The organism is Pseudomonas sp. CFBP 13719 (assembly GCF_014842095.1).
Classification (GTDB): domain Bacteria; phylum Pseudomonadota; class Gammaproteobacteria; order Pseudomonadales; family Pseudomonadaceae; genus Aquipseudomonas.
The window spans coordinates 284,913-341,691 of sequence record NZ_JACYVB010000004.1; the positions used below are offsets into that span (position 1 = coordinate 284,913).

Here is a 56,779-nt window from a genome sequence, read left to right on the forward strand (position 1 = left end):
ACCCCACCAACAACGTTCAGCCGGGGCTGGAACACATCACCTTGGCGTGGGGGCGTGATTTCAGCGACGTGTCGCCCTTGCGCGGAGTGATTCTGGGCGGCGGCGGGCATGATCCCGAGGTGCGCGTGACTGTCCTGCCAATGGCTTGAGCCGAATGTTTACCGCGGATGTCTGACTGCTGGCAGATTGCTGCAGGCTGCGGCCAATCGTGAAATGATGGCCGTCGTAGCCTTTCCCCCTGCCTGGAGACTCACATGTTCGCAAAAGCTGTAGCGGTATCGGTGCTCGCGTTGGCCAGCGGTCAGTTGCTGGCGGCCGAGTGTTCGACCACCGTCGATTCGACCGACCAGATGACCTTTGCCACGAAGGCTATCGAGATCAGCAAGAGCTGCAAGATGTTCACGGTCAACCTGACCCACTCCGGCAGCCTGCCCAAGGAAGTCATGGGGCACAACTGGGTCCTGAGCAAGGAAGACGATGCCCGCGGCATCGCCATGGACGGCATGAGTGCCGGCATCGACAACAGCTACCTGAAGAAAGGCGACGAGCGCGTGATTGCGTACACCAAGGTCATCGGCGCCGGGGAGAAGGATTCGGTGTCGTTCGACGTGTCGAAACTGTCGGCAGAGCAGAAGTACCTGTTCTTCTGCTCGTTCCCGGGTCATCTGGCCATGATGAAGGGGGCAGTGACCCTGGTCGATTGAGTGTTCGCCTCGACCACGTAGGAGCGGTCATCGGCCGCGAAGCAGGCTACGCGGTATTCCTGATTCACCGCGTTGACCTTTTCGCGGCCACGGACCGCTCCCACAGGACGTCCGCCACTGCGTGTACTGGCTTCAACCAGGCACCTTGAACACGTGGCGCAGGTAGGCGACGAAATTCGGGTCGCGGCACTGGGTCTTGGCGGCTTCGTCGGAAATCTTCGCCACCGGCTGGCCATTGCAGTCGGTCATTTTGAGCACGATGTTCATGGGTTCAACGCCCGGAATGTCGCAGGTCAGGTTGGTGCCGATGCCGAAGCTCACATTGATGCGCCCGCGCAGTGCGCGAAATATCTGCAAGGACTTGGGCAGGTCCAGCCCATCGGAAAACACCAGGGTCTTGGTCATCGGATCGATGCCTAGCTTGCGGTAATGAGCGATGGCCTTTTCTGCCCAGACCACCGGGTCACCCGAGTCGTGACGCAAGCCATCGAACAGCTTGGCGAAGTACAGGTCGAAATCCCCGAGAAACGCATCCATGGTGATGCAGTCGGTGAGGGCGATGCCAAGCAGGCCACGGTACTCGCGCACCCAGCAATCGAGGGCGGCGATCTGGCTGTCGATCAAGCGCGGCCCCAGTTGCTGATGAGCCATGATCCACTCGTGGGCCATGGTGCCCAGCGGTTTGAGGTCCAGCTGACGGGCCAGGTGCATGTTGCTGGTGCCGACGAAGCGCCCCGGAAACTCGTGCTTGAGCACCGTGACCACTTCCTCCTGCACCTTGTAGGAAAAGCGTCGACGGGTACCGAAGTCGGCCACCTGCAATTCGGCCAGCTCTTCACTGCTGGCATTGGCCTGCAGCCATTCGAACTTGCGGTAGAGTTTTTCCCGCGGCTGGCTGAGCAACACATCGGGATAGCGAATGCGGTTGCGCACCTCGCTGACCGTGGCCAGCAGTGGCACTTCGAACAGGATCACATGCAACCACGGCCCGCGCAGGCGAATGAACAGCTGGTCGTTCTCGATGCCGATGCTCAGGTAGCGCAGGTTGAAGCGGAACAGACCCAGGAAGCGCAGGAAGTCGGGCTTCATGAAATTGATGCCTTCCAGAAAGCTCAGCTGGTCCGGGCCCAGGCTCAATTCGGACAGCTGCTCAAGCTGTTCACGAATGTCGTTCAGGTAGGGCCGCAGGTCTTCGCCGTTGCGACAACGAAACTCCCACTCGACGTCGACGTTGGGGTAGTTGTGCAGTACAGCCTGCATCATGCTCAACTTGTAAAGATCGGTGTCGAGCAGATTTTGCACGATGCGATCGGCGAATACGCTCTCGCTCATCAGGGTCTCCAGAACCGCGTGCCTCATTTGGAACGGCGGTGGCGCACAGTAAGGGCACATTCTGCCAGCTTTTTGGAGCGTGGGTGGGCGCGACAGTGACCTCGCAATGCGCACCAGTGCCGATGCGGCCGTGATGGCGCCGGTGACGCTGCGCAGCGCAGCGCCAGGCACGCTCCGCGAGCAGGGTGTGGTGCGCGGTGTAGCGGTTATGCACCGACAGTGTGCACTTCGGTTACGTCGGTTGTTACAGCATGGTTGCCCACAGGCGCCACGGGAGGTTGCAATGATGGCGCGCCTGGGTTGTACCTGCGCTGTTTGGGGGTGCCACCATCCCCATGGCAGACGGTTGCACGACCTGTAGGAAATGGTTCCGGCACGACTCGATACCCTTGAAAATGAAATCTGCGCAAGTTGGGCAAATGCGCTGGCACGGCCCTTGCTCGGAGCAATGCGCTGAAGCTGTAGTGCCAACCAAAAAATTCAGGAGCACCACTCATGTCGCAGACGTTCTACAGGAAAGGTTTTCTGGCTCTCGCAGTGGCAGCTGCGCTGGGCGCTTCGTCGATTGTTCAAGCCGACGTCAAGATCGGCGTAGCAGGGCCGATGACCGGTGCCAACGCATCGTTCGGCGAGCAATACATGAAGGGTGCACAAGCGGCAGCGGACGCCATCAACAAGGCCGGTGGCGTGAACGGGGAGAAGATCGTGCTGGTGGCCGGCGATGATGCCTGCGAGCCCAAGCAGGCTGTGGCTGTAGCCAACAAGCTGGAGCAGGATGGGGTCATCGGCGTGGTCGGCCATTTCTGCTCCTCTTCCACCATCCCCGCATCGTCCATCTACGCGGATGGCGGCATCCTCATGATCACCCCGGGCTCGACCAACCCGCAGGTGACCGAGAGCGGTCTGGACACCATCCTGCGCATGTGCGGTCGTGACGACCAACAGGGCATCGTGGCTGGCAACTACATCGTCGATGTGCTCAAAGGCAAGAAAGTTGCAGTCATCAACGACAAGGACACCTATGGCAAAGGCCTCGCCGATGCCACCGCCAAGCAGCTGACCGCTCGCGGTGTCAAACCGGTACTGGAAGAAGGCCTGACCCGCGGCGAGAAAGACTTCAGCGCCCTGGTCACCAAGATCCGCTCCACCGGCGCAGACGTGGTGTATTTCGGCGGCCTGCATCCCGAAGCCGGCCCACTGGTTCGGCAGATGCGCGAGCAGGGCCTCAAGGACGTCAAGTTCATGTCCGATGACGGCATCGTCACCGACGAGCTGGTCACCACTGCCGGCGGCGCGCAATACGTCGACGGTGTGTACATGACCTTTGGCGCCGATCCGCGCGCGTTGCCCGACAGCAAGGCGGTGGTGGACGAGTTCCGCAAGTCCGGCTACGAGCCTGAAGGCTACACCCTGTACGCGTACGCTTCGTTGCAGGCTTTGGCCGCAGGCTTCAACGGCGCCAAGTCGAACAAGGGCGAAGAGGCTGCCAAGTGGCTGAAGGCCAACCCGGTCAAGACCGTCATGGGCGAGAAGGCCTGGGACACAAAGGGTGACTTGAAAGTGTCCGACTACGTGGTCTACCAGTGGAACGCCGAGGGTAAGTACAAGCAGCTGGAACAGCAGAAGTAGGACGTTTGCGCTGGCGCACGCCAGTCCGGGCCGCCCTTGGGGTGGCCTACGTTTCCCTCAATACCGCCTGACGGGTGGCGGGTGGGCCAAGGCCTGCCCGCACCTTGCGCGGTGCGCGGTTCCAGACGTTCGTGAGAGTGCATGATGGACGGTATCTTCCTGCAACAAATGATCAACGGCCTGACCCTGGGGTCGGTGTACGGCTTGATCGCCATTGGCTACACCATGGTCTACGGCATCATCGGCATGATCAACTTCGCTCACGGCGACGTGTACATGATCAGTGCCTATCTGGCCGCCATTGGCTTGGCCGTGCTGTCGTTCTTCGGCCTCGAATCCTTTCCGTTCCTGATCCTCGGCACATTGGTGTTCACCATCGTGGTCACCGGTGTGTACGGCTTCGTGATCGAGCGCGTGGCCTACAAGCCGCTGCGCAACTCGACCCGGCTGGCGCCGCTGATCAGCGCCATCGGCATATCGCTGATCCTTCAGAACTACGCGCAGATCAGCCAGGGCGCTCGCCAGCAAGGCGTGCCGACCCTGCTCGAAGGGGCCTGGCGCCTTGAAGTGGGCACCGGTTTCGTGCAGATCACCTACACCAAGATCTTCATCCTCATCGCTGCCTTCGTGGGCATGGGCGTGCTGACCTACATCATCAAGTTCACCAAGCTTGGGCGCATGTGCCGCGCCACCCAGCAGGATCGCAAGATGGCCTCGATCCTGGGCATCAACACCGACCGGGTCATTTCCTACGTCTTCATCATCGGCGCGGCCATGGCGGCGCTGGCCGGCGTGTTGATCACCATGAACTACGGCACGTTCGACTTCTACGCCGGGTTCATCATCGGCATCAAGGCGTTCACCGCAGCGGTACTGGGTGGCATCGGCTCACTGCCCGGGGCCATGCTCGGTGGCTTGATACTGGGGGTTGCCGAATCGCAGTTCTCCGGCTTGATCAACTCCGACTACAAGGATGTGTTCAGTTTCGGCCTGTTGGTGCTGATCCTGATCTTCCGTCCCCAAGGCCTGCTGGGTCGCCCACTCGTGGCGAAGGTATAAGTATGTCCGCACCTACTGCCAAACCTATCGATATCAAGAAAAGCCTGGTCGACATGGTCATTGCCGGCCTGCTGGCGCTGATCGTGTTCGGCCCCATCGTCGGCATCGTGCTCGACGGCTACAGCTTCAATCTGCAACCGGCCCGCGTCGCCTGGCTGGTGGCAGCGGTGATGGCCGGGCGCTTCCTGCTTAGTCTGTTCCTGCAGACGCCGCGTGGCCGCAGCATTTCCCAGAGCTTCGAAAGCTCGGGGTCGGGTGTGCACGTGCTAGCGCCGGACTACAAGTCGCGGCTGCGCTTCATCATTCCAGCGCTGATCGTGATCGCCATCGTGTTTCCCATCTTCGCCAACAAGTACATCCTTACCGTGGTCATTCTCGGGTTGATCTACGTGTTGCTGGGCCTGGGCCTGAACATCGTGGTCGGTCTGGCCGGCCTGCTCGACCTGGGCTATGTGGCGTTCTATGCCATCGGCGCCTACGGCCTCGCCTTGGGCTACCAGTACCTGGGCCTGGGCTTCTGGTCGGCGCTGCCGCTGGCCGCGATCGCGGCGGCGCTGGCGGGGTGCATACTGGGTTTCCCGGTGCTGCGAATGCACGGGGACTACCTGGCCATCGTGACCCTGGGCTTCGGCGAAATCATTCGCCTGGTGCTCAACAACTGGTTGTCGTTCACTGGCGGTCCCAATGGTGTGCCGGTACCTTCGCCCACCTTTTTCGGCCTGGAGTTCGGTCGTCGCGCCCGTGACGGCGGGGTGCCGATCCACGAGTACTTCGGCTTCGAATACAACCCCGACCTGAAATTCGTGTTCATCTACGCCGTGCTGTTCCTGGTGGTCCTGGCCGTCCTCTACGTCAAGCATCGACTCACCCGCATGCCCGTAGGGCGTGCCTGGGAAGCCCTGCGCGAGGACGAGATCGCCTGCCGATCGATGGGCCTGAACCACGTATTGGTCAAGCTTTCGGCATTTACCATCGGTGCTTCCACCGCCGGCCTGGCCGGGGTGTTCTTCGCCAGCTACCAAGGCTTCGTCAACCCGACTTCGTTCACCTTCTTCGAGTCGGCTCTGATTCTTGCCATCGTCGTGCTGGGCGGTATGGGTTCCACCGTGGGCGTGGTGATTGCTGCCTTCGTGCTGACCGTGGCACCGGAGCTGCTGCGCAGTTTCTCCGAGTATCGGGTATTGCTGTTTGGCGTGTTGATGGTGCTGATGATGATCTGGCGACCACGTGGCCTGATCCGTATCAGCCGTACCGGCATCAAGCCAGTCAAGGGCGCATTGATCGACGCCAAGGGGACTACGCCATGAGTAACGAAGTCATTCTTTCGGTCGAGAAATTGATGATGCACTTCGGTGGCATCAAGGCCTTGAGCGATGTCAGCCTGCAGGTCAGGCGCAACTCGATCTTTGCCCTGATCGGCCCCAACGGCGCAGGCAAGACCACTGTATTCAACTGCCTCACCGGGTTCTACAAAGCCACCGGCGGGCGCATCGAACTCAACGCTCGCGGCCAGAAGACCAACGTCATCAAGCTGCTCGGCGAGCCGTTCCAGGCCACCGACTTCGTCTCGCCACGCAGCTTCGCCAGCCGCGTCTGGTACAAGATGTTCGGCGGGACTCACCTGGTGAACCGCGCAGGGCTGGCCCGGACCTTCCAGAACATTCGTCTGTTCAAGGAAATGTCGGTGCTGGAAAACCTGCTGGTGGCCCAGCACATGTGGGTCAACCGCAACATGCTGGCAGGCATCCTCAACACCCGTGGCTACCGCAAGGCCGAAGAGGACGCTATCAAGACAGCGTTTTACTGGCTGGAGGTGGTGGACCTGGTGAACTGCGCCAACCGCTTGGCCGGTGAGCTTTCCTATGGCCAGCAACGCCGTCTGGAGATCGCCCGGGCCATGTGCACGCGGCCCCAGGTGATCTGCCTGGACGAACCGGCGGCGGGCCTCAACCCCCAGGAAACCGAGGCGCTGAGCGGCATGATCCGCCTGCTGCGTGACGAGCACGATATGACGGTGGTGCTGATCGAGCACGACATGGGCATGGTGATGAGCATTTCCGACGACATCGTGGTGCTGGACCACGGCAATGTAATCGCCAAGGGCGGCCCGGAGCAGATCCGCAACGACCCCAAGGTGATCGCGGCCTATCTGGGTGCCGAAGAGGAGGAGCTGGTATGAGTACGCCCATCCTCGAAATGAAGGAGATCGACGTTCACTACGGCCCGATCCAGGCGCTGAAGAAAGTCTCGCTGCACATCAACGAAGGCGAGACGGTCAGCCTGATCGGTTCCAACGGTGCGGGCAAGTCGACGCTGCTGATGTCGATCTTCGGCCAACCGCGCGCCAGTGCGGGGCAGATCATCTACCGGGGCACCGACATCACCCAGAAGTCGTCCCACTACATCGCTTCGAACGGCATCGCCCAGTCGCCGGAAGGCCGCCGGGTGTTTCCCGACATGTCGGTGGAAGAGAACCTGATGATGGGCACCATCCCCATCGGCGACAAGCACTCGAGTGAAGACATGCAGCGCATGTTCGAGCTGTTCCCACGGCTCAAGGAACGGCGCAATCAGCGTGCCATGACCATGTCCGGAGGCGAGCAGCAGATGCTCGCGATCGCCCGTGCGCTGATGAGTCGACCCAAGCTGCTGCTGCTCGACGAGCCGTCGCTGGGGCTGGCACCGATCGTGGTCAAGCAGATCTTCTCGACCTTGCGCGAGCTGGCCCAGAGCGGCATGACCATCTTCCTCGTCGAGCAGAACGCCAACCATGCGCTGCGGCTTTCCGATCGTGCCTATGTAATGGTCAACGGCGAGATTCGCCTGACTGGGACGGGGCGTGAATTGTTGAGCAACGACGAGGTGCGCAATGCGTATCTGGGCGGTCATTGAAAACACCTGAACGACCCATCGAACGCCCCGTCAGGGGCGTTTTTCATCGCCGTGCACAATTGTGGAAAACAAATTCGCTGGAACCTCCACGTGCGACATAAAACCACTGTTGGTCACTGAAACGCCACAATCCACGCTTGTCCCCAATTGCTGTGGAACCGGTTGTGGACAAGTTGGTGGTATACCCCTGCAAGCCTTGTAGCACGTGGCCTGTAAGCGATTGATCAAAAATCGCACAGTGCATCCTCGAGTCGCACGAGCGGCGTTTGTCAACTGTTTTATCCACCGTGCCAATCAGAGTGACAGCACCCGGTCATCCTGTGGATAAGTCTGTGAACAAGCCTTGGAAATACCTCGAAAAGGGGCGGTTTCACTGGCGTTGCGCCTTTGGTCGTGTGACCGCCCCAAACTGAATGTGGTTTCTGCATACGCATTGCATCCGACCGGTCAAGCCAAAAAATTCTAATGGCTTCCAGCCAGCCTGGCTTTCGACACAATCGCGCAGGCCGGAGTTGCCCCCAATCTCTGTGGAACCGCTTGTGGATAAGATGCGGGTAACCACCCCTGGGCCCGCAGCCACGAGGGTTTGAGGACCCTGCTCGATTATTGATCAGTTGCATACGGTCGATCCGCCGGGCATTCTGCAAAACCCCATTCACGGTGGCGACGGTTCGAACGGCCTGCGCATTGCGTGGGCACGCTCCGTGGCTACCCCCGCAGGAGACCCGCATGACTTCCACGGTATTCATCACTGGCGCCACGTCCGGATTTGGCGAAGCCTGCGCTCGCCGTTTTGCCGAGGCAGGCTGGTCGCTGATCCTCACCGGCCGTCGCGAAGAGCGCCTCACGGCACTGAGCGAAGAGCTGTCGGCAAAGACGCGGGTGCATCCGCTGGTGCTCGATGTGCGCGACAGAAAGGCCATGGAGGCAGCCATTGGCGGATTGCCCGAGGAGTTCGCCAGTATCAGTGGGCTGGTCAACAACGCCGGTCTGGCACTGGGTGCCGATCCTGCGCCCAAGTGCGATCTGAACGACTGGGACACCATGGTCGATACCAACGTCAAGGGCCTGATCTACGCAACGAGGCTGCTGCTGCCGCGTCTGATTGCCCACGGCAAAGGCGCCACCATCGTTAACCTGGGTTCCGTGGCGGGCAATTACCCGTATCCAGGCAGCCACGTCTACGGCGCCACCAAGGCCTTCGTCGGGCAGTTCTCGTTGAGTCTGCGCTGTGACCTGCAAGGCACCGGCGTGCGCGTCACCAACCTGGAACCTGGGATGTGCGAGAGCGAGTTCTCCCTGGTGCGTTTCGGCGGCGACCAGGCACGTTACGACGCTACCTATGCCGGCGCCAATCCGATCCAGCCGCAGGACATTGCCGAAACCATTCATTGGATTCTGACCCAGCCTGCGCACATCAACATCAATCGCCTGGAAGTGATGCCGGTCACGCAGTCGTGGGCCGGCTTCGCCGTGGAGCGTCCAGGCAAGGCGTGATCGGCCCTCGTGTCAGATGAACGCCTGCAGGCCCTGATAGCAGGTCAGCAGGTGATAGGGGGTGGTCGATGGCATGTCCGTGCGGCTGACCCTCCCGGTGCCATCGCGGCATTCGTGCCAGCCGCCAGGGTGCAGGAAGCGCCCGCGCAGTACCTGTAGTTGCGCAGCGACCGCTGCACCGGGCTGCAAGGTCAGCGCTCGCAGGTATTCGGCCTGTGCCCAGATACGCTGGGTGGCGTCCAGTACCTGGCCGTCGAACGTGAGCATGCTCATGACCACGCCGTCCCGAACGCCCGTGCGCTGTGCATAGCCGAAGGCGCGCTGCAGGGAGAGGTGCAGCGCACTGTCCTGCAATAGCGGTGAGGTCTGCACGAGGAACAGCCATTCGAACTGATGACCCGGCTCGAACCAGTTATCCACTGCACCGCGCGGCTTCTCCAGCATGATGCCGTGCTCGGGCTCCACGAAGCGCGCCTGCATGGCGTCGCACAGCGCCTGCAGCGCCGTCTGCGTGGGTTGGTCGTCACGCACTGCCAGGGTTGCCAGGAAGCCTTCGGCCAGGTGCATCAAGGGGTTCTGTAGCGGTCCGGTGCCCAGGTTCGCCCAGTCTTCGCCGAGCACGGCCTCGTACAGGCCGTCATCTGTGGAAAACCGTGTGGCAATCACTTCGAGGGCGGCATTGAGCACCGATTCCACCAGCGGTTCGCGCACCTTGGCCCAGTAGTGCGCGCAGGCGAAGACGATGAAAGCGTGGGTGTAGAGATCCTTGCGTCGATCCAGCGGGCGGCCCTGGGCGTCGATGCTGTAGAACCAGCCGCCGTGTTCGGCATCGTGGAAATGCCGTTGCAGGGAACGGAACAGGGTGGCGGCGTGTTCGCGGGCACCGGGTTGCTCGATCAAGCTGGAAAAAACGTATAGCTGACGGGCGCAGGCCATGGCGCGGTAGCGCTGCGCCGGCAACGGCTGGCCGACAGCGCTCACGGCTTCGAACGGCAGGCCGAGTTCGTTATCGAAGCCGGCTCCTTGCCAGAGTGGCAATACGATTTCGCGAAAGTGCGCTTGGGTGGCCGCCAGGGCGGCGTGCAGCGTTGGGTCGGGCATTGGCGGGATCATCGCAGGCGTTTTGCGCGACATGGTAGCAGGTGTCGGGCACGGCTCCTAAAGCAAGGCCCCCGGACAGAGGGCCGCGCCGCCATCAGCCGGCCAGCAGCCAGGCACCGGTCAATGCCGACAGAGCACCGGCCACGCGCACCAGCGGCGCTGCTGCCGTTGGCAGGAACCGAACGACGGCATAACCCGCCGCATGCAGAGCTGCGGTCGCCGCAACGAAACCGGCAGCATAGGCAACCGGGCTGGACATGTCCGGCAATTCCAGGCCGTGAGCGACGCCGTGGAACAACGCGAACAGCGCAGTGGCGAGCACCGCCAGGAGCAACGGTGGCCGCACGGCCAGTGCCACGGCCAGGCCCAGCGCCAGTACCGAGGCGGCAATGCCGCTTTCCAGTGCGGGCAGCTGCAGGCCGGCGAAACCCAGCAGGCCACCGATCAGCATAGTGCCGACGAAGGTGCAGGGCAGGGCCCAGCGTGCCGCGCCTTGCTGCTGCGCCGCCCACAGGCCGACGGCAAGCATGGCCAGCAGGTGGTCCAGACCACCCAGAGGGTGACCGATGCCAGCCAGCAGGCCATTGTCGCCGTGGCCCGGATGAGCGAAGGCCACGGCCGGGGTCAGCAGCAGGGCTGCGCAGGTGAAAAGCGTCTTGAAGGTCATGCGTGTCGGTTCCTTATCGTCGTGATCACGGTGATTGCGGGCAAGGGCGCGCGGGGTTCAGGCGGCGTCGAGCAGGCCTTGGCGTTCGATGAAGGCAATGATCTGCTCCAGACCCTGCCCGGTTTTCTGGTTGCTGAAGACGAACGGCTTTTCGCCGCGCATGCGTCGGGTGTCACCGTCCATCATTTCCAGTGACGCGCCTACCAGCGGCGCCAGGTCGATCTTGTTGATCACCAGCAGGTCGGACTTGCAGATGCCAGGACCGCCCTTGCGCGGCAGCTTGTCGCCAGCGGACACGTCGATCACGTAGATGGTCAGGTCCGACAGCTCGGGGCTGAAGGTGGCGGACAGGTTGTCCCCACCCGACTCCACGAGGATCAGATCCAGGCCCGGAAAGCGCCGGTTGAGCTGGTCCACGGCTTCCAGGTTGATCGACGCGTCTTCGCGGATGGCGGTGTGCGGGCAACCGCCGGTTTCCACGCCGATGATGCGCTCGGGCGCCAGTGCCTGGTTGCGCACTAGGAAGTCGGCGTCTTCGCGGGTGTAGATGTCGTTGGTGACCACTGCCAGGTTGTAGCGATCACGCAGGGCCAGGCACAGGGCCAGGGTCAGCGCGGTCTTGCCGGAGCCTACCGGGCCTCCGATACCGACACGCAGGGGTTGGGTATTCATGGTGATTCTCCTAGGAACGGAACAAGCGGCTGTACTGGTGCTCGTGGGCCATGCTCGCCAATGACAGGCCGAAGGCGGCGCTGCCGTAGTGTCGGGGATCCAGTTCGGTGGCAGCGAACTGTGCCTGCTGTAGCGTCGGCAGCAGTTGTGTGGTGAGGCGCTGAGCGGCCTGTTGGCCCAGGGGCAGGGTTTTCATGAGCACCGCCAGCTGGTTTTCCAGCCAACTCCACAGCCAGGCTGCGAGGGCATCCTGTGCAGGGATACCCCAGGCGCGTGCGGCCAGCGCCCAACCCAGGGCCAGGTGGGGCTCTTCGAGCTGGGCCAGATAGTCGCGGGCCGCTGTGTCCAGTTCGGCAAGGCCGAGCAACAGCTGCTTGAGCGAGTAGCCCATTTGCCGACTCTCGAGTTGCAGCTCGCGGGTTTCTCGACTCGCGCGGTGTTCGGCGCACAACTCCAGCAGTTGTCCCCAGTCCTCTTCGGCGGCGGCCACGCAGTGGGCCAGCAGCAGGGGGGCCTCGAAACGTGCCAGGTTGAGCAGCAGTTGGTCGGCGATCCAGCGATGGGCGCTCTGCGCATCGGTCACCGTGCCTTTTTCCACGGCCATCTCCAGGCCCTGCGAGTAGCTGTAGCCGCCAATCGGCAACTGCGGGCTGGCCAGGCGCAGCAGGGCCCAGGCGTTGTTCACGTGCGCACGCCGAACTGGTGAAGTTTGGGTGCGTAGTTGAAGTCTTCTTCGCCATGACGGGAGTGATGGTGACCGCCGCCATAGGCACCATGTTCTGGCTGGAAGGGCGTAAGCAGCGGCTCGGTCTGCGCGCCAAGCTGTTCGAGCATGGCCTTGAGCACGTAGTCGTCGAGCAGGCGCAGCCAGCCGTCGCCGACTTGCAGGGCCACGTGGCGATTGCCCAGATGGTAGGCGGCGCGCGTCAGCTCGAAGGCGCTGCTGCAGGTGACATGAAGAAGCGCCTCGGGCCGTGCGCATACGCGCACCACGCGGCCATCCTCGGCCTGCAGGCATTCACCGTCGTGCAACGGAGGTTGACCGCGTTCCAGAAACAGACCGACGTCTTCACCCTCGGCACTGAAACAGCGCAGGCGACTTTTGCTGCGGGCCTCGAAGTTCAAGTGCAGTTCGGCAGCCCATTGGCCCGTGGGGGCGATTCGGCGATGGATGACCAGCATTGGCGGCGTCCTTTTCAGAGCAGTGGCCAATGCAGAGCAAGTGTCTTGCCAACCTGAGAATGGCGGATAACCCAAGGGCAGCCGCTAGAAAAGAGGGCGACATCGTGCACTTGTTCGGTGCGCTAGGTGTTCGCGTGCACCGGCAGGTAGCGCAGGCGCTACTGACCGAGGCCCTTCCAGTATTTGGCGCCGATGAAGATGAAGCGCAATTGCTGGCCGATCTTCGCCTCTGGGGTCAGGTGGGCCGGCAAGTCGGCCGCCGGTGGGTCGATCAGCTCGGGGAGCGTGGCGAATACGGCTTTGACGACCAGATCGGCCATCACCTGCAGTGACGCGCTGCTCAGGTGCTGCCATTTGGGCATGGAGCCCAGGTCGGTGGCCAGGTCGGCGCTGATGCCGGCGCGCAGGCTGGCAATGGCTTGGCGTACGGGCAGGGAACCACCGTATTGCTCGCGGGCGAGAAACAGGAATTGCGGGCGGTTGGCAGCGACCCCGTCGAGAAAGATGCGTACGGAAGCCGCAGTGAGCCCGCCGACCACTATTTCATGGTGACGAACCAGGCGCAGGGTGGCGCGGAACGTGGCGTCCACTTCGTTGACCAGGGCCAGGCCGAGCTGATCCATATCGTCGAAATGGCGATAGAAACCGGTGGGTACGATGCCGGCAGCCTTGGCGACTTCGCGCAGGCTGATACTGCCGAAACCTCGACCGGCCGCCATCAGTTGGCGCGCTGCTTCGAGGAGGGCGAGGCGGGTCTGCTGTTTCTGTTCGGCGCGAGGCAACATCGACGGAGCTTCTGTGAAGGGCAGCGAAGAACTCTAGCAAATTGACAGGCGGGGCGTCGAACCAAGCGGGCGAGGTGGTGGGTTATGCGCAGGCGGCAAGCCCGGCTTGGGGAGACCGGGCTTCGTCGGATAGATCAAACCGCAGCATCATGCGTTGGCTTGGCCTTGGCGATCGAGCAGGCGCTGCGAACCGTTCTCAGCGAAGGTGCCTTGTGGAGTGCGGTCCGAGCCGTCTTCAGCGAAGGTAGCCTGTGGGGTGCGGTCCGAACCGTTCTCGGCGAAGGTGCCTTGTGGGGTACGGTCCGCGCCGTCTTCGGCGAAGGTGGCCTGTGGGGTGCGGTCCGCGCCGTCTTCGGCGAAGGTGGCCTGTGGGGTGCGATCGGAACCGTTCTCGGCGAAGGTGCCTTGTGGAGTGCGATCCGAGCCATCTTCGGCGAAGGTGGCCTGTGGAGTACGGTCCGAACCGTTTTCGGCGACAGCGCCTTGTGGGGTGCGATCGGAACCGTCTTCGGCCAGGTAGCGCTGGCTGAAGCTGGCAGCGCTGGAACGAAGTTCGGCGGAAACACTTTGATCGGCGGCTGGCATGGCAAAAGCGTTGGCAGCGAGGACCGAGAGAGTCAGGGAAAGCAGCAATTGGCGTTTCATGATGTAGGCGCTCCTTGGGAGGGCAGTAATTGGGTACAGAGCCAATGCTACTCTTTGAAATTCGATAGAAAAGTTCATAAAGGCAATGGTAACAATCAACGAAAATGATGTTTTGCCGCGAGGGCTCTAGATCGAGGGTTTCAGTGCACCAGTGCGGTGTGTTTTCAGGTCCGAAGCACTGTCGTCGAGCGTCACCATTGGTAACGTTGATAGTGAATGAAGCCTCCTGCATGCATCGCCGACGCGGCTCGTGCCGCTGCTACAGGGGCAGACCGCGATCCCTGTAGCAGCGGCGCGAGCCGCGTCTGGGTTCATCGCATTGCATCAGGCACACCGCATCCGCCGTTGAAGCGGCTCGCGCCCAGGCTCGAAAAACCCAAAAACTAAACCCTCGAGGCGTTTATCAGTCCTACCCTTGTTAGGTAGCACCCTCTGTGCTCGCGGGAGCACGCAGTCTCAAGGAGCCCGCAATGACGCGCCCACGTAAAATCATCGCCTGGACCCTGGGCAGCCTGTTGGTCCTGCTGGTGATATTGGTGGTGGTGATCGCCACCTTCGATTGGAATCGAATCAAGCCCACGCTCAACGAAAAAGTATCCGAAGCCCTGCATCGGCCCTTCGCCATCAATGGCGACCTTGCTGTGCACTGGCAGCGTGAAACGGATGAGGGCGGCTGGCGTGCCTGGGTGCCGTGGCCGCGCTTCGTCGCGCAGGACATCACCCTCGGCAACCCCGACTGGTCGCAGAAACCCCAGATGGCAAGCCTGCAGAAGGTCGAGTTTCGCCTCTCGCCCCTGCCGCTGCTGGCTCAGCGGGTGGTCATACCGCGTATCGACCTGACCGGCCCAGACGTTGCCCTGCAGCGCTTGGCAGATGGACGCGCCAACTGGACCTTCCAGTTCGACGAAAAAGACCCCAATGCCGAGCCTTCCAAATGGGTCATGGACATCGGTGCCATAGGCTTCGACAAAGGCGTGGTGGCTTTCGACGACCAGACGCTCAAGACCTCGGTCAAGGTGGTGATCGATCCGCTGGGCAAGCCTATTGCCTTCAGCGATATCGTCGGCAGCGGTGCAGCCAAGAAAGTCGCCGACCAGGGCGCCAGTGCACAGGACTATGCCTTCGGCTTCAAGGTCGATGGCCGCTACAAAGACCTGCCGCTGTCGGGCTCGGGCAAGATCGGCGGGCTGCTGGCGCTGCAGGATGCGACGCGACCGTTTCCCGTGCAGGTCGACCTGCGCATTGCCGATACCCGTGCGGCAGTGGCCGGTACCCTGACCGACCCACGCAACCTCGGCGCCCTGGACCTGCGCCTGCGCTTGAGTGGCAGCAGCCTGGGCAACCTGTACCCGCTGACTGGCGTGACCCTGCCGGATTCTCCCGCCTACGAAACCGATGGGCACTTGTTGGTCAAACTGCACGAGCCCGGCGGTGCGTCGTTTCGCTATGAAGGCTTCAACGGCAAGATCGGCAACAGCGACATCCACGGTGATCTGGGCTTCGTCGCCAGTCAGCCAAGGCCCAAGTTGAGCGGCGCGCTGGTGTCCAACCAGTTGCTGTTTGCCGACCTCAAGCCTTTGATCGGCGCTGATTCCAATACCGAGCAGAAGGCTCGGGGCGGGGCCAGCAAGCAGCCCACCGGCAAGGTGTTGCCAGTCGAAGAGTTCAAGACCGACCGCTGGCGTGCCATGGACGCCGATGTCGAATTCACCGGACGCAAGATCGTCCACAGCGAAGAACTGCCATTCACCGATCTGTACACCCATGTGGTGCTCAATGACGGCAACCTGCGCCTGGAACCTCTGCGCTTCGGCGTGGCCGGTGGCAAGCTGGATGCGCAGATTTCGCTGAACGGGCGTACTACGCCGTTGCAGGGTCGTGCCAAATTGACCGCGCGCGGGTTCCAGCTCAAGCAGCTGTTTCCCACGTTCGAGCCCATGCGTACCAGTTTCGGGCAGCTAAACGGCGATGCGGACATTACCGGCACCGGCAATTCGGTGGCGGCGTTGCTGGGTTCAGCGGACGGTAATCTGAAGATGCTGGTCAATGATGGTGCCGTGAGCCGGGACCTGATGGAAATTGCCGGACTCAACGTCGGTAATTACCTGATCGGCAAGATCTTCGGCGACAAGGAGGTGGAGATCAATTGCGCGGCGGCCTCGCTGGGCATCAAGAACGGGCTGGCCAGCACCGACCTGTTCGTTTTCGATACCGAGAACGCGATCATCTACGTCGACGGCACGGTGAATTTCAAACAGGAACAGCTGGACCTGAAGATCTCGCCGGAGTCGAAGGGCTTCCGCCTGCTGTCGCTGCGCTCGCCGTTGTATGTCCGCGGCCCGTTCGCCAAGCCCAACGCCGGTGTGCAGGCAGTGCCATTGTTGCTACGCGGTGCAGGTATGGTCGCATTGGGCGCTACCATCGGGCCTGCGGCGGGCCTGCTGGCGCTGGTCGTGCCCAGCGGCGGCGAGCCGAACCAGTGCACGCCATTGCTGGAGCAGATGAAGTCCGGCAAGGCACCCAAGACCGTGCCTGCTTCCTGAGACGGTTCGAGGGGTGCTCCCGAGCGCTGCGGTGTGTCAGTTGAATCGAGTCGCGCCTTTCGCGGCCACGGACCGCTCCTACATGGGGCTGCGGTACTCCTGTAGGAGCGGTCATCGGCCGCGAAACGGGCGCTGCGGTGTAGCAGTTGAATCGCGTCGCGTCCTTCGCGGCCACGGACCGCTCCCACATGGGGTTGCGGCACGCTTGTAGGAGCGTTCATCGGCCGCGAAACGGGCGCTGCGGTGTGTCAGTTGAATCGAGTCGCGCCTTTCGCGGCCACGGGCCGCTCCTACATGGGGTTGCGGCACTCCTGTAGGAGCGGTCATCGGCCGCGAAACGGGCGCTGCGGTGTGTCAGTTGGATCGAGTCGCGTCCTTCGCGGCCACGGACCGCTCCTACATGGGGCTGCGGTACTCCTATAGGAGCGGTCATCGGCCGCGAAACGGGCGCTGCGGTGTATCAGTTGGATCGCGTCGCGCCTTTCGCGGCCACGGACCGCTCCTACATGGGGTTGCGGTACTTCTGTAGGAGCGGTCATCGGCCGCGAAACGGACGCTGCGGTGTATCAGTTGGATCGCGTCGCGCCTTTCGCGGCCACGGACCGCTCCTACATGGGGCTCCGTTACTCCTGTAGGAGCGGTCATCGGCCGCGAAACGGGCGCTGCGGTGTAGCAGTTGAAACACGTCTAGTCTGACGCGGCCGTCAGGCACAAAAAAGCCAGAACCGAAGTTCTGGCTTGGGACCTGCGGCGGGCTTTTACAGCGCGCCGTAGATGTCCGCCATGTCATCAGCGTGTTCTTCTTCCTGGGCCAGGATGTCTTCGAAGATACGGCGAGTGGTCGGGTCCTTGTCGCCGATGTACTGAATGATCTCGCGATAGCTGTCGATCGCAATCCGCTCGGCCACCAGGTCTTCGTAGACCATCTCTTTCAAGCTGTTGCCGGCAACGTACTGGGCGTGGGAATTCTTGGTCAACAGGTCGGGGTTGAATTCCGGCTCGCCACCCAGCTGCACAATACGTTCGGCCAACTTGTCGGCGTGCTCGGCTTCCTGCTCGGCGTGTTCCTTGAATTCATCGGCTGCGATGCTCGCCTTCAGGCCGTTGGCCATGAAGTAGTGGCGCTTGTAGCGCAGTACGCACACCAGTTCGGTCGCCAGCGAGCTGTTGAGCAGCTTGATGATCTCTTCGCGGTCGGCATCGTAACCTTCGGTGACCGCGCCGTTCTCGACGTGCTGGCGCGCACGGGCGCGCAGTTCTGCTACAGATGTCAGTTGGGAAGTTTCGAGGTCGATCATGATTGTCTCCAGCTATACGGTTTTGGCCGTCGCGCTCTGTTGCCCCGATTCGGGGCCCGGCGGGATCGGTACATAGGTCTCGCTACACAGTTGTGAGTCGCGGCGGCGACGAAAAGTTTTATTACAAATGGCCCGGGGAGGGCCTTTCGTCAGCCGCCTGGGGCAGGATTACGGTGCGGTTTCGTTAAGCTTGCGTTGCTCGCAAGTCATGAAGCCCTTGGTGGCAACATGTCCCGAACTGTCGAAACTCACGTAGTAGGGCTGCTGATGGCCTTCACGGGTCAAGATGTAGTTATTGCAGGTGCCGTACATGGAGTTGGCAGTGCCGGCAACGACGGTCGAAGGCGTGCCGCCGATGGCCAGAACCTGTTGCATGGTCATGCCTTTCTCGACCTGCTTGACCAGTGGCGCGTCACGGTAGGTCACGAAGTCCACCGGGTTCTGCACGGTGGTGTTCGATGAACAGCCAGCCAGCGCGGCCACGGCAAAGAGTGCTGCCAAAGATTGCTTGTACATGGGGAGTCGCTCCTTCGTTGGGCCGTGAGTGGCCCCGTGATGCTTGGAGCGCATCGACCGCGCGATAGTTCTGAAATCTTTCAGCCAGCAAAGCTCCTGCAGAGCGCTTGGAGACTGGCTGCGATGGAAAACAAATGACGCAATTTAGCCACGGATCGGCATGCGTCCGCCTACTGGCCCTTCGCTCGCAACGCTGGCAGACTGCCTGTCCTTTCGAATCGCTCGCTTCTGAGGCTTTATGCCCATGTTTTCTTCGCGTCAAGTGCTGATCGCCAGCTGGATTCTGGTGTTCGGCGGCCTTCTGCTGGTCTTGCCGATGCGCCTGCTGCCGAGCTTGCTGGCCGGCCTGCTGGTATTCGAACTGGTCAACATGCTCACGCCGCAACTGGAACGCCTGATTGCGGGGCGGCGTGCACGGTGGGTGGCAGTGGCGTTGCTGGGCACCTTGGTGGTCAGCAGCCTGGCGCTGCTGTTCGCCGGCGTCATCAGTTTCATCCTGCACGAGGCGGAAAACCCCGGCGCTTCGCTGAACAAGTTCATGGGCGTGGTGGACCGCGCCCGCGGCCAGTTGCCGCCTTTCATCGACGCCTACCTGCCGGCCAGTGCCGCCGAGTTTCGCGTGGCCATCAGCGGCTGGCTGAGCAAGCACCTGAGCGATCTGCAACTGGTGGGCAAGGATGCGGCGCACATGTTCGTGACCCTGCTGATCGGCATGGTGCTGGGAGCCATCATCGCGCTGCAGACCATTCCCGATCCCGGACAGCGCAAGCCACTGGCGGCGGCATTGTTCGATCGCCTGGCTCTCTTGGTGCGGGCCTTTCGCAACATCGTTTTCGCGCAGATCAAGATTTCGCTGCTGAACACCTTCTTCACCGCCATTTTCCTAGCCGTGGTGTTGCCGCTGTGCGGGATCAAGCTGCCGCTCACCAAAACCCTCATCGTGCTGACCTTCCTGCTCGGCCTGTTGCCGGTAATCGGCAACCTGATCTCCAACACCTTGATCACCATCGTCGGACTGTCGCTGTCGATCTGGGTGGCGATTGCAGCGCTGGGCTATCTGATATTGATCCACAAGGTCGAGTACTTCCTCAACGCGCGGATCGTGGGCGGGCAGATCAGTGCCAAGTCGTGGGAGCTGCTGCTGGCCATGCTGATATTCGAGGCGGCGTTCGGACTGCCCGGGGTGGTGGCGGGGCCGATCTATTATGCGTATCTGAAAAGTGAGTTGAGGCAGGCGCAGTTGGTCTAGGGTTTACTGGACTCTTCGCGGGCAGAGGCCGGACCTGCTCCTGTGGGAGCGGGGCGGGCGGCGAGCCCTGTGCCCGCGAAGAGGCCGGACCTGCCTTACTCGGTGCCGTAGCGCTTGCGGGCCTCGATGGCCAGGCCGCTGCCGATGCTGCCGAAGATATTGCCTTCCACGTGCCGCGCATTGGGCAGCATGGCCGCCACGCCGTGGCGCAAGGCCGGGATGCCGCTGGAACCGCCAGTGAAGAACACCGTGTCGACCTGCTCCACGCCTACGCCTGCCCGATTTAGCAATTCGGACACACTGCCACGAACGCGCTCGAGCAGGCCATCGATGGCGCTTTCGAACAATGCTCGGCTCAGCTCCACGCTCAGTCCGGGCTCGATGCGATCCAGCGGCAAGTGGCGACCGGCTGCTTCGGTGAGCTGGATCTTGGTTTCCTCGACTTCCATCGCCAGCCAGTGTCCGGCTTTCTGCTCGATCAGCTTGAACAGGCGGTCGATACCGTCGGTGTCCTGGATGTCGTAGCGCATGCTGGCCAGGGCCAGTTGCGCCTTCTGCAGGTACACCGAGTTGATGGTGTGCCAGGTTGCCAGGTTCATGTGGTGGCTGGTAGGCATGAAGGCGCCGCTCTTCATCCGGCTGCCGTAGCCAAACAGCGGCATGACGCCCTGCAGGCTCAGCTGCTTGTCGAAGTCGGTGCCGCCAATGTGCACGCCACCGGTGGCCAGGATGTCGTCCACGCGGTTGTCCAGCGCACGCCGCTCGGGAGCCAGGCGCACCAGGGAAAAGTCGGAAGTACCCCCGCCGATGTCGACGATCAGCACCAGCTCCTCACGCTCGATGGTGGACTCGTAGTCGAAGGCGGCCGCGATGGGTTCGAACTGGAAGGACACGTCCTTGAAGCCGATCTTTTTCGCCACCTCGGCCAGGGTGTCTTCGGCTTCCTGGTCGGCGGCCGCGTCGTCGTCGACGAAATGCACCGGTCGCCCCAGCACGACCTGGTCGAACTCACGCCCGGCGTTGGCCTCGGCACGCTGCTTGAGCTCGCCGATGAACAGGCCCAGCAGGTCCTTGAATGGCATCGCCGTGCCGAGCACACTGGTGTCGTGCTTGATCAACTTGGAACCCAACAGGCTCTTGAGCGAGCGCATCAGGCGGCCTTCGTAGCCTTCCAGGTATTCGTGCAGCGCCAGGCGCCCGTACACTGGACGCCGCTCCTCGAAGTTGAAGAAGATCACCGAGGGCAGGGTGATCTTGCCGTCTTCCAGTACGATCAGTGTCTCGCTGCCCGGGCGGTGCCAGCCGACGGTGGAGTTGGAAGTACCGAAGTCGATGCCGCAGGCGCGGGCCGGGGATGCGTTTTTCATGGCGAGGCGGGTCTGTTCAAAAAACGGCCGCGCAGTGTATGCCAGTTGCGTACAGAATCAAGGCCTGCGACTGCCTTGAAAGTGCGCCAGTGGCCCCAACCTTCTAGCCATCGACCGTGCTGTACAAGCCACTGTTCACATCCAGTGGCCTGCAGCCGATAAACTTCCCATGCGTTGCCGAGTCCGACCAGTAGGCGCGGGCGGCGCGCATTCGCTCATTGATGGTGATGCTTAGATGGATTTCAAAGACTATTACAAGATTCTGGGCGTCGAGCCGACGGCGGACGAAAAGGCGATCAAGACCGCCTACCGCAAGCTGGCGCGCAAATATCACCCTGACGTCAGCAAGGAAAAGGACGCCGAGGACAAGTTCAAGGAAGCCAGCGAAGCCTATGAGGCGCTGAGCAATGCCGACAAGCGCGCCGAATACGACGAACTGCGCAAGTATGGCCAGCATGGTCGTCCGTTCCAGGGCCCACCAGGGTGGCAGGGCCGCGGCGGCGGTGGTTTCCATGAAGAGAACGCTGGCGATTTTTCCGACTTCTTCAGCACCATCTTCGGTAACGGCGGCGGTCGTGGTGAGCCCGGTGGCAATCCGTTCGGCCGTGGCGGCCAGCAGCGCAGCGCTGCACGCAAAGGTCAGGATGTGGAAATGGAGCTGACGATATCGCTGGAGGAAACCCTGGCCGAAGAGCCGAAGAAGATCAGCTTCAAGGTGCCGCAATACAATGCCGGCGGTCAGCGCCTGACCGATGTGGTGAAGAATCTCAGCGTGAAGATTCCCGCCGGGGTTGCCGACGGCGAACGCATTCGTCTCAAGGGCCAAGGCGCGCCGGGTGTAGCGGGCGGTGCCAGCGGCGACCTGTTCCTGACCTTGCGCCTGGCGGCCCACCCCTTGTTCGAGGTAGATGCCCCCGACCTCATCATCCAGGTGCCGCTGGCACCTTGGGAAGTGGCGTTGGGCACCAAGGTTGCCGTGCCTACGCTGACCGGGCGGATCAACCTGACGATCCGCCCGGACAGCCAGAACGGCCAGCGCCTGCGGGTCAAGGGCATGGGTTTGAAGAACAAGCTCGGCGGCCGAGGTGATCTGTTCGCGCAGTTGAAGGTAGTGATGCCCGCACAGGCTGACGAGGCGACCAAGGCGGCCTGGGCCGCCTTGGCCAAACATGCCGAATTCGACCCGCGCGAGAACTGGGGACGCTGATATCGCTAGGCCTCGGTACCTCCACGTCGGCCGCCCGAAGGCATCTTCAGGCTGATGTCGCCGCGAATCGGTATGAGGCCGGGCGTGAGCACTTCGCCTGGGTCGAGACCGAAACGCAGCGGTTGTTCGCTGTCCACTACGCTGACCCGCAGGCTGGGAGTACCGGTCAGGTTGGCCAGGCCAGGGGTGCGGCTATAGTGGTTAGCCATGGTCTGATCGGTCAGCGCCAGCCACTTTTCATCGGGTTTGAGATTCTGCAGCATCTCGATCCGCTTGTACGCATAGTAGACGCGCAGGCGTTGCTGCAGATTCGGTGCAGGGTTGTTCAGGCCGTCGGTCGACAGGCTGGCGGCGCAGTCCAATGCCTTGATGCTGACGCCCTGGCGCCGCGCTTCCACCAATACCTGGCGCAGGGTGTAGCGGCCGCTGTCCAGGGTAGTGCCACGGTTGTGCAGGTCGCGTAGGGTCTTTTCCAGATCGCGACCCAGTGTTCCCGTCCTCTGGAACCGGTCGAGCAGGTCCTGGTGCAGATCCTTGAGCAAGCCTTGCACGTACAGCGTCTTGACCTGCTGAGCCTTGAGCGTGGACATGTACTTGATCAGCAGTTGACAGCTGCCAACGGCATTCCTGGATTCATTGACCACCAACCCGGTATTGCTGGCATACACCTGAGTGAAAAACTCTTTGGGCGTCATGGTGCTGCTCACCTTCGGCAAGCGTGGGCTCTGCTGCGGGCTCGAGGTCAGGAAGAATGCTTCGGCTTCGTCGCCCAGGGCTTTGCGCAGCTCGATCAACTGTGAGCGCCCGGTGCGCAGCACGCTGTCGATCGGCCCAGTCATCAGTTGATGCGCATCGGGTTTGATGAGCATGGCGGTGATGTCGCGGAAGCCTGGCGCGGTGTCGAACGCGGCCAGCGCATCGGTGCTTGCCGCCACGGTCTCGGGAGCAGTCACCGTGAACAGCTCCCAGTGGCCTTTCCAGCTTCGCTGCACAGGGTAGCTGCCGGTGATTTGTTCGGGGGCGATTGGATCGACGATCACCCAGCGCTCCAGCGTGGTGATGTAGCTGACCTGAAAGACCTTGCCCTCCAGGCGAATGTAGTGCTGGCCCTCGGGCGTGGTGAACACGCCTTGATAGATGCCGGTGCCCTCCAGCAATCCGGTCAGGTCTTCACCCGTCGCGATGAGGTCCAGTGGTGAGCCGCCGGGAGTCACGCGGTCGATCTGAGCCAGGTCTGTAGCACTCAGGTCCGCTGTATCCAGATCGAGCGCGGCGCCCAGCTCCTCGAAGTTGCCCAGTTCGCCGATGGCTTCCTCACCCACGCCGCGCAACAGTGGCATGTCCATGAGGATGTTCAGTGCATCCAGAATTGCCGCCCTGAAGGCTGCTTGACGTACTTTCTGCGAAGATCCATGCACAGCTTTGGCCAGGTGGCTGCCAAAAGCAATCGAGCCTGCCGCCACGGCCACCAGCGCTACCAACGGATCGCCCGGCGCCATGGGCGTGACGATGCGCATGAACGCTTCCAGATCAACCAGGAACAATTCCTTGCGCAGCTCATGATTGCTGTTCAACAAGAGTTTGGCATCGAGTTTCAAACGCGTGCGAACCGTGTTGAAGAGGAACGCGAATACATCCTCTTCGATAGTCACGGCGACGCCGTTGAGCAAGCGCTGTCCGGCTTCCCACGGCGTGGTGCGTATGCGCTCCAACGTTGCCAGCAACAGTGTGCGGGGCGGCACGACCGATTCGCCGGGTGTATCGAAATGGGCGATGAGGCGTTCACGGCCCTGCTCTTGCGCAGTTGTCTCGGCAACCCACTGGTACATCTGCTGTTCGTTGTGGAAGGTTCTGAACCAGCCTGCCGGCATGTAGAGGATTTCCGGGCCCTGACCGGTGGTGATGCGCAGTATGTCGAACGACGTCAGGTCACCGAGGGTGAAACTCTTGATCGTGGTCAGGGTACGGGTCTTGTGCAGCCGCTTGAGGTCCTCGAGGGTGGGCGGGCCTGCAACCGGCCCGGCGAACGCATCGAACACCAGTCTGAGCTCCTTGTTGCTCAGTGCCCCGCTGTTGTAGGCGTTCCAGACGAAACTGAAGAACAGGATCTTGATCAACACTCGACCGTCATCGGCGTAGTCGCGCAGGAAGATGTCCAAACGCTTCTGGTAGTGGGTCGAGAAATCCGTTGCCCAGAATTCCTTCATGATCTGCGAAGGCGCCAGTGGCACTTCGTTCGTGTCGTTGTAGATCCCGGCTTGCTGGACGGTATAGAACCCGGACATCTGATCGAGCAGGTCGAAGTTCACTTGATAGAACGTGTTGAACCGGCGCAGCACCAGCTCGGTAACGGTCAGCGTCTCCTTGGGCTTGCCGATGTGTTGTTGTCCGGTAAACGCGCGAGGGCTGTTCTGGGCGTTGTCGAAGTCGTGCCAATAGACGGTGTCCGGGTCCAGGTCCAGCTTGGTATGGAACTTGAGCAGCTTGATGCCCCAGTCTCGCGCGCACTCGCGCAGGTCGGGGAAGTTTTCGTAGTAGCGGTTGGCGATGAGGCTGACGTTTTCAGCCGATAGCGGGGTGGCGCCGGTCATGGTGTAGCTCCTGGATCGAATGGAGCTGCACCATAGAAAAACCGTCAGCGGGCTACGGCCTATATAGATAGGCCGCCTGTGCGCAAATCATGACCTCGATTTCAGAACTGCGTTTTCAGAAAAACCTTCTCAAAACAGAAAATAGCGCTGCGCCATGGGCAGCACATCCGCCGGCTCGCACCACAGCAGCACGCCATCGGCCTTGACCTGGTAGGTCTGCGGGTCGACGTCGATGTCGGGCAGGTAGCCGTTGTGGATCAGGTCGGTCTTTTGCACCGAGCGACAGCCCTTGACCACCGCGATCTGCTTTTTCAAGCCCAATTGCTCGGGCACGCCTGCGTCCAGCGCGGCCTGGCTGATGAAGGTCAGGCTGGTGGCGTGACGCGAACCGCCGAAGCTGGCGAACATGGGCCGGTAGTGGACCGGTTGCGGCGTCGGGATCGAAGCGTTGGCGTCGCCCATGAGGCTGGCGGCGATGGCACCGCCCTTGAGGATCAAGGTCGGCTTGACGCCGAAGAACGCCGGGCGCCAGAGCACCAGGTCAGCCCATTTGCCGACCTCGACCGAACCCACTTCATGGCTGATGCCGTGGGTGATCGCGGGGTTGATGGTGTACTTGGCGATGTAGCGTTTGGCGCGGAAGTTATCGTTGCCCTCGGCATCCTCGGCCAGTGCACCGCGCTGTTTCTTCATCTTGTCGGCGGTCTGCCAGGTGCGTGTGATCACCTCGCCAACCCGGCCCATGGCCTGGCTGTCGGAGCTGATCATGGAGAACGCACCGAGGTCATGCAGGATGTCCTCGGCGGCAATGGTTTCGCGGCGAATGCGGCTTTCGGCGAAGGCCACGTCCTCGGCGATGCTGGGGTCCAGATGGTGGCAGACCATGAGCATGTCGAGGTGTTCGTCGATGGTGTTGCGGGTGAACGGACGGGTCGGGTTGGTCGAGCTGGGCAGCACATTGGCGAAGCCGCAGGCCTTGATGATGTCTGGAGCGTGGCCGCCGCCGGCGCCTTCGGTATGGTAGGTGTGGATGGTACGGCCCTTGAAGGCGGCCAGAGTGGTCTCGACGAAACCGGACTCGTTGAGGGTGTCGGTGTGGATCGCAACCTGCACGTCGTATTGATCGGCCACGCTCAGGCAATTGTCGATGGCTGCCGGGGTAGTGCCCCAGTCCTCGTGCAGCTTGAGGCCGATGGCCCCGGCCTTGACCTGCTCTATCAGCGGCTCGGGCAGGCTGGCGTTGCCCTTGCCGGTGAAACCGATGTTCATGGCGAAGGCATCGGCAGCCTGGAGCATGCGCGCCATGTGCCACGGCCCCGAGGTGCAGGTGGTCGCATTGGTGCCGGTGGCCGGCCCGGTGCCGCCGCCAATCATGGTGGTGACGCCGCTCATCAGCGCCTCTTCGATCTGCTGCGGGCAGATGAAGTGGATGTGGGTGTCGATACCACCGGCAGTGAGGATCATGCCTTCACCGGCGATGACCTCGGTGCTGGCGCCGATGGCGATGGTCACGTCAGGCTGGATGTCGGGGTTGCCGGCCTTGCCGATCGCCGCGATGCGTCCATTCTTCAGGCCGACGTCGGCCTTGACGATGCCCCAGTGATCGATGATCAGGGCATTGGTGATCAGCGTGTCGACTACTTCGGCGGCCAGCAGCTGGCCTTGGCCCATGCCATCGCGGATGACCTTGCCACCGCCGAATTTCACTTCTTCGCCGTAGGTGGTGAAGTCTTTTTCCACTTCGATCCACAGGTCGGTATCGGCCAGGCGGACCTTGTCACCGACGGTCGGGCCGAACATGTCGGCGTAGGCTTCTCTGGAAATCTTCATCGGTATGCCCTGGAATTCAGTTGTGTGTGGACCCTGTGGGATCAGAGGTCACCCATGATGCGGCCGGCGAAGCCATACACCCGGCGCAGGCCGGCCAGGTCGACCAGTTCCACTTCGCGGCTCTGGCCCGGTTCGAAACGCACGGCGGTTCCGGCGGGAATGTTCAGGCGCATGCCCCGCGTCGCCGGACGGTCGAAATGCAGGGCGTCGTTGGTTTCGAAAAAGTGATAGTGCGACCCCACCTGAATGGGCCGATCGCCGCTGTTGGCCACAGTCAGGCTCAGGGTGCGCCGGCCGACGTTGAGCTCGATGTCGCCAGGCTGGATCCGGTATTGGCCAGGAATCATGGAATAGCTCCTCGAAGCGAAGAAAGACAACGGTTCAAGCCGAAGCTCGGGGCGGCTCGGCGCCCGGCTGCAGCGCCAGTTGCATGAAGGTCAGGTCCAGCCAGCGGCCGAACTTGATGCCTACCTGCGGCATCTGCCCGGTGGTGACGAAGCCCAGGCGTTCGTGCAAATGAATCGATGCTTGGTTGCCGCTTTCGATGGCGGCCACCATGACGTATTTGCCGCCCTCGCGAGCACGCTCGATGAGCGCCTGCATCAGCCGCGCGCCGAGACCTTTGCCGCGCTGGTCGTTGCGCACGTACACCGAGTGCTCGACGCTGTAGCGAAAGCCTTCGAAAGGTCGCCAGTCGCCGAACGATGCATAGCCGATGACCTCGCCCTGTTCCTCGGCGACCAGGATTGGATAACCCTGCGCCTGGCGCGCCTCGAACCAGGCCTGACGGTTGGCCAGGTCAACCGGCTTCTCGTTCCAGATCGCCGTGGTGTTGAGCACCGCATCGTTGTAGATCGCGCAGATCCCTGGCAAATCTCGCTCGCTTGCATCACGAATCATGGCCGTGCCTCAGGCTATGGGTTGATGGACGGTGACCAGTTTGGTGCCGTCGGGAAACGTGGCTTCCACCTGGATCTCCGGGATCATTTCCGGAATACCTTCCATGACCTGTTCGCGGCTGAGCAGGGTGGTGCCGTAGTGCATCAACTGCGCGACCGTCTGGCCGTCGCGGGCGCCTTCGAGCAGGGCCGCGGAGATCAGCGCCATGGCTTCCGGGTAGTTCAGCTTGAGGCCACGGGCCAGACGGCGCTCGGCTACCAGGCCGGCGGTGAAGATGAGCATCTTGTCTTTTTCGCGGGGTGTCAGGTCCATGGGTGTTCCTTCAGAATTTTGATTGGCAGTGAGGGACTCTTCGCGGCCACTGGCCGCTCCTACAGGGAGTACCCGGCAGATCGCCTGTGGGAGCGGCCGGCTGCCGCAAGCAGGTACCCGGCAGATCGCCTGTAGGAGCGGCCGGCTGCCGCCAGCAGGTACCCGGCAGATCGCCTGTGGGAGCGGCTGGCTGCCGCAAACAGGTACCCGGCAGATCGCCTGTGGGAGCGGCCGGCTGCCGCAAGCAGGTACCCGGCAGATCGCCTGTAGGAGCGGTCAGCGGCCGCGAAAGGGCTGGCAAATTCAATCAGGTGCTCCAGATCCGTGGCGCCAGCGCTTCGCGGCCGAGCATGGCCGGGCGCAACAGCGTCCACAGTCCGATCAGCCAGTCACGCGCATGCAGCGCCTCGTCGGCCAGGCAGCGTGCCACCAGCAGCCCGGGCAACTGGCTCAGGTCGCCGCGTACGCGCGTCGGCAGTGCCCGGCAGCGTTCAAGCAGGGCCGGGTCGACCTCGCCGGTCACCAGCAAGGTGGCGAACACCGGCTGGCCACCCAGGCCCACGGCCGAGTCGAGCAAGCCATCGTTACCCATGATGCGCTGGCGTTCATGCCACAGCAGCTCGCCGTCGCGGCGAATTTCCAGTCGCGACTGAAAATGCCCCTGGTCGAAACGCTCGGCCGCCGCCGGGCGTCCCACCGCGACGATGTCCCAGTAGAGCAGCCGGGCATCACCTTGCAGGTGAATACGGGTATCCAGTTCGGCCTGGGCGGCACTGTAGACGATGGTCTCCTGGGGCAGCCACTCCAGGGTAGCGCCCGCGGCCACATGCAATTCGGTGCTTTGATAGGCAGGGCTGTTGGCGCGGTACCACTTTGCGGCGCCGGGCGTGGTCAGTTGCGCCCAGGCGTTGGCATGCACCTGCGCACTGATGTCCAGCCGATCGCCCCCGGCGATGCCGCCAGGCGGATGCACGATGATGTGCTGGCACACCTCGGGCCCCTCGGCATAGAGGTGCTTCTGCACCCGCAATGGGCCGAAATGGCGGCGCAGGGTCGGGCGCGTGCTGTCGCCGAAGCGCGCGTACCCCAGCTCCAGCCGGGCATGCCAGCTGGGCGTGTAGGGCAGGGAAGTGACGGGTAGATTCATGGCCTTCATTCTTGTTCGGGTCGCGGCAGATTAAATGGTTACCAGGCCGCGTACACCCTCCGATTCCATGTTTTCACCCCGACCCTGCTGAACGATTTCACCGCGCGACATGACCAGATACTGATCGGCCAGTTCGGCGGCGAAGTCATAGAACTGCTCGACCAGCAAGATGGCCATGTCGCCGCGCGCGGCCAGTTGCTTGATCACGGCACCGATTTCCTTGATCACCGAGGGTTGGATGCCTTCTGTGGGCTCGTCGAGGATCAGCAGCCGCGGCCGGCTGGCCAGCGCCCGCCCGATCGCCAGCTGCTGCTGTTGGCCGCCAGAGAGGTCGCCACCGCGGCGGTGCTTCATCTGCAGCAGCACCGGAAACAGTTCGTAGATGAACGCCGGCACTTCGCGAGCCTCACTGCCGGGAAAGCGTGAAAGCCCCATCAGCAGGTTTTCCTCGACCGTCAGGCGGCCGAAGATCTCGCGGCCCTGGGGCACGTAGGCGATGCCGGCATGCACCCGCCGGTGTGGCTTGAAGGCGGTAATGGGTTTGCCTTCCCAGGCCACGCTGCCTTGCTTGGCCGGAATCAGGCCCATCAGGCACTTGAGCAGGGTGGTCTTGCCGACGCCGTTGCGCCCCAGCAGGCAGGTCACTTCGCCGATGTTCACAGCGAACGAGAGGCCGCGCAGGATGTGGCTGCCGCCGTAGTATTGGTGAAGCTGGTCGACTTGGAGCATGGTGGATAATCCTGTTGTTTGCGGTGTCTGGGCAGACGCCTTCGTGGCCGATGACCGCTCCTACGGTCGATTATCGTAGGAGCGGTCAGTGGCCGCGAACGGACCTCAACGCCCCAGGTAAACCTCGATCACCCGCTCATCGGCCTGCACCGCCTCGAGCGAACCCTCGGCCAGCACGCTGCCCTGGTGCAGCACCGTCACATGGTCGGCAATCGAGCCGACGAAGCCCATGTCGTGCTCCACCACCATCAATGAATGCTTGCCGGCCAGGGTCTTGAACAGTTCGGCGGTGAACTCGGTTTCGGCATCGGTCATGCCCGCCACCGGCTCATCGAGCAGCAACAGCTGGGGGTCCTGCACCAGCAGCATGCCGATTTCCAGAAACTGCTTCTGGCCGTGGGACAGCAGGCCGGCCGGGCGATCGACCGACGCGCTCAGGCGGATCGTCTCCAGCACCTCGGCAATGCGGTCGCGCTGCTCGCCCGTCAGCCGCGCACGCAGGCTGGCCCAGACCGACTTGTCGGTCTTCTGCGCCAACTCCAGATTCTCGAACACGCTCAAGGCCTCGAACACGGTCGGCTTCTGGAACTTGCGGCCGATGCCGGCCTGAGCGATCTGCACCTCGCTCATGTGGGTCAGGTCCAGGGTTTCGCCGAACCAGGCCTTGCCCGTGGTGGGCCGGGTCTTGCCGGTGATCACGTCCATCAGGGTGGTCTTGCCGGCACCGTTGGGGCCGATGATGCAGCGCAGCTCGCCCACGCCGATGTACAGATTGAGGTCGTTCAACGCCTTGAAACCATCGAAGCTGACGCTGATGTCCTCAAGGGTCAGGATGGTGCCGTGGCGGGTGTTGAGCCCCGGTCCGCTGACCTGGCCCAGGCCGATGGCATCGCGGCTGGTGCCGGCGTCGCTGTTGGGGTCCAGCACCGGTTCGAGCATGAACTCGGCGGTCGCGGTGATTCTCATTGTTCACCCCTTTTCTTCAGCAGGCCGATCACGCCCTTGGGCAGGTACAAGGTCACGATGATGAACAGCGCGCCGAGGAAGAACAGCCAGTATTCGGGAAATGCCACGGTGAACCAGCTTTTCATGCCGTTGACGATGCCTGCACCCAGCAGTGGCCCGATCAGCGTGCCGCGTCCGCCCAGGGCCACCCAGACGGCGGCCTCGATGGAGTTGGTCGGCGACATCTCGCTGGGGTTGATGATCCCGACCTGTGGCACGTACAGCGCCCCGGCGAGGCCGCACAGCACTGCGCTGAGCACCCAGACGAACAGCTTGAAACCGCGCGGGTCGTAACCGCAGAACATCAAGCGGTTCTCGGCGTCGCGCAGTGCGGTCAGCACCCTGCCGAACTTGCTGCGCGCCAGGCGCCAGCCCACGTACAGACTCAGCACCAGCAGCGCCACGGTGAGCAGGAACAGCACCGCACGGGTACCTTGGGAGGTGATGCTGAAGCCCAGGATGCTGCGGAAGTTGGTGAAGCCGTTGTTGCCGCCAAAACCCGTCTCGTTGCGGAAGAACAGCAGCATGCCGGCGAACGTCAGTGCCTGGGTCATGATCGAGAAGTACACGCCCTTGATCCGCGAACGGAAGGCGAAGAAACCGAACACCAGTGCCAGCAAGCCTGGGGCCAATACCGCCAGGCACATGGCCCAGAGGAAGTGCTCGGTCCCGACCCAGAACCACGGCAGCTCGGTCCACGAGAGAAACGTCATGAACGCCGGCAAGCCATCGCCGGCCGCCTCACGCATCAGGTACATGCCCATGGCATAGCCGCCAAGGGCGAAGAACAGCCCGTGGCCCAGCGACAACAGGCCGGCGTAGCCCCACACCAGGTCCAGCGCCAGGGCGACGATGGCATAGCAGAGGATCTTGCCGACCAGGGTCAGGGTGTAGGCCGAGACCTGCAAGCCATTGCTGGCCGGCAGCAGTGACAGCAGCGGCAGGGCGATGAGGATCGACAGGATCACCACGCCGATGGCGAGGGTAACTTTCGGCCCGGCTTTCTGCGCAGCAGTGAGCATCAATGGCTGGTTCATCAGTCGATCACCCGTCCTTTCAGTGCGAAGAGGCCTTGCGGACGTTTCTGGATGAACAGAATGATCAGCGCGAGGATCAGGATCTTGCCGAGCACCGCACCGATCTGCGGTTCCAGGATCTTGTTGGCGATGCCCAGGCCGAACGCGGCGGACACGCTACCGGCCAGTTGGCCGACGCCACCGAGCACCACCACCAGAAACGAGTCGATGATGTAGCTTTGCCCCAGGTCGGGGCCGACGTTGCCGATCTGGCTCAGGGCCACACCACCCAGGCCGGCGATGCCCGAGCCCAGGCCGAAGGCGAGCATGTCGACCCGGCCGGTGGGCACACCGCAGCAGGCGGCCATGTTGCGGTTCTGGGTCACGGCGCGCACGTTCAGGCCCAGGCGGGTCTTGTTCAGCAGCAGCCAGGTCAGCACCACCACGGACAAGGCGAAAGCGATGATCACGATGCGGTTGTACGGCAGCACCAGGTTGGGCAGCACCTGCCAGCCGCCGGAGAGCCAGGCCGGGTTGGCCACTTCCACGTTCTGCGCACCGAAGATCAGGCGAATCGCCTGGATCAGCATCAGGCTGATACCCCAGGTCGCCAGCAGGGTTTCCAGGGGGCGTCCGTACAGGTGGCGGATGACGGTGCGTTCCAACACCATGCCGATCACAGCGGTGACGAAGAAGGCCACGGGCAGGGCGATCAGCGGGTAGTACTCGATGGCGCCCGGCGCCAGGCGCTGGACCAGCATCTGCACGACGTAGGTGGAGTAGGCGCCAAGCATGAGCATCTCGCCGTGGGCCATGTTTATCACGCCAAGCAGGCCGAAGGTGATCGCCAGGCCCAGGGCGGCCAGCAGCAGGATCGAACCCAAAGACATGCCGCTGAAGGCCTGGCCCATGATGTCGCCGATCATCAGCTTGCGCTTCACTTGAACCAGGCTGGTCTCGGCAGCAGTGCGCACGGCGGCGTCCGTCTCGACGCCGGGCGCCAGCAGATTTTCCAGGCGGGTACGCGCCAGTGGCTCGCCGGTTTCACCCAGCAGGCGTACCGCGGCCAGACGCACGGTGGGTTCGGGGTCGACCAGTTGCAGATTGGCCAAGGCCAGGGTCAAGGCGGTTTTCACCGTCTGTTCCTGTTCACCGGCGGTCTGCCGGTCGAGCAAGGGCAGCTGGTTGGGCTGCGCCGAGCGTTGCAGTTGCTGCGCGGCGGCCAAGCGCACCTGAGCGTCGGTGCTCAGCAGTTGGTGGCTGGCCAGGGCGGTTTCCACCAGGCCGCGCAGGCGGTTGTTCAGGCGCAACTTGCGCAGCGGTTCCACGGCTGCGGCGGTGCCGTCGGCCGCTGTCATCTGGCCATTGGTTTCGATGAACGGTTTTTTCTCGGCATCGGCTGCAACTCGGCCGTCCTGAAGGGCGGTCAGCAGCGCCAACCGCGACGGCTCGGGCTGCGCAGCCCAGGTTTCCAGCAGTCGAACCTGCTCGGCGGATGAAGCGCCGGTAAAATCACTGGCGTCGTTGGCGCTCGCTACCATGGGCAAGAGCAGAACGACAGCGAGAAGGAATCTGGATAGGGACATTGCAAGTCCTTTGAATTGAAGGCGACACCCGCCCCCGTGTGGGAGCGGTCATCGGCCGCGAAAAAAAACGCTGCGGTCTACCAGATGCACCCCGATAGCCCTTCGCGGCCACAGACCGCTCCCACAAAGGCAACACCGGCAAACCTGTGGGAGCGGTCATCGGCCGCGAAAGGCGCACCGCGGTCTGTCTGACGCACCGCGCCGCGCCGCCCCTCGCGGCTAAGTGGATCAGTTGCTCTTCACCGCATGATCCGGCTTCTTGTCGTTGCCAGGAATGTACGGGCTCCATGGCTGGGCGCGGATCGGCTCTTTGGTCTGCCACACCACGTTGAACTGACCGTTGTCCTCGATCTCGCCGATCATCACCGGCTTGTGCAGGTGGTGGTTGGTCTTGTCCATGGTCAGGGTGTAACCCGACGGCGCGGCGAAGGTCTGCCCGGCCATGGCCTCACGCACCTTGTCGACGTCGGTGGACTTGGCCTGGTTGGCAGCCTGTGCCCACATGTTGATGCCCACATAGGTCGCTTCCATCGGGTCATTGGTGACCACGGTGCCTGCATTCGGCAGGTTCTTGGCCTTGGCATAGGCTTTCCAGTCAGCAACGAACTTGGTGTTTTCCTTGTTCTCCACCGACTGGAAGTAGTTCCACGCCGCCAGGTTTCCCACCAGCGGCTTGGTGTCGATGCCGCGCAGTTCTTCCTCGCCCACCGAGAACGCCACCACCGGTACGTCGGTGGCCTTCAGGCCCTGGTTGGCCAGTTCCTTGTAGAACGGCACGTTGGAGTCGCCGTTGACGGTGGAGATGACCGCAGTCTTGCCGCCGGCGGAGAATTTCTTGATGTTGGAAACGATGGTCTGGTAGTCCGAGTGACCGAACGGGGTGTAGACCTCTTCGATGTCCTTGTCGGCCACGCCCTTGGAGTGCAGGAAGGCGCGCAGAATCTTGTTGGTGGTGCGTGGATAGACGTAATCGGTGCCCAGCAGGAAGTAGCGCTTGGCCGCGCCGCCGTCTTCGCTCATCAGGTATTCAACCGCCGGAATCGCCTGCTGGTTGGGCGCGGCACCGGTGTAGAACACGTTCGGCGACATCTCTTCACCCTCGTACTGCACGGGGTAGAACAGCAGGCCATTGAGTTCTTCGAAGACCGGCAGCACCGACTTGCGCGACACCGACGTCCAGCAGCCAAAGACCACCGCCACCTTGTCCTGGGTGATCAACTGACGGGCTTTCTCGGCAAACAACGGCCAGTTGGACGCCGGGTCCACCACCACCGCCTCGAGCATCTTGCCATTGACGCCGCCCTTGGCGTTGATCTGGTCGATGGTCATCAAGGCCATGTCTTTCAGCGAAGTCTCCGAGATGGCCATGGTGCCGGACAACGAGTGCAGGATGCCGACCTTGATGGTCTCGGCAGCCTGGATCGTCCAGGACAAACCCATGGCAGCGATCGATGCGGAAAGGGTGAACGCCTTGATCAAGCTGCGACGCTTCATTGTGCAATCTCCATGTACGGAATGTTGTTCCGGTGCGGCAGGTGGGGACTTCTCGCTGGAGTATTGCAAGGGGTGTGCCGGAGTCGCGCAGGGGCGCGATATGAGCCGGTTGCGGCGAGGCAACGTGGCAGGGCGCACCGTGCTGGTGCTCGACCGGCAGGATGGTGCGCAGGGTTGAGTGGTATTGGTGCACCTGACTTCGTGCGCGGTCGGTCAGGCAGATCGCGTGCCCCGCCGACGCGGCTGGCGCCGCTGCTACAGGATCGCGTGTACCGCCGACGCGGCTTGCGCCGCTGCTGCGGGATCGCGTGTACCGCCGACGCGGCTGGCGCCGCTGCTACAGGATCGCGTGCACCGCCGACGCGGCTTGCGCCGCTGCTGCGGGATTGCGTGCACCGCCGACGCGGCTGGCGCCGCTGCTGCGGGAATGGGTGCACCGCCGACGCGGCTGGCGCCGCTGCTACAGGATCGCGTGCACCGCCGACGCGGCTTGCGCTGCTCCTACGGGGACCGCGAATCCCCTGTAGCAGCGGCGCGAGCCGCGTCCGGGCGCACCGCAGATTTATGCAGGATGACTCAGACAGCTTCGACCGAAGGCCGCACCCGCAGCAGCACCCGATCCGCCACCCAAACCAGCACCAAGGACACCCCCACCAACGGAAACAGCACGCCCACCGCAATCATCACCCCGACCGCCACCTTCCATCGCGGCAGATCATGGCGCAGCGGCGGTACCCCAAGCTTCCCCTGAGGCCGGCGCTTCCACCAGATCACCAGGCCGCTGACCGAGCTGAGCAGGATCATCAGGCAGATCAGCAGCACGATGATCTGATTGACCGCCCCGAACATCTTGCCCTCGTGCAGCATCACGCCGGTTTCGGTAGCTCGGGCGACCAGGCCGTACTGTGCCCAACGCACGTCGGCCAGAACCCGACCGCTGTACTGATCGATGTGCAGGGTCGCGTCGTTGCGCGGATCGTCGGCGAAGACCGCTACGGTGAACACGCCGCTCGCGGTGCTCGGCAGGGTAATGCTGTAGCCGGGCTCCACCTGCAAACGTGTGGCGGTGTCGACTACGCTCTGCAGGCTGATCTGCGGCGCCGCCGGGGGCTGCGCGTGCTCGCCATGGGCTATGTGTTCGGCGTGCGCGCCGCCGGACTGCGGCATCGGTGTGTGTTCCATGGCCCATGGCACGGTCTGCCGGTGGGCCTGGTTGAGCCTGCCGGCCTGCTCATCGGAGGTGGGCATGTCGTTCCACATGGCGGCGGGAAACTGGTTCCACAGCTGGGCATATTGCTTGCCCCACAAACCTGTCCAGGTCATGCCGCTGAGCAGCATGACCAGCAGCAACGCCGCGCCCCAGAAACCCAGCGCCGCATGGACGTCGCGCCACAACGCTCGACCACGGCTGCGCCAGCGCGGCCAGAGCACGCCGCTGGCCGCCGCGCCGCGCGGCCACCACAGGTACAGGCCAGAGATCACCAGCACAATGCCCCAGCCGGCGGCCAGCTCGATCAGCCGGTCGCCGAGGGTGCCGATCATCAGCTCACCGTGCAACGCCCGCGCCACGGCCTGCAGGTTCCACTTGGCATCCTGCTCGCCCAGCAACTCGCCGGTATAGGGGTTGACGAACACATTCAGTTCGCGGCCATCGGCATGCACCACGAACTGGGCACTGCGCTCGGCGGCGCTGGGCGGCAGGTACTGGCCGATGGCGCCACGGGGGTAGGCGTTGTGGGTTCGCAACAGCAACTCATCGGCGCTCAGGCGCTGTTCGGCCATCGGCACCGTGAGCAGATCGTGGTACATCCAGGGGTCCAGCTGTGGCTTGAACAGGTAGATGATTCCGGTCAGCGCCAGCAGGATCATGAACGGCGCGACGAACAGCCCGGCGTAGAAATGCCAACGCCAGGCAAGGTTGTAGAAAGAGGTTTTCATGGGCAAGACGTGTTCCGACTTTTCGTGTTCTCGACAGTGACCCATGCGCTGTCCGTCCCTTTCCACAGGTCAACCACGCCCCCGAGTGGGAGCGAGCCTTACCCGCGAAGACATTCGCAGGATCAGCCACGCCCACTGTGGGAGCGGGGCGGGCGGCGAGCCATCTACCCGCGAAGAGGCCCGCGTTGACAGCACACAAGCTTATGTAGGTCTGGTGTTGAAGCTCATACCAACGAAGGCGGTGCACGCGTACGTGCGCCGAGGAACACGGCTTGTGTCGCATGCCCCGCGTGGGGCTCGGCCATGAATACACTGTGCGGGCGCTGCGCATTCGCCCCCGCAATAGCCAGCGCCTGAGGCAGCGCTGGGCAATGGAAGAACAGGCTGCAATAACCGCACTTTTCCATCAGCACGTGCAGGTCGCTGCTGCCCGCGGCGCTGCCGTGATGCTCGCCATGAGCCTGGTGGTCCATGGCGGGCATGTCCATGACGGGCACGGCGCTGTCCAGCACCACACTGGACATCCTGTGGTCCATCGGCATGGACTGGGAAATCAGCGGGCCGATGAACATCATCAGCATCGCGAACAGGCTGATCCAGCTGGCGCGCGCCTTGGCAGACGGCGTGGAAGGAGGGCGCTTGGCGCTCAGCGCGTTCATTCAGTCAATGCGCATGCTCGGCGTCCTCGTCCTGCGCGGGCGCCTGCTTGAGTACCTGCACTTGCACAACGAAATCACCTGCCTTGGCGAAGTGCAGCGTCACGGGAAAGTGCTGGCCCGCCTGCAATGGGCTGCTCAGCTTGAGATCCAGCAGCATCACATGAAATGCCATGGGCGCGAACACTGCATGGCCGCTGGCCGGAACGGTGACCCCCTGGACCTGCTGCATTTTCATCATGCCGTCCTGGTTGATGTGTTGATGCAGCTGTGCCTCCCCGGCGATGGGCGTGTCGACGCTGGTCAGGGTGTCGTCGTCCAGTCCGCGGTTGCGCAATTCGAAATACACCGCAGCAGTGGGCGCATTGGGCGGCAGTTCCTGCGCCCAGGGTTCGACGATGAGCAGGTCTCCCGCCTTGTATTGACGGACGTCGCCCTGTGCGGCGGCAGCGAGCAGCATGAGCACACAGGCAGACCAGAACCTTTTCATCGCAGACACCCCGGTACGAAAGCCGCCATTGTAGCAGCGGCGCAAGCCGCGTCGGCGGCATCCGCAATAAATCTGATCCACCGCGCGAGCCGCATCATCAGGCGCCGCGATTCATCTGCACCTGCAATGACGCCGCATCCATGAACATGCGATCCACCGCCGGTAGAGTCGGGCGCTTGAGCACCAACACCGGCAACCCCATCTCCCGCGCCACCTGCAGCTTGGGTTCGGTCGCGCCGCTGCCGCTGTTCTTGCTGATCAGCACGTCGATCCGGCGGCTGGCAAACAAGGCGCGCTCGTCGTCCAGACAGAAAGGACCACGGGCGCCGATGACCTCGCAACGCGCCGTGCCCAGATAGGGGTCCAGCGCCCGCAGGGTCCAGTGCTGATGCGGCGGGATCTCATTCAGATGCTGCAGGGGTTCGCGACCCAGGGTAAACAGTGGTCGCTGGAACGGTGCCAGCGCCTGCACCAGTTCAGCCCAGTCGACTACCTCCCTCCAGTCATCACCCTCCTGAGGCGCCCAGGCCGGACGGCGCAAGGCCCAGCACTCGATACCGGCCAGGCCCGCTGCCTTCGCAGCATTGGCGCTGATCTGCGCCGCATAGGGATGAGTCGCGTCCACCAGCAGGGTAATGCCCTCGTCACGAATGTAGGCTGCAAGCCCTTCGGCACCGCCATACCCACCGACATGCACCTGACAACGCAGGTCGGTCGGCACACGACCGACGCCCGCCAGGCTGTAGACATGCTCAGGCCCCAAGGTCCGTGCGATCGCCAAGGCTTCGGTTACGCCGCCGAGCAGCAGAATGCGCTTCATGGCTTCACCCCCGCCCAGCCGACGATGCCACCTTGGCGGTCAATCGCGAACACCTCCACCTGAACCTGATCCGGCACCACGCTGCAGGCGAAGCGCCAGGCATGGTGGCAGACCTCATCGCCCAGCTTCACGCCTTCGGCATGGGCCAGGGCCAGGGCTTGCTGGCTGGTGTTGGCCGCGCAGATCCGCGCTTGCAGGTCACTGCCCGCGCCGATGTCGCGCGCCCAGCCTGCCAATTGCGTCAGGTCGATGCTCGAATGCCGGCTGTGCAGGTCCATGTGCCCCGCCGCCAGCTTGCTGATCTTGCCGAAACCGCCACACAGGCTGAGTTTGTCCACGGGCACCTTGCGCAGGTGTTTGAGTACCGCACCGACGAAGTCGCCCATCTCGATCAGCGCGATCTCGGGCAACGCGTAGACCTGGCGCATGGTGTCCTCGCTGGCATTGCCGGTACACGCGGCGATGTGCCGGTAGCCGTTGGTGGTCGCCACATCGATGCCTTGATGAATGGAGGCGATGTAAGCCGCGCACGAGAACGGCCGCACGATGCCGCTGGTGCCCAGGATCGACAGTCCACCAAGGATGCCCAGGCGCGGGTTCATGGTCTTGAGCGCCAGGCCGGCGCCGTTCTCGACGTTGACGGTGACCTCGAAGCCGCCGCCGTAGCCATGTTCTTCGGCCAACCGCGCCAGATGCTCGCTGATCATCCGCCGCGGCACCGGATTGATCGCTGGTTCACCGACGCCCAGCACCAGTCCTGGTCGGGTGACCGTGCCCACGCCATCACCGGCCAAAAAGCGGATGCCAGGCTCATCAAGCAGGCGCACCTGGGTGTACAGCAGCGCGCCGTGGGTTACGTCCGGGTCATCGCCGCCGTCCTTGAAGGTACCCGCTTCAGCGCCGTCGGCATTCAGCCGGCAGAACTCCAGACGCATCGACACCTGCTTGCCCTTGGGCAGCACGATATGCACCGCATCGCTGGCGCCTCCGCCGAGCAGCAGCCGCGCGGCGGCCAGACTGGTGGCCGTGGCGCAGCTGCCAGTGGTCAGGCCGCTGCGCAGTGGCGCTGGCTGCTCCGCTGTTTCTTCACGCATCGAAAGGCTTGACCGCGTCGAGCAGGGTGATCGGCAGCGCCTGGCGCCAGGTGTCGAACTCGCCCAACGGGCAGGCCTGGGCAATGTGCAGGCGAGTCAGTTCGCCACCGTGGCGCTCGCGCCACTGCACCAGAGTCACTTCGCTTTGCAGCGTGACCGCGTTGGCCACCAGACGGCCGCCGGGTTTGAGCGCCGCCCAGCAGTCGCTCAGCACGTTCTCGCGGGTGACGCCGCCGCCGATGAAGATCGCGTCAGGCATGGCCAGCCCGGCCAGGGCATCCGGCGCCCGACCGCGCACCAGTTGCAGACCCGGCACGCCGAGAGCGTCACGGTTGTGTTCGATCAAGGCTTGCCGGCCTTCGTCGGATTCGACCGCAATGGCGCGGCAACTGCGGTGGGCGCGCATCCATTCGATGCCGATCGAGCCACAGCCGGCACCGACGTCCCACAGCAACTCGCCCGGCTGGGGTGCCAGACGGGCCAGGGTCACTGCGCGAATATCGCGCTTGGTCAGTTGGCCATCGTGGCGAAAGGCAGTGTCGGGCAGGCCGGCCAGAGGTGACAGCCGCGGGGCGTCCGGGCTGGCCTGGCATTCGATGGCGATCAGGTTGAGCGCGGCTATCTCACTGAAGTCATCGTTGGCGGCGCCGTCAACACGACGCTCGCCGGGCCCTCCCAGGTGCTCGAGCACGGTCATGCGGCTGGGGCCGAAGCCGCGCTCGCGCAGTAACTGCGCAACGGCCTGCGGGCTTGTCCCATCGTTGCTCAACACCAGCAAGCGCTGGCCGCTGTACAGGTGCGCGGCCAGCGCCGCGACCGGACGGGCGACCACCGACAGGGTCACCACGTCCTGCAGTGGCCAGCCCAGACGGGCAGCGGCCAGTGAGTAGGAAGACGGCGAGGGCAGTACGTGCATCTGCGCTGCCGGGACTTGCCGCGCCAGGCTGGCGCCGACGCCATAGAGCATCGGGTCACCGCTGGCCAGCACGCAGACCGCCTCGCCGGGCTCGGACAGTACCGCATCGAGGCTGAACGGGCTGGGCCAGGCGACGCGGGTACCGACGATGCAGCGCGGCAGCAGTTCGAGCTGGCGGGGCGAGCCGACGATGCGCCGAGCACTCAACAATGCACGTCGCGCCTGTTTGCCCAGGCCCGCAAATCCGTCTTCACCGATACCTACCAGGGTCAGCCAGGCCGACATGAATATCCCTCATACAAAGCTATTCCGACGGGCAGACTTTTCATGCCTTCGGCCAAAGCAGGCATAATACCGCGCCTTACCCTTTCCAGTGGTTTTTCGCGTGCGCCCGGTGCCCCTTTGAACAAGACCTCGAACGTTGTCCGCCCCTCGGCGTGTCCGGGGTTGCTGCGTATCGTGCAGGCATTGGACGGGGGGATCTGCCGCATCAAACTGGCCGGCGGCGAACTGGGTGCGGATCAGGCCGAGGCGGTGGCCGAAGCCGCCGAGCGGTACGCCCAGGGGACAATCGAGGCGACCAACCGCAGCAATCTGCAGATACGGGGTATCGGTGAACGTCATCAGGCCTTGATCGAGCATCTGCTGCAGGCTGGCCTGGGTCCACGGGACGCGGCCGGCGACGACGTGCGCAATGTCATGCTCAGCCCCACTGCCGGCATCGACCGCGAACGGATCGTCGACACGCGCCCGCTGGCGGCCCGGGTCATCCACAGCTTGGAAACCGAGCCGCGCTTCCATGCGTTGTCGGCCAAGTTCGCCGTGCAACTGCATGGCGGCGAGAAGCTGGCAATGCTCGAGCATCACCACGACCTGTGGCTGTCGGCCTTCGAACGTGATGGGCAATGCTGGTGGGCGTTCGGCCTGGCCGGCTGTCCAGGCGTGGACCAGCCCTGGGGCGCGGTCACCTTCGAGCAGGGCCATGCCCTGGTGGTGGCGGTACTGGAGCGCTTCCTCGAACTGGCGCGCCCTGAACACACGCGAATGCGCGATCTGCTTGCCGACGCCGTCTTCGCAGGCAGAGGGCTCAACCGCCCGTCTCGTTCCCACAGGATCCTCGTCGCTGATACCACCATGCCAGCCCCCCCAGCCAAGGCAGGCAAGATTGCTGCCCCTGTGGGAGCGGGCTCTGCCCGCGAAGAGGCCGCCACTGACACCACTCAGGCATTCCTCAGCACCCTGGGTCTGCCTGTTTGCTCTGCACCACTGGACAAGCCGCTAGCCACCTTCAAACTGGGCATCCAGCCACAGCGCCAACCGGGCCTGAGCTTCATCTGCACCCTGGCCCCCCTGGGCCGGCTGACCCCAGCCATGCTGCGTGGCGCCGCCCAGCTCGCTCGCGACCACGGCAATGGCACCCTGCGCATGACCCCATGGCAAGGCCTGCTGCTGCCTGATCTACGCGATCCGCAACCCGTGCTCCAGGCCCTGACCCACCTGGGCTTCATCACCAGCGCGCAGCAGCCACTGGCTGCCATGATCGCCTGCACAGGTGCCAGCGGCTGTGCCAAGGGCCTGGCCGACACCAAGGCGGATGCCGTTCGCCTCGCCGCTTTGCTGCCTGCGCGGGCGCCCCTGAGCGTACATCTGAGCGGCTGCCTCCGTTCATGCGCCGCGGCCCATGTCGCCCCGGCTACCCTGCTGGCCAGTAGCGCCGGCCATTATGACCTGTATCTGCGCGACGCCGAACGACCCGGATTCGGGACTCTGCTCGCGCGCCATCTTTCACTGGATGCGGCCGCTGCCCTGCTGCGCGACCGCTCACGGAGCGACACCCATGATTGACTACATCCGCGATGGTCAGGAGATCTATCGCAACTCCTTCGCCATCATTCGTGCCGAAGCGAAGCTGGACCAGATCCCCGCCGACCTGGAAAAGCTCGCGGTGCGGGTCATTCACGCCTGCGGCATGGTCGATGTCGTCCAGGACCTGCGCTTCTCGCCCGGCGCCGGCAAAGCCGGCCGCGAGGCCCTCGCCGCCGGCGCGCCGATCCTGTGCGACGCGCGCATGGTCGCCGAGGGCATCACCCGCGCCCGGCTGCCCGCCAACAATCAGGTGATCTGTACCCTCAAGGACGACAGCGTGCCAGCCCTTGCCCAAGCTTTGGGCAACACCCGCTCGGCGGCTGCGCTGGAGCTGTGGCGGCCTCATCTGGAGGGCTCGGTGGTGGTCATCGGTAACGCCCCGACCGCGCTCTTCCACCTGCTCGACATGATCGATGCCGGCGCGCCCAAGCCCGCCTTGATCCTCGGCTTTCCGGTCGGCTTCGTCGGCGCGGCCGAGTCCAAGGCGATGCTGGCGGCGGACAGCCGTGGTGTGCCGTTCGTCATCGTCGAAGGCCGCAAGGGTGGCAGTGCCATGGCTGCCGCAGCGGTCAATGCACTGGCCACGGAGGTCGAGTGATGCAACCGCGTGGCCGTCTGCTGGGACTGGGCGTAGGCCCAGGCGATCCCGAACTGATCACCGTAAAAGCGCTGCGCCTGTTGCGCGAGGCGCCGGTGGTGGCCTATTTCGTTGCCAAGGGCAAGAAGGGCAACGCCTTCGGCATCATCGAGGGCCACCTGCAGGCTCTGCAAACCCTGCTGCCGCTGGTCTACCCGGTCACAACCGAAGCACTGCCCGCGCCGCTGTCCTATGAACAGGTCATCAGCGATTTCTACGACACCGCCAGTCTGGACGTCGCCGCGCACCTGGATGCCGGCCGTGACGTGGCGGTGATCTGCGAAGGCGATCCGTTCTTCTACGGCTCCTACATGTACCTGCACGATCGGCTCGCCGAGCGCTATGAAGCCCAGGTGATTCCTGGCGTCTGTTCGATGCTCGGCGGTGCTTCGGTGCTGGGCGCACCGTTGGTGTATCGCAACCAGAGCCTCTCGGTGCTGTCGGGCGTGCTGCCGGCGGACGACCTCAAGCGGCGCCTGGCCGATGCCGACGCCGCCGTGATCATGAAGCTGGGCCGCAACTTTCCCAAGGTCCGCCAGGTGTTGACCGAGCTTGGCCTGGCCGAGCGAGCCCTGTATGTCGAGCGCGCCACCATGGCCAATCAGAAAATCGTCCCCCTGGCCGAGGTCGATCCGACCTCGTCGCCCTATTTTTCCTTGATCATCGTTCCGGGTGAGAGGTGGCAAGGCTGATGCACGCTCCCGCAATCGTCATTCTCGGCAGCGGCGCCCTGGCCACCGCGCGGCGCCTGCAGCAACTCTATCCACAGGCGCTGATCCACGGCTTGGCCGAGCGCGTGACCGGTGTCGACCGCAGCTACCAGGACTTCGGCGCCACTTTGCGTCAGTTGTATCGACAGGACACGCCGATCATTGCCCTGTGCGCGGCGGGCATCGTCATCCGTAGCCTGGCGTCGGTCCTGCTGGAGAAGGGCGCCGAACCGCCGGTGCTGGCCGTGGCCGAAGACGGCAGCGCCGTGGTGCCGCTGTTGGGTGGCCTGGCCGGGGTCAACGTGCTCGCTCGCGAGATTGGCGCAGCCCTGGGGGCCGCCGCCGCGATCACCACCAGCGGCGAGTTGCGTTTCGGTACCTGCCTGCTCAATCCGCCCAGCGGCTATGCCCTGGCCGACCTGGAACTGGGCAAGCGCTTCGTTTCCGATCTGCTCGCCGGTGAACGGGTGCGCGTCGAAGGCGCCGCGCCCTGGCTGGACGACGCACGGCTGCCCGAGGACGCACAGGCGCGACTGACCATCCATGTCGGCAGCGCCGCGCGGGCGCCGGTTGCCCACGAACTGCTCATCCATCCGCGCAACGTGCTGGTGGCAGTCAATGCAGCGCTGCCTCACCTGGCGCAAGCCGTGCGCGATGCACTGCAGGGCTGTCATATTGCCCTGCCTGCGTTGGCGTGCCTGCTGGCGGACGAGGGCGACATGGCCGATCCGGCACTGCACGACGCCGCCGCCGATTTGGGCGTGCCGCTGCGGTTTGCCTCGGCGCCAGGCTCGCCGGTGCAGATGGCCGGCCACGCGGTGCCGCAGTCGTCGCCGGTGGCGATCGGCGAACACTTGGCGATCGCCATGGCCGAGCAGCCACTGGACCTGTCAGGCATTGGCCGGCCGCGCGGGCATCTGGCCGTCATCGGCCTGGGACCCGGCGCCGCCGACCTCATGGTCCCGGCGGTCAAGGCGGAGCTGGCGCGTGCCAACGACGTTCTCGGCTACGAGACCTACGTGCGCATGGCCGGCCCGTTTCGCGCCGATCAGGTGCTGCACTGCACCGACAATCGCGAAGAGATGCAGCGTGCCCGGCACGCGTTCGAATTGGCCGCTCAGGGGCGCTCGGTGGTGGTGGTGTCGTCCGGTGACCCCGGCGTGTTCGCCATGGCGGCCGCCGTGCTGGAGGCGCTGCATGAATCCGCCGACCCGAGCTGGCACTCGGTAGAGCTGCAGATGCTACCCGGCGTGTCGGCCTCCCTGGCCACGGCGGCACAGGCCGGCGCGCCGCTGGGCCACGATTTTTGCGTGCTGTCGCTGTCCGACAACCTCAAACCCTGGGCAATCATCGAGAAGCGCCTGGACCTGGCCTGTCAGGCTGATCTGGCCCTGGCGTTCTACAACCCGATTTCCCGTTCGCGGCCATGGCAACTGGGCAAGGCGCTGGACATCGTTCGGCTGCATCGCACACCTGCCACCCCCGTGGTGCTGGGCCGCGACATCGGCCGTCCCGGCCAGACCTTGCGGGTCATCACACTGGGCGAGCTGACGCCTGAACAGGTGGACATGCGCACCATGGTGCTGGTGGGCTCCTCCACCACCTGCACCTTCGCCAAGGCCGCCGGCGGCACCTGGGTATACACGCCACGCTGGTACGGCACCAAGCCCTGATCTACAAACGAACACCAACCGCCGCCGAACGCCCCCCTGTAGCAGCGGCGCAAGCCGCGTCCGGCGACACCGCACACTTCCTGACACACCGCGTGTGACGCCGACGCGGCTCGCGCCGCTGCTACGGGGGCACGTGTAAGGTCAGAGGGTTTTCAAAGGTGGCACGATGGCCTCGCGCTGGGAGGCCCAGTGCTCCACCAGTTCGCGCAGCTGTGACATCTCGATCGGCTTGGCCATATGCCCGTCCATGCCGGCTTGGCGCGCCTGCTCCTTGTGCTCGCTGAGAATATGCGCAGTCAGGGCCACCACCGGTGTGCGCACGCGCTGGTTGCCCATTTCCCAGGCTCGCAACTGACGGGTCGCCGAGAAGCCGTCGAGAATCGGCATTTCACAGTCCATCAGCACCAGATCGTAACGCTGGGCCTTCATCGCCTTCAGGGCTTCCTCGCCATTACTGGCGGTGTCGGGATGCAGGTTTAGCTTGCCGAGCATGCCGCGGATCACTTTGGTGGAAATATTGTTGTCCTCGGCCACCAGAATACGAAAATCACTGGGCAGGTCGATCGGCGCCAGGTGGGCGGCAGCGAGCGGCGGTGCCTCGCTTTCTCCGCGGTGGCTGAGCTCGTCGGCCAAGGTGGTCTTGAGGGTGTAGCCGGCCACCGGTTTGGCCAGGATGCGCTTGATGCCGGCATTGCGTGCCACGACCTTGCTCGGCGCATTGCTGATACCGGTCAGCATGATCAACAGAATGTCGTGGTTCAGGCTTGGATCTTCCTTGATCTTCGCGGCCAGCTGCATGCCGGTCATGCCGGGCATGTTCTGGTCCAGCAAAACCACGTCGAAATAGTCACGCAGGTGCGCCTTGGTTCGCAGCAAGGCCAAGGCCTCCTTGCCCGACGGCACGGAGCTGACATTCAGACCCCAGGCACTGCACTGCTGCACCAGCACCTTGCGGCATGTTTCGTTGTCGTCGACCACCAGCACCCGCGCGTTCTTGAGCGGCAGGTCAAGGTCCGAAGAAGGCTGCTCGAGCCGTTGCGGATCCAGCGGCAGGGTCAGCCACAGGGTGCTGCCATGCTCGCTGCCGCTCTTGATGCCGAAATCACCCTTCATCAACAGCACCAGTTGGCGGGCGATCACCAGCCCCAGGTGCCCGCTCAGGCGGTTGCCGTCGAGCAGGTTGGTGCTGCGCAATTCGGTGTGCAGCAGCGCTTCGCGTTCGGCGCCAGGCATTGGTTCGCCGCTGTCCTGCACGGCGATGCGCAGGCGCGGGGTGGCGCTGCGCTGGTCGAGCGCCACCACCAGCAGAATCTCGCCCTGGTCGGTCTTCTTCAGCGCGTTGTCCAGCAGGCTCAGCAGCGCCTGGCGCAGGCGTGTCGGATCACCGCTGATGACTCGCGGAACCTGGGGCTGGGTAAAACTGATCAACTCGATGTTCTGCTGCTCGGCCTTGGCGCGAAAGATGTTGAGGCAGTCTTCGATCAGGGCGTGCAGGTCGAACTGCACGTCGTCGAGCTCGATCTGCCCGGATTCGATCTTGGAGATGTCGAGGATCTCGTTGATCAGACCGAGCAGCTCGTTGCCGGCACTGTGGATGGTCTGTACGTAGTCGCGTTGCTTGACCGACAGCGGTGTGCCCAGCAACAGCTCGGTCATGCCCAGGACGCCGTTCATGGGGGTGCGGATCTCGTGGCTGAGCTTGGCCAGGAACTCTGCCTTGGCGTTGATCTCGGCAGTGCTGGCCGCCAACTGCCGGCTGGCGCTGAAGCGATCCTCGCTGATGCTGCGCAGGCGCTGGGTCAGGGCGGTATTGAGGATCACCCCGCCCACCATGGCGAACCCGAGCAGGGTGAAAATCAGCCACTGCGAAGGTGTGCGGGTCAGGCCCAGCAGCGCCGGCAGGACCACCAGGCACCCCAGGTTGCACACCAGCAGCCCCAGGCAGAAGGTACGTGCCGGGCGGTAGCCCTGCAGCCAGTGCCAGCTGCCGATCATCAACATGGTCATGCTGGTCAGGGCCAGCAGGCCGTAGGCGAAGAAGTTGAACGGCAGGCCGTCGATGAACAGCAGCAACAGCCCGCACAGGGCGATCAGGGCAACCTCGGCCTTGATGATGCGGTTGGAGCGCTGATGGCCGCGTACGGCGAAGAAACGCAGGCAGAACATCAGCCCGGTCATCGATGCCAGCAGCAGCGCGCTGTAGGCTGCCGGTGTACGCGCCGCCGGCCACAGCGAAACCCAGGGGCCGGTGAAGTTGAACAGGATCAGGGCCGAGGCCAACAGGCAGGCCTGGGAGCAGGCCAGCCACAGGCTGCTGCTGGAACGGCGATGGGCGAAGCACATCAGGTTGTGCAGGATGAGCATCGCAACGCAGCCCAGCAGCAGCCCGAAGAGCAACGGCTCGCGTTGATCGGCGGCCGCTGCGGAGGAAGATTGCAGAACGATGCTGGGGCGGATCTGGTGTTCCGAGGCGATCCGCAGGTAGACGTCGAGCGGCTTCTGGCTTACCGGCAGGGTCAGCAGATGGTCGCTGCTGGCCAGTGGTGCTTCAGTGTTGACATCGGTGTCCGACGACACGCGTCTGATCAGCGTGTCGGCATCGAGCACATAGAAATCCAGGGCCTTCAGGTCAGGGCAGAAAATACGCAGCAACAATTCCTGGTCGGTCGCTGGCAGACGATAGTGCAGCCACAACGCGCCGTTGGGCCCGGCGGCGTTGACCTGGCGCAGTTGTACCGGGGCGAACTGGTTCTGGAAGCGTTCGGAGCGCACGTCGCCCAACTGCAGCCGGCCGTCCTCGTCCATCAACATCGACCAGCCGCCCGCCGACTCTGCCTGGGCGCCGAGCACACAGAGCAGGGCCAGCAGGCCAGCGGTGAATCCTATGGCAGTCCTGAGCCAGCGCAAGGCGAAATCCCTTCGTAGATGAATGCCTGATTATAGCCGCGTGCGCCGTGAAACGTGTGTCGGGGGCTTGAAGCCCCCGACAGTCACCACGCTTATTTGCCGCTTTCGCGGGCAATGGCCCGGTAGCCGATGTCATGGCGATAGAAACAACCCTGCCAATCGATCTTCGCGGCCAACGCATAGGCCTGGCGCTGCGCGGCGCCGACGCTGTCGCCCAGTGCCGTGGCACACAGCACGCGACCACCGGCGGTGACGACCTGGCCATCCTTGAGCGCGGTCCCGGCATGAAATACCTTGCCGGTCTCGGCAGCCGCCGCGTCCAGGCCGCCGATCGCATCACCCTTGGCATAGTCGCCCGGATAGCCACCCGCCGCCAGCACGATGCCGACACTCGGTCGTGGGTCCCACTGAGCCTCGACCTTGTCCAGCGCCTGGGCGAAAGCCGCTTCGATCAGCAGGATCAGGCTCGACTGCAGGCGCAGCATGACCGGTTGGGTTTCGGGGTCGCCGAAACGGCAGTTGAACTCGATGACCTTGGGATTGCCGGCTTTGTCGATCATCAGCCCGGCATAAAGAAAACCGGTGTAGACATTGCCTTCTTCCGCCATGCCGCGCACGGTCGGCCAGATGACCTGATCCATGACCCGCTGGTGAACCTCGGCGGTCACCACCGGGGCAGGGGAGTACGCACCCATGCCGCCGGTGTTCGGACCGCTGTCGCCGTCGCCCACGCGCTTGTGGTCCTGGCTGGTGGCCATGGGCAGCACGTTCTTGCCATCGACCATGACGATGAAGCTGGCTTCCTCGCCGTCGAGGAATTCTTCGATGACCACCCGCGAGCCCGCGTCACCGAAGGCGTTGCCGGCAAGCATGTCGCGTACGGCGTCTTCGGCTTCCTGCAGGGTCATGGCAACGATCACGCCCTTGCCCGCAGCCAGGCCGTCGGCCTTGATCACGATCGGCGCACCTTTTTCACGCAGATAGGCCAGTGCGGGCTCGATCTCGGTGAAATTCTGGTAATCGGCGGTAGGAATCTTGTGCCGCGCGAGGAAATCCTTGGTGAAGGCTTTCGAACCTTCGAGCTGGGCCGCGCCTGCGGTCGGGCCGAAACAGTCCAGGTTGCGCGAGCGGAACAGGTCGACCACGCCAGCCACCAGCGGCACTTCGGGGCCGACGATGGTCAGCGAAACGTTCTGTTCGGCGAAGTCCGCCAACTGCTCCAGTGCCAGCACGTCGATAGCGACGTTCTCGCACTTGGCCTCGGTGGCGGTACCGGCATTGCCCGGTGCCACGAAAACTTTCTGGACCCGTGGGTCTTGGGCGACTTTCCAGGCCAGCGCATGCTCGCGCCCGCCGCTGCCAATGATCAATACGTTCATGGTTCAAAACCTCGGTAAAGCGGAATTCTGAGGGTGTTCGCGGTATACCGCGTAACGACCTGACGCGGCTTGCGTCGCTGCTACAGGGGCGGCGTACCCGTGAAACGTCACTGTAGGAGGCCGCAGCTTCAATGCGGCCGTCGCCAGATCAGTGGCGGAAATGGCGCATGCCGGTAAACACCATGGCGATGCCAGCTTCGTCAGCGGCCGCAATCACCTCGGCATCGCGCATCGAGCCGCCTGGTTGGATCACTGCGGTGATGCCCACCTTGGCGGCATTGTCCAGGCCGTCGCGGAACGGGAAGAACGCATCCGACGCCATGACCGAGCCCTGCACCTGCAAGCCGGCATGTTCAGCCTTGATCGCCGCGATGCGCGCCGAATTCACCCGGCTCATCTGCCCGGCACCGACGCCGATGGTCTGGCGGTTCCTGGCGTACACGATGGCGTTGGACTTCACGTACTTGGCGACTTTCCAGGCGAAGATCAGGTCATGGATTTCCTGTTCGCTGGGTGCCCGGCGCGTCACGACCTTGAGGTCATCGGCACCGATCATGCCGATGTCGCGGCTCTGCACCAGCAGCCCACCGTTGACCCGCTTGTAGTCCCATGCCTCGGCACGCTCGGCCGACCACTGCCCGCAGGCCAGCAGACGCACATTGGCCTTGGCCGCCACGATGGCACGGGCTTCCTCGCTGACGCTCGGGGCAATGATCACTTCGACGAACTGGCGCTCGACGATGGCTTTGGCAGTGGCCGCATCCAGCTCGCGGTTGAAGGCAATGATGCCGCCGAACGCCGATTCGGTATCGGTGGCGTAGGCCAGTTCGTACGCCTGACGGATGCCGCCCTCGGCGTCCGGGCACACGGCCACGCCGCAGGGGTTGGCATGCTTGACGATGACGCAGGCCGGCTTGACGAAGCTCTTCACGCACTCCAAAGCAGCATCGGTATCGGCCACATTGTTGTAGGACAACTCCTTGCCCTGCAGCTGGGTCGCCGTGGCAATGCCCACTTCGGCCGGCTGCGCCTCGACATAGAATGCCGCCTTCTGGTGCGGGTTCTCGCCGTAGCGCATTTCCTGCGTCTTGACGAACTGGCTGTTGAAGGTCCGTGGAAACTCGCCGCGGCCTTCGGTGCCCAGGCGCTCGCCGGTCTGGTCGATGGTGCCCATGTAGTTGGCGATCATGCCGTCGTACGCGGCGGTATGTTCGAACGCCTTGAGCATCAGGTCGAAGCGCTGCGCGTAGGTCAGGCCGCCGGCCTTGAGCCCGGCCAGCACCTGGGCATAGTCACCGGCGTTGACCACGATGGCCACGTCCTTGTGGTTCTTCGCCGCCGAACGGACCATGGTCGGCCCGCCGATGTCGATGTTCTCGATGGCCGTGGCCAGGTCGCAGCCAGGCTTGGAAATCGTCGCCTGGAAGGGGTAGAGGTTGACCGCCACCAGGTCGATCGGCTGGATGCCGTGCTCGGCCATGATCGCGTCGTCGGTACCGCGACGGCCGAGGATGCCGCCATGGATCTTCGGATGCAGGGTTTTCACGCGGCCGTCCATCATCTCGGCGAAGCCGGTGTAGTCGGCCACTTCCACAGCAGCCACGGCGTTGTCGCGCAGCAGCTTGAAGGTACCGCCGGTGGACAGGATCTCGACGCCAAGGGCTTCCAGTTCGCGGGCGAATTCAACGATTCCGGTCTTGTCGGAAACGCTGATCAAGGCGCGGCGGATCGGCAGGCGGGTGGTCTGGTCGGTCATCACGATTTCCATCTTCAAAGCGTAGAAGTCAACAAAAAAGGCGAACCGCTGGGTCGCCTTTTCTGGTTTGAATGCTTCGGTTACAGCAGGTCGTACTGCTTGAGTTTCTTGCGCAGGGTGCCTCGATTCAGGCCCAGCATCTCGCTGGCCTTGGTCTGGTTGCCCTTGACGTGGTTCATGACGCTTTCAAGCAGGGGAGCTTCGACTTCGGACAGCACCAGGTTGTACACGTCCGTGACGGAGGCGCCTTCGAGGTGGGCAAAGTAGTTGTGCAACGCCTTCTCGACACTGCCGCGCAGGGTCTGGCCCTCTTCGCTCGGCGTGTTCAGATGCTGCTTGAGGTTTACGTTGTCGCTCACAGGCGTTGTTCCACTCACTAAAGTCTCGCTCATCATCGTCATGCGGCCACCTCTTTCGCGTCCCTTTCACCAAGGCTTCTATAGCGCTCGCCGAAAAACTCGCGAACGTTGGCGCATTGCTCTTGCGTCTCTTGCAGCCCATTGAAATGGCTGCGAAATTCACGTCCGCCAGGCTGTGTACACAGGTACCAGCCAACATGCTTGCGGGCGATGCGCACGCCCATCACATCACCGTAGAAGGCGTGCAGGGCCTGCAGATGTTCCAGCAGTATGCTTTCCACTTCATTCAACTGCGGTGCCGGCAGCAGCTCGCCGGTGCGCAGGTAATGCTCGATCTCCCGAAAGATCCAGGGCCGACCCTGCGCCGCGCGTCCTATCAACAGGCCGTCGGCACCGGTCGCCTGCAGTACCTGCCGGGCTTTGTGCGGTGAATCGATGTCGCCGTTGGCGAAGACCGGGATGGACACCGCCTGCTTGATCGCAGCGATGGTGTCGTATTCGGCTTCGCCGGTGTAAAGGTCGGCGCGTGTGCGACCGTGCACCGCCAACGCGGCAATGCCCGACTGCTCGGCAATCTTTGCAACAGCGATGCCATTGCGGTTGGAGCGGTCCCAGCCCGTGCGAATCTTCAAGGTTACCGGCACATCCACGGCGGCCACCACGGCTTCCAGAATCTGCGCCACCAGCGCCTCATCCTTGAGCAAGGCAGACCCCGCTGCCTTGTTGCACACCTTCTTCGCCGGGCAGCCCATGTTGATATCAATGATCTGCGCCCCGGCCTCCACGTTCGCACGTGCCGCCTGCGCCAGCATCTGCGCATCCCCTCCGGCGATCTGCACCGAGCGCGGCTCGGGATCGCCTTCGTGGACCATGCGCAGCCGCGACTTGCGGCTGTTCCACAGGCTCATGTCGCTGGTGACCATTTCCGACACCACCAGGCCTGCGCCCAGGCGCTTGCACAACTGACGAAAGGGCTGATCGGTGACCCCGGCCATGGGGGCCAGGATCAGCGAGTTGTTCAAGGTGTATGGGCCGATGCGTACCGCCGACATAGGACTTCCCTGTTGTGGGGCCGGATCATGAGAGTTCGAAAAAGGGTTGGCATAATACCCGCTCTCGATGACGGGTTAAAGATAGATTTGGATAAAATCTGAACAGTTATCTGCCCGCACGGACAGCTTTGAACGGGCGCAGGGCATCCGTACCCTGGCGCATCCGGCTATTCGGGCGAGCGGAAACTGAGGCTGTAATTGACCGCCGCAGGGCCTGGGTCGAGGATGTCCAGGGCAATGTGGATGGGCGTTTGCGGGGGCATCTCGGCCTTGCCGGCCAACTCGCCGTCGAGGTATTCGCTGGGCTTGAAGCGACGGCTGGCGATCAACTGCCCATTGAGATCGGCGAAGCGCAGCTCCAGCAGCGGGAAAGGCTGCGCGAACGCAGCGCGGTTGTAGATGATCGCATCCACCACCAGCGCCCCGGCGAACCCGGGATGGCTGCGCACCACCAGATTGCTGCTTTTTACCAGGGCAATATCGACCTTGGCCGGCACACTGCAGCCTATAACGGGGCACAGTTGCTGGAACAGCGGGCGGTACTGGTCCTGACGGGCCAGTTCGGCGAAATGGTAGACCACGTACTGCACGCCCAGACCCAGTGCGGCAACGATCGCCAGGGCCAGCCACAACAGGCGCTTGCCCCAATGCGAGCGGGGCTTCTCCCATGCCAGCTGCATCGGCTCGTCGAGCAGGTCGGCCAGATCGTCTTTGTCGCGCAAGGCGGGTTCGTTGCGACTTGCCTGCACCTTGCGAGTGGTGTTGGATGCGGCAGCGGGCGGCTCGTCGCGGTCATGCTCGTCGAGCGCCGACAAGCGACCGTGGCCATCCACCGAAGGCTCGTCATCGACATGGGTTTCGTCGAGGGGCTCGGGGTGGGAAAACGAAGGCTCGGTCCGCCTGGCAGGTGCTGGGGTCTGGTCTTCATCCAGTGTCGGCAGCCGTTCGATGATCGGTGGCAAGGCCGCCGTATCGGCATCGGCGTCGTCCCGGCGCGCGCTCAGGCTGTCCATTCTGGGCGCGTCACCCAGTTCGAGTCGATCCAGGTCGATGTCACCGTTGGTCCACTGCCGCGGGGCCAACTCCGGCGGTCTGGGCAAATTGGCCGGGGTCAGGGTTGCGCTCTGTTCGAGCAACTGCCGGGCCGCATTGAAGACCTGCAGGCAGGAGCCGCAGCGAACCACGCCGCGCGCCACACTCAACTGGTTGTGGCTGACGCGGAAGCTGCTTTGGCAATGCGGGCACTGGGTGACGAAACTCTCGCTCATGCGCAGGTCCTGGTAGGGCCGGGGGACATTCTGGATGGGGCTCAGCGGCGACGGCCGCTGATGCGTACCCAGCCGTCACGGTTGGCAATCGGATCCAGCTCGAAGTCCCGCGCGTAGGCTGCCGCGACTTCTTCGCCCTGTTCGGCCAGGATGCCCGACAGCGCCAGCAGTCCGCCAGGCCGGACCAATCCGCTGAGCTGGGGTGCGAGGCTGACCAGCGGACCTGCAAGAATGTTGGCGACCAGCACATCGGCCTGCTGAACGGGAAGGTCGGCAGGCAGGTACACCGGGAAGCGCTCATCGGCAATGCCGTTGCGCCGGGCGTTGTCGCGTGAAGCCTCCAGCGCCTGCACATCGATGTCGGTGCCGACCGCCTGACGTGCGCCCAGCAGCAACGCAGCGATGGCCAGAATGCCCGAGCCGCAGCCGAAATCCAGTACCTGCGTGTCCTGCAGTTGCTGCCCGTCCAGCCATTCCAAGCACAGTGCCGTGGTCGGATGGGTCCCGGTGCCGAACGCCAGTCCTGGGTCCAGCAGCAGATTGACCGCTTCAGGCTCGGGAGCTTCGTGCCAGCTGGGCACGATCCACAAGCGGCGGCCGAAGCGCATGGGCTGGAAATTGTCCATCCAGCTGCGCTCCCAGTCCTGGTCCTCGATCACTTCCGCGTGATGCTCGGGCAGGGTGGCGTCGGTCAACAACTGCAAGTGGGCGAACACAGCGCCGGCGTCGGTGTCGGCTTCGAACAGCGCCAGCAAGTGGGTATGCGACCAGAGCGGCGTGGTGTTGAGCTCGGGCTCGAAGATCGGCTGGTCTTCGGCATCCATGAACGTCACGGACACGGCACCGACTTCCAGCAGGGCATCTTCATAGGTTTCGGCTTGTTCTGGGCTGATGGCCAGACGGACTTGCAGCCAAGGCATGGCAGGCACCTTCGATCTAAACGGGGGGCGCAGCACGGTCGCTGCGACAAGCGCGCCAGTTTACGCGAGGAGACGCGCGAGGACCAAAAAAAACCCGGCTCGAGAGCCGGGTCTTTTTTACATCCATACCTTTATGTCCACAACCGAATCACTTCTCGCTGGCCAGTTTGTGTTCCAGGTAGTGGATGTTGACGCCGCCTTTGCAGAAACCCTCATCACGGACCAGATCGCGGTGCAAGGCGATGTTGGTCTTGATGCCGTCCACGATGATCTCGTCCAGGGCGTTGCGCATACGGGCCATGGCCTCGTCGCGATCCTTGCCCCAGGTGATCAGTTTGCCGATCAGCGAGTCGTAGTTCGGCGGTACCGCATAGCCACTGTACAGGTGCGAATCGACGCGAACGCCGTTGCCGCCCGGTGCGTGGAAATGCTTTACGGTGCCGGGGCTCGGAATGAAGCTCTTCGGGTCTTCGGCGTTGATCCGGCACTCGAGCGAGTGACCGCGAATGACCACGTCGTCCTGAGTGAACGAGAGCTTGTTGCCGGCGGCGATGCTGAGCATCTCCTTGACGATGTCGATACCCGTGACCATCTCCGATACCGGATGCTCTACCTGCACGCGAGTGTTCATCTCGATGAAGTAGAACCGGCCATTCTCGTAGAGAAACTCGAACGTACCGGCGCCGCGGTAGCCGATCTCGATACAGGCTTTCACGCAACGCGCCAGGACTTCCTCGCGCGCGGCTTCGTCGATGCCCGGTGCCGGCGCTTCTTCCAGCACCTTCTGGTGCCGGCGCTGCAGCGAGCAGTCACGGTCGCCCAGGTGAATTGCCTGGCCCTGACCGTCGGACAACACCTGAACTTCCACGTGACGTGGGTTGGTCAGGAATTTTTCCAGATACACCATCGGGTTGCCGAACGCTGCACCGGCTTCGGTGCGGGTCAGCTTGGCCGAGGCGATCAGGTCTTCTTCCTTGTGTACCACGCGCATGCCGCGACCACCGCCGCCGCCAGCGGCCTTGATGATCACTGGATAGCCGACTTCACGGCCGATGCGCAGGGCCTCTTCCTCGTCTTCCGGCAGCGGACCATCGGAGCCGGGCACCGTCGGTACGCCCGTTGCGATCATCGCGTGCTTGGCCGACACCTTGTCGCCCATCAGGCGAATGGTTTCTGCAGTCGGGCCAATGAAGGCAAAACCGGATTTCTCGACCTGCTCGGCAAAGTCCGCGTTCTCGGCGAGAAAGCCATAGCCTGGGTGAATGGCCGTGGCGCCAGTCACTTCGGCTGCGGCAATGATTGCCGGGATATGCAGATAGGACAGGTTGGCGGGCCCCGGACCGATGCAGACCGACTCGTCAGCCAGGCCAAGGTGCATGAGCT

51 protein-coding genes (2 of these 51 only partly in view) are annotated in these 56,779 nt (G+C 63.4%); 15 read left to right on the plus strand and 36 right to left on the minus strand.

Annotated elements, in window-relative coordinates:
• Nucleotides 1-149, plus strand: partial view of a transglutaminase family protein gene (locus IFT57_RS15905; protein WP_192152006.1) — the end only. 742 nt of this gene lie to the left of the window's left edge; the window shows 149 of its 891 coding nt (coding positions 743-891); its start codon lies beyond the left edge, outside the window; it ends in the stop codon at nucleotides 147-149.
• Between the two features lie 105 nt (nucleotides 150-254).
• Complete coding sequence (gene azu, locus IFT57_RS15910; protein ID WP_192152007.1) at nucleotides 255-704, plus strand: azurin; 450 nt, start codon at nucleotides 255-257, stop codon at nucleotides 702-704.
• 132 nt (nucleotides 705-836) lie between these two features.
• Here azu and pncB read toward each other — a convergent pair whose 3' ends face one another.
• A complete protein-coding gene (gene pncB, locus IFT57_RS15915) occupies nucleotides 837-2,036 on the minus strand; it encodes a nicotinate phosphoribosyltransferase (RefSeq protein WP_192048130.1) in 1,200 nt (399 codons plus the stop codon).
• Nucleotides 2,037-2,531: 495 nt separating this feature from the next.
• On the opposite strand from pncB, the gene IFT57_RS15920 reads away from it, so the two are divergent.
• The 6 genes from IFT57_RS15920 to IFT57_RS15945 all read left to right on the plus strand — a co-directional run bounded on the left by IFT57_RS15920 (nucleotide 2,532) and on the right by IFT57_RS15945 (nucleotide 9,113).
• Nucleotides 2,532-3,665: a branched-chain amino acid ABC transporter substrate-binding protein gene (locus IFT57_RS15920; protein WP_192048131.1), complete on the plus strand. Its 1,134-nt coding sequence runs from the start codon at nucleotides 2,532-2,534 to the stop codon at nucleotides 3,663-3,665.
• 144 nt (nucleotides 3,666-3,809) lie between these two features.
• Entirely contained in the window at nucleotides 3,810-4,724 is a 915-nt protein-coding gene (locus IFT57_RS15925; protein WP_122480658.1) for an ABC transporter permease subunit, read from the plus strand.
• Nucleotides 4,725-4,726: 2 nt separating this feature from the next.
• Complete coding sequence (gene livM / locus IFT57_RS15930; protein WP_122796511.1) at nucleotides 4,727-6,031, plus strand: high-affinity branched-chain amino acid ABC transporter permease LivM; 1,305 nt, start codon at nucleotides 4,727-4,729, stop codon at nucleotides 6,029-6,031.
• Nucleotides 6,028-6,903 (plus strand): ABC transporter ATP-binding protein, encoded by an 876-nt coding sequence (locus IFT57_RS15935; protein ID WP_122480349.1) that lies wholly within the window; start codon nucleotides 6,028-6,030, stop codon nucleotides 6,901-6,903. Before livM ends, IFT57_RS15935 begins: the two co-directional genes overlap by 4 nt.
• Nucleotides 6,900-7,616 (plus strand): ABC transporter ATP-binding protein, encoded by a 717-nt coding sequence (locus tag IFT57_RS15940; RefSeq protein WP_122714635.1) that lies wholly within the window; start codon nucleotides 6,900-6,902, stop codon nucleotides 7,614-7,616. The genes IFT57_RS15935 and IFT57_RS15940 overlap by 4 nt, the downstream gene beginning before the upstream one ends.
• A gap of 729 nt (nucleotides 7,617-8,345) precedes the next feature.
• Nucleotides 8,346-9,113, plus strand: a complete 768-nt coding sequence (locus IFT57_RS15945) for an SDR family oxidoreductase (protein WP_192152008.1) — start codon at nucleotides 8,346-8,348, stop codon at nucleotides 9,111-9,113.
• A gap of 12 nt (nucleotides 9,114-9,125) precedes the next feature.
• Here IFT57_RS15945 and IFT57_RS15950 read toward each other — a convergent pair whose 3' ends face one another.
• The 7 genes from IFT57_RS15950 to IFT57_RS15980 all read right to left on the minus strand — a co-directional run bounded on the left by IFT57_RS15950 (nucleotide 9,126) and on the right by IFT57_RS15980 (nucleotide 14,165).
• Nucleotides 9,126-10,214 (minus strand): AGE family epimerase/isomerase, encoded by a 1,089-nt coding sequence (locus tag IFT57_RS15950; RefSeq protein ID WP_192152009.1) that lies wholly within the window; start codon nucleotides 10,212-10,214, stop codon nucleotides 9,126-9,128.
• Nucleotides 10,215-10,308: 94 nt separating this feature from the next.
• Complete coding sequence (locus IFT57_RS15955; protein WP_192152010.1) at nucleotides 10,309-10,881, minus strand: HupE/UreJ family protein; 573 nt, start codon at nucleotides 10,879-10,881, stop codon at nucleotides 10,309-10,311.
• 57 nt (nucleotides 10,882-10,938) lie between these two features.
• On the minus strand, nucleotides 10,939-11,553 hold the full coding sequence (ureG, locus tag IFT57_RS15960) for an urease accessory protein UreG (protein ID WP_122714639.1): 615 nt from the start codon (nucleotides 11,551-11,553) through the stop codon (nucleotides 10,939-10,941).
• Nucleotides 11,554-11,563: 10 nt separating this feature from the next.
• Nucleotides 11,564-12,238 (minus strand): urease accessory protein UreF, encoded by a 675-nt coding sequence (locus IFT57_RS15965; RefSeq protein ID WP_192152011.1) that lies wholly within the window; start codon nucleotides 12,236-12,238, stop codon nucleotides 11,564-11,566.
• Nucleotides 12,235-12,735: an urease accessory protein UreE gene (gene ureE, locus IFT57_RS15970; RefSeq protein ID WP_192152012.1), complete on the minus strand. Its 501-nt coding sequence runs from the start codon at nucleotides 12,733-12,735 to the stop codon at nucleotides 12,235-12,237. The genes IFT57_RS15965 and ureE overlap by 4 nt, the downstream gene beginning before the upstream one ends.
• A gap of 158 nt (nucleotides 12,736-12,893) precedes the next feature.
• Entirely contained in the window at nucleotides 12,894-13,520 is a 627-nt protein-coding gene (locus IFT57_RS15975) for a TetR family transcriptional regulator (protein WP_192152013.1), read from the minus strand.
• 147 nt (nucleotides 13,521-13,667) lie between these two features.
• Nucleotides 13,668-14,165, minus strand: coding sequence for a hypothetical protein (locus IFT57_RS15980; protein ID WP_192152014.1), 498 nt, complete (start codon nucleotides 14,163-14,165; stop codon nucleotides 13,668-13,670).
• 470 nt (nucleotides 14,166-14,635) lie between these two features.
• Here IFT57_RS15980 and IFT57_RS15985 point away from each other — a divergent pair, with 470 nt between their 5' ends.
• Nucleotides 14,636-16,708: an AsmA family protein gene (locus tag IFT57_RS15985; RefSeq protein WP_192152015.1), complete on the plus strand. Its 2,073-nt coding sequence runs from the start codon at nucleotides 14,636-14,638 to the stop codon at nucleotides 16,706-16,708.
• Between the two features lie 758 nt (nucleotides 16,709-17,466).
• Here IFT57_RS15985 and IFT57_RS15990 read toward each other — a convergent pair.
• The gene (locus IFT57_RS15990; RefSeq protein WP_122714645.1) at nucleotides 17,467-18,006 is read right to left on the minus strand and encodes a ferritin-like domain-containing protein; all 540 of its coding nucleotides are present in this window, start codon (nucleotides 18,004-18,006) and stop codon (nucleotides 17,467-17,469) included.
• Nucleotides 18,007-18,174: 168 nt separating this feature from the next.
• Nucleotides 18,175-18,522 (minus strand): osmotically-inducible lipoprotein OsmE, encoded by a 348-nt coding sequence (gene osmE / locus IFT57_RS15995; protein WP_122480337.1) that lies wholly within the window; start codon nucleotides 18,520-18,522, stop codon nucleotides 18,175-18,177.
• Between the two features lie 238 nt (nucleotides 18,523-18,760).
• Between osmE and IFT57_RS16000 the strand changes: the two genes are divergently transcribed.
• Nucleotides 18,761-19,771, plus strand: coding sequence for an AI-2E family transporter (locus tag IFT57_RS16000; RefSeq protein WP_122801427.1), 1,011 nt, complete (start codon nucleotides 18,761-18,763; stop codon nucleotides 19,769-19,771).
• 95 nt (nucleotides 19,772-19,866) lie between these two features.
• On the opposite strand, the gene IFT57_RS16005 is transcribed toward IFT57_RS16000, so the two are convergent.
• Complete coding sequence (locus IFT57_RS16005) at nucleotides 19,867-21,138, minus strand: Hsp70 family protein (RefSeq protein ID WP_192152016.1); 1,272 nt, start codon at nucleotides 21,136-21,138, stop codon at nucleotides 19,867-19,869.
• Between the two features lie 235 nt (nucleotides 21,139-21,373).
• Between IFT57_RS16005 and IFT57_RS16010 the strand changes: the two genes are divergently transcribed.
• A complete protein-coding gene (locus tag IFT57_RS16010) occupies nucleotides 21,374-22,345 on the plus strand; it encodes a DnaJ C-terminal domain-containing protein (protein WP_192152017.1) in 972 nt (323 codons plus the stop codon).
• Between the two features lie 5 nt (nucleotides 22,346-22,350).
• On the opposite strand, the gene IFT57_RS16015 is transcribed toward IFT57_RS16010, so the two are convergent.
• From IFT57_RS16015 to cbiE, 17 genes are all read right to left on the minus strand, one after another.
• Nucleotides 22,351-24,936: a membrane-targeted effector domain-containing toxin gene (locus tag IFT57_RS16015; RefSeq protein WP_192152018.1), complete on the minus strand. Its 2,586-nt coding sequence runs from the start codon at nucleotides 24,934-24,936 to the stop codon at nucleotides 22,351-22,353.
• Between the two features lie 129 nt (nucleotides 24,937-25,065).
• Nucleotides 25,066-26,766 carry an urease subunit alpha gene (ureC, locus tag IFT57_RS16020; RefSeq protein ID WP_122796498.1) on the minus strand — a complete coding sequence of 567 codons (1,701 nt, stop codon included), beginning with the start codon at nucleotides 26,764-26,766 and terminating at the stop codon, nucleotides 25,066-25,068.
• 41 nt (nucleotides 26,767-26,807) lie between these two features.
• A complete protein-coding gene (locus IFT57_RS16025) occupies nucleotides 26,808-27,113 on the minus strand; it encodes an urease subunit beta (protein WP_122714651.1) in 306 nt (101 codons plus the stop codon).
• A gap of 34 nt (nucleotides 27,114-27,147) precedes the next feature.
• Nucleotides 27,148-27,666, minus strand: coding sequence for a GNAT family N-acetyltransferase (locus IFT57_RS16030; protein WP_192152019.1), 519 nt, complete (start codon nucleotides 27,664-27,666; stop codon nucleotides 27,148-27,150).
• Between the two features lie 9 nt (nucleotides 27,667-27,675).
• Complete coding sequence (locus IFT57_RS16035; RefSeq protein WP_049861996.1) at nucleotides 27,676-27,978, minus strand: urease subunit gamma; 303 nt, start codon at nucleotides 27,976-27,978, stop codon at nucleotides 27,676-27,678.
• 307 nt (nucleotides 27,979-28,285) lie between these two features.
• A complete protein-coding gene (locus IFT57_RS16040) occupies nucleotides 28,286-29,125 on the minus strand; it encodes an urease accessory protein UreD (RefSeq protein ID WP_192152020.1) in 840 nt (279 codons plus the stop codon).
• A 30-nt stretch (nucleotides 29,126-29,155) separates the two neighbouring features.
• Complete coding sequence (gene urtE, locus IFT57_RS16045; protein ID WP_192152021.1) at nucleotides 29,156-29,854, minus strand: urea ABC transporter ATP-binding subunit UrtE; 699 nt, start codon at nucleotides 29,852-29,854, stop codon at nucleotides 29,156-29,158.
• Nucleotides 29,855-29,959: 105 nt separating this feature from the next.
• Nucleotides 29,960-30,820 carry an urea ABC transporter ATP-binding protein UrtD gene (gene urtD / locus IFT57_RS16050; RefSeq protein WP_192152022.1) on the minus strand — a complete coding sequence of 287 codons (861 nt, stop codon included), beginning with the start codon at nucleotides 30,818-30,820 and terminating at the stop codon, nucleotides 29,960-29,962.
• The gene (gene urtC, locus IFT57_RS16055) at nucleotides 30,817-31,896 is read right to left on the minus strand and encodes an urea ABC transporter permease subunit UrtC (protein ID WP_122796493.1); all 1,080 of its coding nucleotides are present in this window, start codon (nucleotides 31,894-31,896) and stop codon (nucleotides 30,817-30,819) included. Before urtC ends, urtD begins: the two co-directional genes overlap by 4 nt.
• The gene (urtB, locus tag IFT57_RS16060; protein WP_192152023.1) at nucleotides 31,896-33,461 is read right to left on the minus strand and encodes an urea ABC transporter permease subunit UrtB; all 1,566 of its coding nucleotides are present in this window, start codon (nucleotides 33,459-33,461) and stop codon (nucleotides 31,896-31,898) included. The genes urtC and urtB overlap by 1 nt, the downstream gene beginning before the upstream one ends.
• 228 nt (nucleotides 33,462-33,689) lie before the next feature.
• Nucleotides 33,690-34,955: an urea ABC transporter substrate-binding protein gene (gene urtA / locus IFT57_RS16065; protein ID WP_122714658.1), complete on the minus strand. Its 1,266-nt coding sequence runs from the start codon at nucleotides 34,953-34,955 to the stop codon at nucleotides 33,690-33,692.
• A 576-nt stretch (nucleotides 34,956-35,531) separates the two neighbouring features.
• The gene (locus IFT57_RS16070) at nucleotides 35,532-36,893 is read right to left on the minus strand and encodes a PepSY-associated TM helix domain-containing protein (RefSeq protein ID WP_244657350.1); all 1,362 of its coding nucleotides are present in this window, start codon (nucleotides 36,891-36,893) and stop codon (nucleotides 35,532-35,534) included.
• Nucleotides 36,894-37,117: 224 nt separating this feature from the next.
• The gene (locus tag IFT57_RS16075; RefSeq protein WP_192152025.1) at nucleotides 37,118-37,552 is read right to left on the minus strand and encodes a DUF2946 domain-containing protein; all 435 of its coding nucleotides are present in this window, start codon (nucleotides 37,550-37,552) and stop codon (nucleotides 37,118-37,120) included.
• A gap of 4 nt (nucleotides 37,553-37,556) precedes the next feature.
• A complete protein-coding gene (locus IFT57_RS16080) occupies nucleotides 37,557-38,039 on the minus strand; it encodes a copper chaperone PCu(A)C (protein ID WP_446731202.1) in 483 nt (160 codons plus the stop codon).
• Between the two features lie 97 nt (nucleotides 38,040-38,136).
• The gene (locus IFT57_RS16085; protein ID WP_192152026.1) at nucleotides 38,137-38,859 is read right to left on the minus strand and encodes a cobalt-precorrin-6A reductase; all 723 of its coding nucleotides are present in this window, start codon (nucleotides 38,857-38,859) and stop codon (nucleotides 38,137-38,139) included.
• Nucleotides 38,856-39,953: a cobalt-precorrin-5B (C(1))-methyltransferase gene (locus IFT57_RS16090; RefSeq protein WP_192152027.1), complete on the minus strand. Its 1,098-nt coding sequence runs from the start codon at nucleotides 39,951-39,953 to the stop codon at nucleotides 38,856-38,858. Before IFT57_RS16090 ends, IFT57_RS16085 begins: the two co-directional genes overlap by 4 nt.
• Nucleotides 39,946-41,154 carry a precorrin-6y C5,15-methyltransferase (decarboxylating) subunit CbiE gene (cbiE, locus tag IFT57_RS16095; protein WP_192152028.1) on the minus strand — a complete coding sequence of 403 codons (1,209 nt, stop codon included), beginning with the start codon at nucleotides 41,152-41,154 and terminating at the stop codon, nucleotides 39,946-39,948. Before cbiE ends, IFT57_RS16090 begins: the two co-directional genes overlap by 8 nt.
• Nucleotides 41,155-41,196: 42 nt before the next feature.
• Here cbiE and cobG point away from each other — a divergent pair, with 42 nt between their 5' ends.
• From cobG to cobJ, 4 genes are read left to right on the plus strand one after another with little or no spacing between them, the layout of a single operon-like run.
• Nucleotides 41,197-42,714 (plus strand): precorrin-3B synthase, encoded by a 1,518-nt coding sequence (cobG, locus tag IFT57_RS16100; RefSeq protein WP_192152029.1) that lies wholly within the window; start codon nucleotides 41,197-41,199, stop codon nucleotides 42,712-42,714.
• Complete coding sequence (locus IFT57_RS16105; protein WP_192152030.1) at nucleotides 42,707-43,333, plus strand: precorrin-8X methylmutase; 627 nt, start codon at nucleotides 42,707-42,709, stop codon at nucleotides 43,331-43,333. The genes cobG and IFT57_RS16105 overlap by 8 nt, the downstream gene beginning before the upstream one ends.
• The gene (locus tag IFT57_RS16110) at nucleotides 43,333-44,064 is read left to right on the plus strand and encodes a precorrin-2 C(20)-methyltransferase (protein WP_122796484.1); all 732 of its coding nucleotides are present in this window, start codon (nucleotides 43,333-43,335) and stop codon (nucleotides 44,062-44,064) included. The genes IFT57_RS16105 and IFT57_RS16110 overlap by 1 nt, the downstream gene beginning before the upstream one ends.
• A complete protein-coding gene (gene cobJ / locus IFT57_RS16115; protein ID WP_192152031.1) occupies nucleotides 44,064-45,755 on the plus strand; it encodes a precorrin-3B C(17)-methyltransferase in 1,692 nt (563 codons plus the stop codon). The genes IFT57_RS16110 and cobJ overlap by 1 nt, the downstream gene beginning before the upstream one ends.
• Before the next feature lie 141 nt (nucleotides 45,756-45,896).
• Here the strand turns inward: cobJ and IFT57_RS16120 are convergent, their stop codons facing one another.
• From IFT57_RS16120 to accC, 8 genes are all read right to left on the minus strand, one after another.
• On the minus strand, nucleotides 45,897-48,662 hold the full coding sequence (locus IFT57_RS16120) for a hybrid sensor histidine kinase/response regulator (protein WP_122796482.1): 2,766 nt from the start codon (nucleotides 48,660-48,662) through the stop codon (nucleotides 45,897-45,899).
• Nucleotides 48,663-48,754: 92 nt separating this feature from the next.
• A complete protein-coding gene (purD, locus tag IFT57_RS16125; protein WP_122796481.1) occupies nucleotides 48,755-50,041 on the minus strand; it encodes a phosphoribosylamine--glycine ligase in 1,287 nt (428 codons plus the stop codon).
• A gap of 148 nt (nucleotides 50,042-50,189) precedes the next feature.
• On the minus strand, nucleotides 50,190-51,797 hold the full coding sequence (gene purH, locus IFT57_RS16130) for a bifunctional phosphoribosylaminoimidazolecarboxamide formyltransferase/IMP cyclohydrolase (protein ID WP_192152032.1): 1,608 nt from the start codon (nucleotides 51,795-51,797) through the stop codon (nucleotides 50,190-50,192).
• A gap of 80 nt (nucleotides 51,798-51,877) precedes the next feature.
• On the minus strand, nucleotides 51,878-52,198 hold the full coding sequence (fis, locus tag IFT57_RS16135) for a DNA-binding transcriptional regulator Fis (RefSeq protein ID WP_049861977.1): 321 nt from the start codon (nucleotides 52,196-52,198) through the stop codon (nucleotides 51,878-51,880).
• Complete coding sequence (gene dusB / locus IFT57_RS16140) at nucleotides 52,195-53,208, minus strand: tRNA dihydrouridine synthase DusB (RefSeq protein ID WP_122480311.1); 1,014 nt, start codon at nucleotides 53,206-53,208, stop codon at nucleotides 52,195-52,197. Before dusB ends, fis begins: the two co-directional genes overlap by 4 nt.
• A 167-nt stretch (nucleotides 53,209-53,375) precedes the next feature.
• Nucleotides 53,376-54,476 (minus strand): DUF3426 domain-containing protein, encoded by a 1,101-nt coding sequence (locus IFT57_RS16145; protein WP_192152033.1) that lies wholly within the window; start codon nucleotides 54,474-54,476, stop codon nucleotides 53,376-53,378.
• A 41-nt stretch (nucleotides 54,477-54,517) separates the two neighbouring features.
• Nucleotides 54,518-55,396, minus strand: a complete 879-nt coding sequence (gene prmA / locus IFT57_RS16150; RefSeq protein ID WP_192152034.1) for a 50S ribosomal protein L11 methyltransferase — start codon at nucleotides 55,394-55,396, stop codon at nucleotides 54,518-54,520.
• A gap of 148 nt (nucleotides 55,397-55,544) precedes the next feature.
• Nucleotides 55,545-56,779: the 3' portion of an acetyl-CoA carboxylase biotin carboxylase subunit gene (gene accC / locus IFT57_RS16155; protein WP_192048177.1), read on the minus strand. The gene runs 112 nt beyond the window's last position; only the last 1,235 of its 1,347 coding nucleotides appear in the window; the start codon falls outside the window, past its right edge; its stop codon occupies nucleotides 55,545-55,547.

Bases quoted from the DNA above. Each gene is read 5' to 3' on its own strand.
- azu (WP_192152007.1), top strand. From the start codon at position 255: ATGTTCGCAAAAGCTGTAGCGGTATCGGTGCTCGCGTTGGCCAGCGGT.
- pncB (WP_192048130.1), bottom strand. From the start codon at position 2,036: ATGAGCGAGAGCGTATTCGCCGATCGCATCGTGCAAAATCTGCTCGAC.
- IFT57_RS15920 (WP_192048131.1), top strand. From the start codon at position 2,532: ATGTCGCAGACGTTCTACAGGAAAGGTTTTCTGGCTCTCGCAGTGGCA.
- IFT57_RS15925 (WP_122480658.1), top strand. From the start codon at position 3,810: ATGGACGGTATCTTCCTGCAACAAATGATCAACGGCCTGACCCTGGGG.
- livM (WP_122796511.1), top strand. From the start codon at position 4,727: ATGTCCGCACCTACTGCCAAACCTATCGATATCAAGAAAAGCCTGGTC.
- IFT57_RS15935 (WP_122480349.1), top strand. From the start codon at position 6,028: ATGAGTAACGAAGTCATTCTTTCGGTCGAGAAATTGATGATGCACTTC.
- IFT57_RS15940 (WP_122714635.1), top strand. From the start codon at position 6,900: ATGAGTACGCCCATCCTCGAAATGAAGGAGATCGACGTTCACTACGGC.
- IFT57_RS15945 (WP_192152008.1), top strand. From the start codon at position 8,346: ATGACTTCCACGGTATTCATCACTGGCGCCACGTCCGGATTTGGCGAA.
- IFT57_RS15950 (WP_192152009.1), bottom strand. From the start codon at position 10,214: ATGCCCGACCCAACGCTGCACGCCGCCCTGGCGGCCACCCAAGCGCAC.
- IFT57_RS15955 (WP_192152010.1), bottom strand. From the start codon at position 10,881: ATGACCTTCAAGACGCTTTTCACCTGCGCAGCCCTGCTGCTGACCCCG.
- ureG (WP_122714639.1), bottom strand. From the start codon at position 11,553: ATGAATACCCAACCCCTGCGTGTCGGTATCGGAGGCCCGGTAGGCTCC.
- ureE (WP_192152012.1), bottom strand. From the start codon at position 12,735: ATGCTGGTCATCCATCGCCGAATCGCCCCCACGGGCCAATGGGCTGCC.
- IFT57_RS15975 (WP_192152013.1), bottom strand. From the start codon at position 13,520: ATGTTGCCTCGCGCCGAACAGAAACAGCAGACCCGCCTCGCCCTCCTC.
- IFT57_RS15980 (WP_192152014.1), bottom strand. From the start codon at position 14,165: ATGAAACGCCAATTGCTGCTTTCCCTGACTCTCTCGGTCCTCGCTGCC.
- IFT57_RS15985 (WP_192152015.1), top strand. From the start codon at position 14,636: ATGACGCGCCCACGTAAAATCATCGCCTGGACCCTGGGCAGCCTGTTG.
- IFT57_RS15990 (WP_122714645.1), bottom strand. From the start codon at position 18,006: ATGATCGACCTCGAAACTTCCCAACTGACATCTGTAGCAGAACTGCGC.
- osmE (WP_122480337.1), bottom strand. From the start codon at position 18,522: ATGTACAAGCAATCTTTGGCAGCACTCTTTGCCGTGGCCGCGCTGGCT.
- IFT57_RS16000 (WP_122801427.1), top strand. From the start codon at position 18,761: ATGCCCATGTTTTCTTCGCGTCAAGTGCTGATCGCCAGCTGGATTCTG.
- IFT57_RS16005 (WP_192152016.1), bottom strand. From the start codon at position 21,138: ATGAAAAACGCATCCCCGGCCCGCGCCTGCGGCATCGACTTCGGTACT.
- IFT57_RS16010 (WP_192152017.1), top strand. From the start codon at position 21,374: ATGGATTTCAAAGACTATTACAAGATTCTGGGCGTCGAGCCGACGGCG.
- IFT57_RS16015 (WP_192152018.1), bottom strand. From the start codon at position 24,936: ATGACCGGCGCCACCCCGCTATCGGCTGAAAACGTCAGCCTCATCGCC.
- ureC (WP_122796498.1), bottom strand. From the start codon at position 26,766: ATGAAGATTTCCAGAGAAGCCTACGCCGACATGTTCGGCCCGACCGTC.
- IFT57_RS16025 (WP_122714651.1), bottom strand. From the start codon at position 27,113: ATGATTCCTGGCCAATACCGGATCCAGCCTGGCGACATCGAGCTCAAC.
- IFT57_RS16030 (WP_192152019.1), bottom strand. From the start codon at position 27,666: ATGATTCGTGATGCAAGCGAGCGAGATTTGCCAGGGATCTGCGCGATC.
- IFT57_RS16035 (WP_049861996.1), bottom strand. From the start codon at position 27,978: ATGGACCTGACACCCCGCGAAAAAGACAAGATGCTCATCTTCACCGCC.
- IFT57_RS16040 (WP_192152020.1), bottom strand. From the start codon at position 29,125: ATGAATCTACCCGTCACTTCCCTGCCCTACACGCCCAGCTGGCATGCC.
- urtE (WP_192152021.1), bottom strand. From the start codon at position 29,854: ATGCTCCAAGTCGACCAGCTTCACCAATACTACGGCGGCAGCCACATC.
- urtD (WP_192152022.1), bottom strand. From the start codon at position 30,820: ATGAGAATCACCGCGACCGCCGAGTTCATGCTCGAACCGGTGCTGGAC.
- urtC (WP_122796493.1), bottom strand. From the start codon at position 31,896: ATGAACCAGCCATTGATGCTCACTGCTGCGCAGAAAGCCGGGCCGAAA.
- urtB (WP_192152023.1), bottom strand. From the start codon at position 33,461: ATGTCCCTATCCAGATTCCTTCTCGCTGTCGTTCTGCTCTTGCCCATG.
- urtA (WP_122714658.1), bottom strand. From the start codon at position 34,955: ATGAAGCGTCGCAGCTTGATCAAGGCGTTCACCCTTTCCGCATCGATC.
- IFT57_RS16070 (WP_244657350.1), bottom strand. From the start codon at position 36,893: ATGAAAACCTCTTTCTACAACCTTGCCTGGCGTTGGCATTTCTACGCC.
- IFT57_RS16075 (WP_192152025.1), bottom strand. From the start codon at position 37,552: ATGAACGCGCTGAGCGCCAAGCGCCCTCCTTCCACGCCGTCTGCCAAG.
- IFT57_RS16080 (WP_446731202.1), bottom strand. From the start codon at position 38,039: ATGAAAAGGTTCTGGTCTGCCTGTGTGCTCATGCTGCTCGCTGCCGCC.
- IFT57_RS16085 (WP_192152026.1), bottom strand. From the start codon at position 38,859: ATGAAGCGCATTCTGCTGCTCGGCGGCGTAACCGAAGCCTTGGCGATC.
- IFT57_RS16090 (WP_192152027.1), bottom strand. From the start codon at position 39,953: ATGCGTGAAGAAACAGCGGAGCAGCCAGCGCCACTGCGCAGCGGCCTG.
- cbiE (WP_192152028.1), bottom strand. From the start codon at position 41,154: ATGTCGGCCTGGCTGACCCTGGTAGGTATCGGTGAAGACGGATTTGCG.
- cobG (WP_192152029.1), top strand. From the start codon at position 41,197: ATGCCTTCGGCCAAAGCAGGCATAATACCGCGCCTTACCCTTTCCAGT.
- IFT57_RS16105 (WP_192152030.1), top strand. From the start codon at position 42,707: ATGATTGACTACATCCGCGATGGTCAGGAGATCTATCGCAACTCCTTC.
- IFT57_RS16110 (WP_122796484.1), top strand. From the start codon at position 43,333: ATGCAACCGCGTGGCCGTCTGCTGGGACTGGGCGTAGGCCCAGGCGAT.
- cobJ (WP_192152031.1), top strand. From the start codon at position 44,064: ATGCACGCTCCCGCAATCGTCATTCTCGGCAGCGGCGCCCTGGCCACC.
- purD (WP_122796481.1), bottom strand. From the start codon at position 50,041: ATGAACGTATTGATCATTGGCAGCGGCGGGCGCGAGCATGCGCTGGCC.
- purH (WP_192152032.1), bottom strand. From the start codon at position 51,797: ATGACCGACCAGACCACCCGCCTGCCGATCCGCCGCGCCTTGATCAGC.
- fis (WP_049861977.1), bottom strand. From the start codon at position 52,198: ATGACGATGATGAGCGAGACTTTAGTGAGTGGAACAACGCCTGTGAGC.
- dusB (WP_122480311.1), bottom strand. From the start codon at position 53,208: ATGTCGGCGGTACGCATCGGCCCATACACCTTGAACAACTCGCTGATC.
- IFT57_RS16145 (WP_192152033.1), bottom strand. From the start codon at position 54,476: ATGAGCGAGAGTTTCGTCACCCAGTGCCCGCATTGCCAAAGCAGCTTC.
- prmA (WP_192152034.1), bottom strand. From the start codon at position 55,396: ATGCCTTGGCTGCAAGTCCGTCTGGCCATCAGCCCAGAACAAGCCGAA.